Here is a 56144-nt window from a genome sequence, read left to right as displayed (position 1 = left end):
TCGCAGACCTTCCGATCGCGACCTCCGACAATCCGCGCAGCGAGGATCCGCTGGCGATTCTCGCCGCGGTCGAGCAGGGTCTCAAGGCGAGCACCAACCGCAACTACCGCATCGTGCCCGACCGCCGTGAGGCGATCCGGCGCGCGGTGGCGGTGGCGATGGCCGGCGGATGGTCGATCCTGGTGGCCGGCAAAGGCCACGAGAACGAGCAGATCGTCGGCACGCAGCGCCTCCCGTTCTCCGACCGGGCAGAGCTCGAGCGGGCGATCGTCGAGCAGCGCGGCTCCGAGGGGCGGGCTTAGATGCTCTATCACCTCCTCTATCCGCTCCACGAGCAGTTCGCGCTGTTCAACGTCTTCCGCTACATCACGTTCCGCACCGCGGGAGCGATCGTCACGGCGATCCTCCTCGCCCTGCTGCTCGGCCCGCGCTTCATCGCGACGCTGCGCCGGCTTTCGGTGGGGCAGAGCATTCGCGAGGTCGGGCCGCAGAGCCATCAGGTCAAGGCCGGCACGCCGACCATGGGCGGGCTGCTCATCCTCTTCACCCTGGTCGTGCCGACGCTGCTGTGGGCGAACCTCGGCAATCTCTACGTCTGGATCGCGATCGGCGTCACCGTCGGTTTCGGCGCCATCGGCTTCGTCGACGACTTCCTGAAGGTGCGCCGCCGGAAGAACCTCGGCCTTTCGGCGCGCGCCAAGTTCCTGCTCCAGGTCGGAGTCGCGACGCTCGCGGGATCGCTTCTGCGGGTCATGCCGATCGAGGGCGCCTTCGCACCGACGCTGACCTTTCCTTTCTTCAAGGACCTGATTCTCAACCTCGGAATTCTCTATGTGCCGTTCGTGGTCCTCGTCCTGGTCGGAGCCTCGAACGCGGTCAATCTGACCGACGGCCTCGACGGTCTGGCGATCGGTGCGACGCTGATCGCGGCGGCAACCTACGCCGTCTTCACCTACGTCGCCGGCAACCGTGTCGTCGCGCAGTACCTGCAGGTCGCCTACGTGCCCGGAGTCGGCGAGGTCACGGTCTTCTGCGGGGCGCTCGTCGGGGCCTCCATCGGCTTCTTGTGGTGGAACGCCTATCCGGCCGAGGTCTTCATGGGCGACGTCGGGTCGCTGGCGCTCGGCGGCGCGATCGGCACCGTCGCCGTGCTCGCCAAGCAGGAGCTGCTGCTGGTGGTAGTCGGCGGACTCTTCGTGATCGAAGCTCTTTCGGTCATCCTCCAGGTCTCCTCGTTCAAGCTGCGCGGCAAGAGGATCTTCCGCATGGCGCCCATCCACCACCATTTCGAGCTCGGCGGATGGGCCGAGCCGAAGATCATCGTGCGCTTCTGGATCGCCGCCGTGATGTTCGCGCTGATCGCACTCTCGACCCTGAAACTGCGATGACGGGCCGACTCCGCGATTCTTTCGATCCGGCGCGCCTCGAGCGCGTCTTCGTGCTCGGTCTCGGCCTGTCGGGGACGGCGGCGGCGCGACTGCTGCGCCGTCGCGGCATCGGGGTGGTGGCGAGCGATCGGCGCGCCGCCGAGGACCTCGACGTCGAAGACCTGGCGCGCGATCCGGGCGTCGAGCTCCGCCTCTGCGATGCGTCGAGTGAGCTCCCGGCGGGGCTCGATGCCGTCGTGGCGAGTCCCGGAGTCGGGCTCGACCATCCCCTGCTGCTCCGTGCGGCAGAGCGGCGCCTTCCCGTCGTGGCGGAGGTCGAGCTCGCGTGGACGTTCCTCGCGGGAACGGTCGTCGGCATCACCGGCAGCAACGGCAAGTCGACCACCACGGCGATGACCGGGGCGCTCCTTGCCGGCGCCGGGTTCGCTGTCGAGGTCTGCGGCAACATCGGCCGCCCGCTCGCGGCAGTGGTGGACGGACCGGCCGACAGGGTCTTCGTCGTCGAGCTCTCGAGCTTCCAGCTCGAGACGATCGAGCACTTTCGGCCGCGCGCCGCAGCGCTGCTCAACATCTCTCCCGACCATCTCGACCGGCACGGCGACCTGGCCGGATACCTCGCCGCCAAGCAGCGGATCTTCCTCAATCAGGATGGCGGAGACGTCGCGGTCCTGAACGCCGACGAGCCCGAAGTGGCCGCCAGCCCGACAGCGGCCCGCAGGCGTTTCTTCTCGACCACCGCGTCCGCCGCGGCCGGGGTCGCCGGCGCGGGTTGCCTCCTGGTCGGCGACCGGATCCTGGAGTGCGGTGGCGAGGGCGACGGCGAGCTCCTCTTCGAGCGCCGCGACCTCCGGCTGCCGGGGCTGCACAACGTCGAGAACGCCATGGCCGCCGCGTTGCTGGCGCGGGCGGTCGGCGCGCCGGCCGCAGCTCTGGCGCCGGCTCTGCGCGACTTCCGGGGCCTGCCGCACCGCGTAGAGCAGATCGCGGAGTCCCGCGGCGTCGTCTTCGTCGACGACTCCAAGGGCACCAACGTCGCGGCGACCGCGCGCTCGCTCGAGGGCTTCGCCGACGCGAGTGTCCACGTCATTCTGGGCGGCCGCAACAAGGGGGCCGACTTCCGCTTCCTGCGCGACATCGTGGCGCGCAAGGCGCGCTGCGCCTACCTGATCGGCGAGTCGTCCGGCGATCTCGCGCGCGCCCTGGCAGGAGCCGTCGCCTGCGAACGCGCCGAGACCCTCGCCGCCGCCGTCGCCATGGCCGCCGCCTCGGCCCGCGCCGGCGAGACCGTGCTGCTGTCGCCGGCTTGCGCGAGCTTCGACCAGTTTCGCGACTACGTCGATCGCGGCCGCCAGTTCGCGGCTCTCGCACGCGGCCTGGCGGCCGCGGGCACGCTCCGCGAGTCGAGTGGAGCGCGCTGATGGCGAAGAAGCTGGTCTACGACAAGGTGCTCTTCACCACCATCATGCTGCTCGTCGGCCTCGGTCTGGTGATGGTCTATTCGGCGAGTGCCGCCGTTGCCCGCGGGCGCGGCGCGGCGGTCAATCCGTTCCTCATCCGGCAGGCGGCCGCCGCGGCGCTCGGCTTCCTGGTGATGGCGATCGTGATGCATGTCGACTACCGCAAGCTCCGCGACCGCCGCGTCGTCTACGCGCTCGTCGCCGGGGTGCTCTTCCTGCTGGTGGCCGTCCTGTTCTCGCCCCAGCTGAACGCCACGCGGCGCTGGTTCTTCATCGCCGGCATCTCGGTGCAGCCCTCGGAGCTCTCGAAGCTCGCGCTGGTGCCGTTCCTCGCCTACTTCATCGACCGCCGGAAGGACGCGGTGAACAGCCGCGACGTGCTCTGGCCGGCGGCGATCGTGACCGGCCTCCTCGCCGGCCTCATCCTGCTCCAGCCCGACCTCGGCACCGCCGTGCTGCTCGTGTCCACTGCCGGGCTGATGCTCTTTCTCGCCGGGCTCTCCTGGCGGTTCGTGCTCGCCGGGGCGGCGACCGCACTGCCGGTGCTCTACCTCCTGGTGATCTCGGTGCCCTATCGCCGGGCGCGGCTCTTCGCCTTCCTCGAGCCGGAGCGCGATCCTCTCGGCGCCGGCTTCCAGGCGATGCAGTCGCTCATCGCGGTCGGTTCCGGGGGGCTCCTCGGCCTCGGCCCCGGCAACAGTCTGCAGAAGCTCTACTTTCTGCCCCATCCGGAATCGGACTTCGTCTACGCGATCGTCGCCGAGGAGTTGGGGCTCGTCGGCGCTCTGGCCGTCGTGGCGCTCTTCGGCGTCGTGCTCTGGCGCGGCCTCCGGGCCGGCTGGCGCTCGCCCGATCCGTTCGGGCGCTACCTCGCCTGGGGCTTCTCGACGATGCTCGTGATGCAGGCGCTGATCAACATCTCGGTCGCCATCGCGCTGCTTCCGACCAAGGGCATTCCGCTCCCGTTCCTCTCCTACGGCGGCTCCTCGCTGGTGGTCACCATGGCCCTCTGCGGCGTCCTGCTCAATGTCTCCCAACATGACTGACGAGCGCCCCCCAGCCAACCCCGCGGTCCGCCGCGCTCTGCTCGCCGGGGGCGGCTCGGGCGGGCACGTCTTCCCAGCGCTCGCGCTCGGCGACGAGCTCGTGCGCCGCGGCTGGGGCGTCGCGCTCGCCGGGTCACCCACCGGCATGGAGGCCCGGCTCGCGGCGGAGCGCGGTCTGCCCTTCGTCGCTCTGTCGGCGCGGCCGCTCCTGGGCAAGAGCCTGTGGGCGAAGCTCGCAGCTCTCGCGACGCTCGCCGGCTCGGCGCTCGCGGCGCGCCGCCGGATTCGCGAAGGGGGCTACGACGTCGTGATCGGCACTGGCGGCTACGCCTCCGCCCCTGCCGTGCTCGGTGGCCGGTTCGCTCGCCGGCCGACGGTGCTGCTCGAGCCGAACGCCGAGGCCGGGTTGGCCAATCGCTGGGCTTCGCGCTTCGCCGATGCCGCCGCCGTCGCCTACGAGGCGAGTGCATCGAGGTTGAAGTGCCTCTCCTGGGTCACGGGCGTTCCGGTGCGCGGGGCCTTCTTCGAGATTCCGCCCCTGCGCGCCGACGGCAAGCCCCGGTTGCTGGTGCTCGGCGGCAGTCAGGGTTCGCTGCGCATCAACCGTCTGATGCCGGAGGTTCTGGCGCCGCTCTTCGACCGCCTCCCCGAGCTCTCGGTGTTGCACCAGTGCGGCGAGGCGCACCTCGAAGCGACGCTCGCCGCCTATCGCGCGGCGGGACTCGACACGCCGCGCCTGCGCGTCGTGGCCTTCGTCGACAACACTCCGGCGGCGATGGCCGCGGTCGACCTGGTGGTGTCGCGGGCCGGAGCGATCACGCTCGCCGAGATCTGCGCCGCGGGCCGGCCGGCGGTGCTGCTGCCGCTCCTCGCCGGCGGCGGCCATCAGGTGGCGAACGCCCGGCTGCTTTCGGAGGCCGGCGCGGCCAGCCTGATCGAGGACGAGGCGCTCGACGCCGACCGCCTGCGCCGCGAGCTCGCGATGCTGCTGGGCGACCGCGGACGGCTCGGCAGGATGGGCGAGAGTGCCCGGCGCCTCGCCCATCCCGGCGCCGCGGCCGCGATCGTCGACCGGGTCGAGGCGCTCCTGCCGCCGCTCGGGAGGGCCGCCTGATGTTCCACCGTTTCGCGGGCCTCCGCCACGCCCACTTCGTCGGCATCGGCGGAGCCGGAATGAGCGGCATCGCCGAGGTCCTCCTCCAGTACGAGGTCACGGTCTCGGGCTGCGACCAGAGCCAGAGCGAGGCCACGGAGAGGCTCCGGTCGCTGGGGGTGGCGATCGCCACCAGCCACTCCGCGGACCACCTGGACAGCGTCGACCTGCTGGTGACGTCGTCGGCGATCGCGGCTGCGAATCCCGAGGTGATCGAGGCGAAGCGCCGCGGTATCGCCGTCGTCCGCCGGGCCGAGATGCTCGCCGAGCTGATGCGGATGAAGTACGGCATCGCAGTCGCCGGCACCCACGGCAAGACCACCACCACCTCGCTGGTCGGCGCCATCATGACCGAGGCGGGTCTCGACCCGACCGTCATCGTCGGCGGACGCCTTCGCGTCTCGGGGACCGGCGCCCGGCTCGGCAACTCGGACTTCATGGTCGTCGAGGCCGACGAGTTCGACCGCAGCTTCCTGTCGCTCTTCCCGATCCTCGCCGTCATCACGTCGATCGATCGCGACCACCTCGACACCTACCACGACCTCGACGCGATCCGCGACGCCTTCGTCGCCTTCGCCAGCCGTGTCCCGTTCTTCGGCCAGGTCATCGTCTGCGCCGACGATCCGAACGTCGCGGCCCTCCTGCCGCGCCTCGCGGACCGCCGGTTGACGACCTACGGCCTCGGGGAAGAGTGCCTGCTGCGGGGCGAGGCGCTGGAGATGTCGCCGGACGGTACCTCGCTCACGGTGCGTCACCGGACGCAGGGAGAGCTCGGGCGGCTGCAGTTGCCGCTCGCTGGATTGCACAACGTGCGCAATGCCCTCGCCGCGGTGGGCGTGGCGCTCGCCCTCGGCATCCCGATGCCGGTCGTGGCGCGCGCTCTCGCCGGCTTCGGCGGCGTGCACCGGCGCTTCGAGCGCCTCGGCCAGTTCCGCGGCGCCGAGGTGGTGGACGACTACGCGCACCATCCCACGGAGGTCCAGGCGACGCTCGCAGCCGCCCGGCAGGTCTTCCCCCGCCGCGTGCTGCACGCCGTGTTCCAGCCGCATCTCTACTCGCGGACCCGCGATCTGGCCGAGGATTTCGGCCGGGCGCTGTCGGCGGCCGACCATGTCGTCGTCACCGACGTCTATCCGTCACGCGAGCGACCGATCGAGGGCGTTTCGGGCGAGCTCGTGGCGCGCGCCGCGCAGGCGGTCGGGCATCCGAGGGTGGACTATTGCGCCGACTGGCACGCCGTGCCGGCGCTCCTCGCCGGCATCGACGACGGCGACGTCGTGATGACCCTGGGCGCGGGCGACATCTACCGCCTCGCCGAGGCGCTGGTGAAGGGGGGGGCCGCGTGACGGCCCGCGACCTGACGCCGGCCGCCGAGGCGCGGGTGTTGCCGTTCCGGCGCCCCGCGAGTGCGGTGCGCGTCCGCAGGAAGAGCCCCTGGCTGGCGCTCGGTCGGCACTTCGCGCAGGCGCTGCTGCTGGTCGGCGCGCCGATCGCGATCGGCCTCTGGCTCTTCTCCTCGCCGACCTTCGCCCTGACGCGGCTCGACGTCGACGGCAACCGGTTCGTCGAGCGCGCCTGGGTGGACCGGGCGCTCTCACCGTTGCTGGGCGCCAATCTGCTCTCGCTGCCGTTGCCGCTCGTCGAGGAGATGTTGTCGGCGAATCCGTGGGTCGAAGGCGTCACCGTGCAGAAGCGCCTGCCGAACGAGCTGCGCGTCTCGCTCGTCGAGCGCCGGCCGGCGGCGCTGCTACGCGACGGCCTGACACTCGCCTACCTCGACGCCGAGGGCCGGACGATCGCGGCATTGGATCCCGTGCGCGACCCGTTGCGCGGCCCGCGCGATCTGCTTCTGGTGTCGGTCGCGCCGTCGACCGGCGCGGCGCCAGCGGGAGCCTTCGCGGTCGCGCGCGAGCTCGAAGCGACCGCGCCGCGATGGGCCGCCAGCCTCTCCGAGATCGAGGTCCTGGGCGAAGGCGACTTTCGTCTCTATCTCGGGGAGCTCGCGTTCCCCCTTCTGGTGCGTTCCGGCACACTCAAGGAGCGACTGGCGGAGCTCGAGAGGCTCCTCCCGAAGCTCGACCAGCGTTACCCGAAGCTTTCATTCATCGATCTCCGATTTGATCGTCGGATCATTTTTCAACCCGCACTCTAGAGAGGGTTCAGGGTCATGGCCAAAGCAGAACAGTACGTCGTAGGAATCGACATCGGCTCCTCCAAGGTCGCGGTGCTCATCGGGCAGCGTGACGGGAAGGGTGCGCTCGAGGTCGCCGGCCGTGGCACCGCTCCCAACCGGGGCACACGGCGCGGCAACATCGTGAATGTCGAGGCGGCCGTGGAAGCCCTCAAGGCCGCGAGCGAAGAGGCCGAAGTCATGGCCGGTGTGGAGATCTCGCGCGCCTACGTCGGAGTGGCCGGGGCCGACGTGCGCTGCGTGAACGCGCGCGGCATGGTGTCGGTGGCGCGGAAGGACCGCGAGATCGGGAAGACCGACATCCAGCGCGCGCTCGGCGCGGCCCAGTCGGCGGCGCTACCCTCCGATCGCGAGATCCTGCACGCCATCGCGCAGGAGTTCGTGGTCGACGAGCAGGGCGGCATCAGCGATCCCCTCGGGATGCTGGGAGGCCGGCTCGAGGTTCAGGTCCACCTCATCACCGGCCAGGTGACGCGCTCGAAGACGCTGCTCACCTGCGTCAATCGCGCCGGCATCGAGGTCGCGGAGATGGTCTTCGAGCCGCTCGCGACGGCCGAGGCCGTGCTGACGCCGGACGAGCGCGACCTCGGCGTGCTGCTCATCGACATCGGCGCCGGCACCACCGGCTACGCGCTGTTTTCCGAAGGCGAGATCCAGCACTCGGCGGTCCTGCCGATCGGCGCCGGCCACTTCACCAACGACCTCGCCATGGTCCTGCGAACGCCTTACGCCGAGGCCGAGCGGATCAAGATCCGCGAAGGCTGCTGCCTGCTCTCGATGGTCCAGGAGGAGGAGGGCGTTTCGGTGCCGGCGGTCGCCGGAGGGGCGCCGCGGGTCGTTCCGAAGCGCGAAATCTGCGAGATCCTGCAGCCGCGCGCCGAGGAGCTGGTCTCGCTCGTGCGCGAGGATCTGGGCAAGAACGGTTGGGACGGGCAGCTGCGCGGCGGCATCGTCCTCACCGGCGGGGGAGCTCAGCTCGACGGCCTGCTCGAGCTCTGCGGCCAAGCCTTCAACGCCAGCGTCCGCTACGGCCTGCCGCACGGGCTGGGCGGGCTCGTCGACGTCATCCATTCGCCGGGCTGGTCGACGGCCGCCGGCCTCCTGCAGTACGCGGTCGCCGCCGAACAGAACCACGAGCGCCGTCCGCGGCGCGGTGGCTTCTCGGTGCGCGGCGTGATGGGAAGCCTGCGCAACGTCTTCTCGGACCTGCTCTGAACATAACCGAATATTTCGATAGGGAGAACGATCATGATTCTGTTCGATGACCGGGAAGAGGCACGAAGGGTCTCGATGTCGATGCTGGACTGCGACGTGGTGCCTGCGAAGATCAAGGTGATCGGCGTCGGCGGCGGCGGCGGCAACGCCGTGAACCGGATGATCGCCTCCAATCTGCGCGGCATCGAGTTCATCGCCGGCAACACCGACCTCCAGGCGCTCGCCAAGTGCAAGGCCCAGCTCAAGCTGCAGCTCGGCCGGGAGATCACCCGGGGCTTAGGCGCGGGCGCCGACCCCGAGGTGGGAAGGAAAGCCGCGCTCGAGGACACCGAGCGCATCCTCGAGATGCTCGACGGCGCCGACATGATCTTCCTCACCGCCGGCATGGGCGGCGGCACCGGTACCGGCGCGTTGCCGATCCTGGCCTCGCTCGCCTCCGAGATCGGGGCGCTCACCGTCGCGGTGGTGACCAAGCCGTTCGCCTTCGAAGGCCGGCGCCGGATGCAGATCGCCGAACGCGGTATCGAGGAGCTGCGCGACTCGGTCGACACCCTGATCACCATCCCGAACGAGCGCCTGCTCTCCTTCGTGGAGCGCGGCACGCCGCTCGCCGAGGCCTTCCGGATCGCCGACGACGTGCTGCGCCAGGCGGTGCAGGGGATCTCCGACCTGATCACTGTTCCCGGCGAGGTGAACGTCGACTTCGCCGACGTCCGGGCGATCATGTCCGGAATGGGAATGGCGCTCATGGGCACCGGCATCGCCAAGGGCGAGAATCGGGCCCTCGAGGCGTCGCAGCGGGCGATCAGCTCGCCGCTGCTCGAGGAGACCTCGATCGAAGGTGCCAAGGGTGTGCTGATCAACGTCTCGGGAGGTCGGGATCTCACCCTTCACGAAGTCGCGGAGGCCGCGCGCATCATTCAGGGCGCCGTCGATCCGGACGCCAATATCATCACCGGCATGGTGATCGACGAGAGCCTGGACGAAGAGATGAAGGTCACGGTGATCGCGACCGGTTTCCGCTATGCGGGCGAGACGCCCGAGCGCGCCGCGGCCTCCGCCGGTATGCCGCTGCGTTCGAGTGCCGGCGCGAGCTCCGCGCCGATCGGCCCGCGCTACGCGGCGTCGGCAGGCAGCGGAGCTGCAAGCCGGACGTCCGCTCCCGAGCCGAAGCGCGAGGAGGCAGCGGCGGAGCTCCCGTTCTACCGCAAGGTGCTCGCCCAGGGCTCGCGCGGCGACGATCCGGGCGGCTTCGGGCCGAACTGGTCGAACGTCGACGACTACGACATCCCGACCGTCCTCCGCAAGCAGATGGACTGAGCCGGGGTTCCCGGCCGCCCGGGTTCGTCGACCCGAGCGGCTGGGCTAGGCTTCCGCCGTGCCTCCTTTCCGCAGCGCTCGCGAGCGGCGGCTCTGGATCGCCGTCGCGGTCGCGGTGGGCGCCCTGCTCGCGGCGCTCTATCCGCTGCAATTCGTCCTCGACGCGTTGCGCTCGCGCAATCTCTTGCGTGTGAGCATCGCCGCCCTCTTCCTTTTCTGCGCGACGGCGACGGTCGGCTCTCTGGCGCGGCGCCGCGCGCCGCTACTGGCCTGGCTGGTGCTGGCCGCGACCGGCGCGGTCTACGCCGGCCTCGCCCTCGCCATGGAGGTGCCGCAGGAGCGCCTCCATCTCGTCGAGTACGGAGCACTGGCGCTGCTGGTCCGCGCGGCGGTCGCGGAAAGCGTCGCCGTTCGGGCGCTCGGCGAGCGCGTCACCAGCGTCGACATCTGGGCGCTGGGAGCCGTCACCCTGATCGGATGGCTCGACGAGGCGGTGCAGGGGGTTCTGCCCAACCGGATGTACGATCTGCGTGACGTCGCCTGGAACGCCCTCGCTGCGGGTTTGGCACTCGCTGCCGCCACTGCGATGCGGGCGACGATGACCGGGGCGGAGCGTGCCGGGGAGCGCGCGGAACCATGACCTCCGAACTGCAGACGACACTCCTCAATCTGGCCGTGGCCGCACTGGGCGGCCTTGCGGTCGGAATCGAGCGTGAATGGTCGGCGCGCCGGCCGGGAGAGCCCGCCCGGTTCGGCGGAGTGCGGACGTTTCTGCTCCTCGGCCTCACCGGCGGGTTCGCGGCCGTGCTCTTCCGCGCGGTCGACCCCCTGTTCGGCCTCGTTCTGTTCGCCGCCGGCCTCTCCCTGGTGCTGCTCGCCTATCTCGTCTCGGCCTGGCGTGGGACGATCGACGCCACTTCCGAGGTGGCGGGCCTGCTGGTACTCGGCGCCGGCGCGGCGGCTGGCTTCGGCATGCTCACCGTCGCCAGCGCGGTCGCCGCGGGCACGGCGCTGGTGCTGGTCGAGAAGGGCCGGATGCATGCCGCCGTCGCGCGCCTCGAGTCGGTCGGGCTCGAGGCCGGAGCGCGATTCGCCGTTCTCGCTCTCGTCGTGCTGCCGGTACTGCCCCACGGTCCGATCGAGAAGTTGGGCGGCATCGAGCCGCAGAAGCTCTGGGCCGTAGTGCTGATCTTCGCCGGGCTGTCGTTCGCCGGCTACATCGCGCTGCGTCTCGTCGGGCCGGAGCGCGGTTACAGCGTAGCCGGTTTCCTCGGCGGCCTGGTGTCGTCGACGGCGGTCACCTTCAACTTCGCGCGCGAGAGCCGCCACGAGCCCGACAATGCGCCTGCCGCCAAGGCGCTGGCGCTCGGCGTCGTCGCCGCCTGCACCATCCTGCCGCTGCGGGTCGGCCTGGTCTCGGCGGCGCTCTACCTGCCCGTGGCCAAGGCGCTCGCGCCCGCCCTCGTCCTGCCGCTCGTCGCGGGCGCCATCGCGATCGCCTACGCCTGGTTCCGCAAGGCGCAGGGCGACGGCGCGCCGCGGATTCCGGACAATCCGCTGCGCCTCGGAGCGGCGATCCAGATGGCGCTCCTCTTCCAGATCGTCCTCTGGGTACTCGAGGCACTGCGCGAACGCGTCGGTTCGACGGGCCTGGTGGCGAGCTCGGCTCTCCTCGGCCTGACCGACATGGACGCTCTCACCTTCTCGATCACCGAGCTCGCGGGGCGATCGGGCGCGGCCGCCGACGGTCCAGCCGCTCTCGCGCCCGAGACCGCGGCGCGCGGTCTGATCGTCGGCATGCTCGCCAACACGGTTTTCAAGGCGGCGGTCGCGACGGCGCTCGGCGCGAACGCCTTCCGCCTGCGCGTGGTCGCGGCGCTCGCCATCCTGGGCGGCCTGCTCGCGCTCGGGCTGCTCTGGATCTGAGGTAGTACCTACTCGTCGGCGAGCGTGAACGGCGCGAAGCCCGCGCTCGTCGTGCGGCGCTGGGCATGCCGCCTCATTCGCTGCCGCACCCTGTCGCTACATCCAGCGCCCGGCATACATCGGACATCTTCTGCCGGCTGAGGCTCCCGACGAAGGTCCGTAGTTGATCCTTGCGGACGGTGAAGAGATTGCAGAGGTTCACGCACGACGTCTGCTTCAGACCTTCCGCGAGATCCAGCGCCACCTCGGTGGGGGCCCCGCGAAGCGTCGAGGTCACGGCAGCCACCGTCACCGTTTGCAGGAGAGGAATGAGGCTGGAACGACTCAGGATGAGCACCGGCCGTCGTTTGTCGGGGCGGGCGAGCTCGAGCATCCAGATCTGGCCCCGGCTCATTCGTTCGGCCACGATTGCCCACTCAGGAGCTCGGCCACCTCGTCGAGCATGGCATCGGATTGCCCGCTGTACGCCTTGACGAGTTGCGCCTCGACCTCACGCCGCTCCTTGGCGGCGAGATAGACCTCAACGGCGGTGCGAACGAAAGCCGAGCGACCGTCTGCGCGCGCCTCTGGGTCGTGGTCGATCCGGCGCAGGAGCTCCGTGTCGATCGAGATCTGTACCGCCTTCATGCCCATGTGGGCAAGATACAGCAGCAGATATGGTGGATCAACCCGACAGTTCTTCGACTATCGCCTCGGCTGCAGCGGCCGGGTGAGGAGCAGGTAGACCCCTTTGTCCTCGGTGACCTCGAAGCCGAAGCGCTCGTAGAGGCGCCGCGCGCCGCTGTTGAAGACCTCGACGTGAATCGAGAGGGAGCGGCCCGAGTGGTCGGCATCTCGCGTCAGATCGCCCAGCAGCCGGCTGCCGATACCCCAGTTGCGGAACTCGGGGAGGAGCGCCAGGTCGATGATGCGGGTGTCGGTCGCGCCGTGCCGGAGGTAGAGCCGGCCGACCGGGTTGGTGGAGAGCTCGATGACCGAGAAGCGACCGTCGGGATAAGCACGCCGGTACTCATGGTCCTGGGCCTCGAACTGCTGCCAGAGGAAAGCCTGCTTCTGGGCGTCGGTCCAGGGCACCTGCTCGAGATCGGCGTCGCGCGTCGCGGCGTAGACCGAGAACAGAAAACCACGATCCGCTGGGGTCTCCGCCCGCAACGTGACCTCGCCGCCGGCCGCCCCGGCGCCGCCCTCGGGGAGCTTCATTCGAGGCGGCGGATGCCGATCGCGACCGAATCGAAGCCGTCGAGCCCGCGCAGCTCGTCGAGTGTGCCGCGCCAACCGCGGTCCCAACCCTGCTTGCCGCAGGAGAGAAGGTAGACGCCCTCCTGCAGCCGCGGGCGACCGACGAGATCGTCGACGGTGAAGTTCGTCGTGCGCTCGTGGATCTCCGACTCGGTGCCGGGGCGCGCGAGCTTGCCGCCGCGGCCCACGGATGCCGGCGCCGGAGAGCGCAGCTCGAGACCGATCCGGAGCCCGCCGTCAACGCCCGTGGAGAGCACCGGTCGCACCTTGGCGGCCTGGCTCGGCTGGGGATCCATGCGGGCGCTCCAGGCGAGAAACGCCACCGGATCGGGTCCGAAGATCATCTCCGGCGGGGCGGGCACCGAGGCGAAGAGGTAGAGACTCTTCCAGGCTGCCTCTCCGGGGTCCGGGAGGCGCGGGAAGAGGCCGTGGACGCAGAGCTCGATCGTGGCGACGGCGAGCTCGGAGCCGACCGTCATCTCCTCGGCCGGGACGATCTCGAGCTCGAAGCTCGCATAGTCGGCGCCGTAGCGCTCCCAGGGCAGGTCGAGCTGCCCGACCCACTCGGCGCTGCCGGCGATGTAGCCGACCGAGAGCCGCTCGCCTCGCGTGAGGTCGATGCCGAGCGGCGAGCTCGCGGCGAAGGACGAGGCGCCTGCGGGCAGCGTCGCGACCGCCGTCGCCGCCGCGGTCGCCGCGCCGAGAGCGAGGAAGTCGCGCCGCCGGATGCCATCACTTCCGCCTGCCGGCGCCTGCTGTCGTGGTTCGCTCATCGCCCTCTCCTCGTCAGGTGAAAATCGCTTCGTATCGCATGATGCTCGTGCCCTGCGCGGCCGGGCCGATCGGAACCAGGAAGATCTCGACCCGCCCGAGCTCCGGATGAAGGAGCGGCAGCGTCGCCTGCGGATGGACCGGCTGCGCGGGTCCGTGGAAGATCAGTCGGAACGGCGCGCGAAAAGCGCCGGTAAAGGAAGTCTGGGGTGAGAGCGGGGAAGCCTCGGCGAGTACCAGCCGCAGGTCCCAGGGGGCGCCGAGCGCGACCGAAAAGGTGGAGCCAACCAGCGGCTCGAGGCGCGGCAACGAGAGATCGGTGAGATCGGCGGGCTCGGCGACCTCCAGAGACCCGGATCGCGGTCGGGTGAGGGCCGCGACGCTCTCATCGACCGGTTCGGTACCGGACTTTCCGGCGATCCAGAGCCGCAGGGTCCGGGACTCGCCCGTGGCGTCGACCCATTGTTCGGTCTTTTCGGCCGGCCGGTCGCCCATGCCGAAGCTGTGCGAGACGATCCGCGCCCCCGGCCGAAGCTCGGCGGCGAGCTTCGCGTCCATCATCCGCGTCGACCACTCGACGAGATAGAGCATGACGACGGTGGCCTCGGCAAGACCGGTGGCGAGCGCGTCCTGGAGGTCGAACGACGCCAGTTCGGCGACGCCAGCCGCTGCCGCGTTCCTCGTCGCCTCGCTCACCCAGTGCGGCTCGATATCGACACCGAACGCCCGAGCGCCGCGCCGCGCCGCCGCGATGGCGATACGTCCGTCGCCGCAGCCCAGATCGTAGACCACGTCCGAGCTCGTCACCCCCGCGAGGTCGAGCATCCGCTCCACCACCTCCGGCGGCGTCGGCACGAACGGCGCCAGGATGTAGCGCGGTGGGCTGGGAGCAGCGACCTCGGTCATCGACGACGCCTCAAGTCCGCGGCGGGAATACGCCCTGCAGGGCGATGCAGAAGTAGAACGTCAGGTACGGCTGCAGATTGTTGTGCGGCTGATCCCCGCCGGCAGGCGGTAGAGCCGACGAGCTCATCGCTACCAGGTTGTTCGGCGCGGCATAGATCGTCGCGTTCGCCGACTTGGCGAGTGAGCGCTGCGCCGCGGGTGCATTGAGCTCGGCGAGATCGATATCGTGCGCGCGCAGCGCATGGGAATGCGACGGGATCTCGGACTCGAGCAGCGACACAGTCTCGGAACCTCCGGTTTCCCCGAGGTCGTGCAGCGACAGCCCCGGCCCCTGGCCAGGATGCATCGGAGCCCGCCCCTGCAGGTCCGGAAGAGCGAAGTTGCTCTTGCCGTTTCCGCCATAGGTGGTACCGAGCAGCGAGAAGAGCGCCGTATTCTGCGACAGCGGCAGCAGTTGGCCGTCGCACCAGGCCCAGCCTCTGGGGGCGAAGTTGAACGGAAAGATCCGGATCTCGGCGACGAAGGGATCGGCCATGGGTGTACCTCAGGTGGGCGAAGGGAAGATGCCGAAGAGCGAGATGATGAAGTCCACGCACAGGTAGGGCTGGAAGTTGGTGTGAGGTTGGCTGCCACCGACCGGGCTGATCGCCTGTGGGCTCATGTTGGAGTCGGTCGCATCCTGGATATAGATCAGCCCGCCGCCCGAAACCTGTCCGACGGTCTTGTTCAGCGGGTTCGGGTCCTGTGCGACGCCGGTAGATGCGAGGAACGGGTGGCTGTGGGCCGGAATCTGGTTCACGGTCAGCGTGATCTCTTCCGCGCCGCCGGTCTCGGCCAAAATGAAAGCGTTCCCCTGGTGGATCGGAATCCTGCCGCGCAGATCGGGGAGCGCGAAGGTGCTCTCGCCGTCGCCGCCGTAGGTCGTGCCGATCAGTTGAAACAGCGTCTCGTACTCCGAGATCGGAAGCAGCTGTCCTTCGCAGAACATCCAGCCCGCAGGTGCGAAGTTTCCTGCGAACATGCGAATCTCGCCGACGTAGGGTTGTGCCATGAGCGTGGCCTCAGGTGGGGCTCGGAAAGATGCCTTGAAGTGCGATGCAGAAGGAGAGTGTCAGGAACGGTTGCATGTTGAGGTGCGCCTGGCTCCCGCCGACGTTCGTGACCGTGTCGGCACGTAGCGCGACTAGGTTCGTAGGATCGCTGTAGATCCGGCCGGGAACGGTGGCCAGAACGTGCGCCGCCGCATCCTGCTGGTCGCCGGTGTCGGTGCTCGCCTGAACGAGATGGAGATGCTGCGGAATCTCCGCAATCGAGAGCGTATGCGCCTGCTCTCCCCCTCGCTCACCGAGCGTATGGCCGGAACCGACATGGATCGGTGTTCTCGCGCGCAGATCGGGAAGCGCGAAGTTGACCCGCCCGTCGCCGCCGAAGGTGGTGCCGAGGAGCGAGAAGAGCGCCTGATTCTGGTTGATCGGCAGCAGCTGGCCGTTGCACAGTGCCCAGCCTTTGGGCGCGAAGGCGAAGCTCATGATGCGGATCTCGCTCAGAAAGGGTTCGGCCATAGCGGATTACCTCATCTCGACTTCAAGGGAAAACCGGTTGCGGACAGGAGGCCGCGTTGACGAATCCGCCCGCACCCACGGTCACGCCGACTTCGTTCGTCGCCGTCGCCGAGGGTACGTTCACGAGTGTATTCCTGCCGGCAAGATATGTCACCACCGCGGCGTCGTCGTTGTTCGCTCCGCCATACCCGGGAAGCGTGACCGTCGTCACGAACCGCTGGCGGACACGGATCTCTCCAGCCACCATGTTCCCGCCCATGGAATGCGTGAAGACGTTTCGCAGCCCTCCAGCCCCGCCGATGTCGGCGCACATGTTCGTGTTGTCGCCGCTGGGGGAGGCGACAGCTGTCTGCGCGAAGATCCCGGTCACCGCGTTGCCGGTGCCGTCGAGCTGCATGTCGATGCTGTTTCCGGTGACGGTCGCATTGAGCTGGCCGGATCCGTCCTGGCCACCTAGGATGTTGATCGGCCGTTGAGTGCCGCGATAGGTGAAGGTGTTGTTCGTGATGCTGACCGTGAGCGTCCCGTCGCCGCGCTGGGCGACGATGATACCGTCCGCGGCCTGGCCGTCCGTTACGACGATCGGGTTGTTGCGGATCTTGCCCTCCAGCGTCCCGGTTGTCGAGAACGCCGCCTTCAGAATGTTGATCCGTACGAAATCGGTGCCGGCGAAGCTGACGTTGTCGTGGATGTCGAACTTGGTGTTGCCGTTGTTGCTGCTCAGCGAGATGGCATCGTTGTTGTTGATGCTCGAGCTGTTCTTGATCTCGATGACGGATGTCGCGGTGTCGAAGGTGTCGATCACGATACCGCCGCTGAAGTTGTTGTCGGACGTAACGCCGTCGACCGTCACCGTCGCGCTCGCAGTCCCGCGAATGCCCATCAGGTAGCCGCTGCCCTTGTTGGCATTGTTGGCGCTTCCGCCGGAAATCGTGAGGTTGAGCGTCCCGGACTGCATCTGCAAATTGATGTGATCGTCGCCGCCCGTGGTGTTGTGCGTCGCGACCGTGCAGGTGAACGTGTTGTTCGTTATCGAGCTCGTGCCGGACATGTTGAAGAAGTGGATCCCATCCTCGTCCGGGCCGTTGCCGACGTCCACGATCGAGCTATTGCTCAACGCAAAGTTCGAGACGGCGTTGCCGTTGATGCCCTGCTCTGCGCCTCCCGTGATGTTCAAGTTCGTCAAAGTGGCGCCGGTCACCGTCTGCAGGTGGATGGCCGCGTTCGTCGCCAGGTTGTCGCCGGTCGAAAGGCCGGAGTTGTCGGCATCCAGGTCGCTGGTACCTGCGCTGGTGAAGTTCATGTTGCTCAGCGAGATGGCGGCGGTGCTGATGAAAGCGGCACCCCGCCCGGAGGTGTTCTGAATCGTTCCGCCGCTGCCATCGGTGGTCCCCGTCCCGGTGACCGTGAGGCCGCCGGAGGAGCCTGTGGTGTTGAGCGAGATCCCGCTCGCCGCCCCGTTTGCAGCGATGCTCTGGAAGGTGAGGCCACTGGCGCCGATGGCCGAGTTGGCGACGTTGAGCGGCGTCCCGGTCGTGGAGGCGATCGTGTTGCCGGCGCCTTGAACCGTAATCGCGGTCGCCCCGCCGGTGGCATTGAAGCCGCTGCCGGAGGTGGTGGTGATCGCCAGGCCGCCGCCGGTGAAGTTGATGGTGGCGCCGGTGTTGGTGGCGAGGGTGACGGCGGCGCCGGTGGTCGTGCCGAGAGACTTCGAGGTGCCGCTGAAGTTGACCGTGCCGCCGCTGTTGCTCGCGACGTTGATGCCGGAGCCGGAGCCGGTCGCCGAGAGGTTGCCGGAGAGAGCGATCGTGCCCCCGGTGCGGGCGGTGATGTCGACGATCCTGCCCACCGGACAGGTGATGTTTCCGGTGTAGGTGATGTTGCCGGAACCGGCGTTGACGTCGAAGCAACCGACCGTGGCGCCGCTGATCGAGCCGCCGTTGGCGGTGAAGCTACCGGTGACGGTGTCGAGGTTGACACCCTTGCCGGTGCTGTTGGTCGAGGTGAGGGTCGCGAAGGTCACGCCGGAGCCGAAGCTCGTCGAGGTGACATCGACCGCTGCCCCGCCGGTGGAGACGATGGAGTTCCCGGTGCCGCTGAGGTTGATCGTGCCGCTGCTGCTCGCGCGGAGGCCGGCGCCGGCGTCGCTGGTGACCGCTAGGCTCGCGAAGTTGAAGGTCGAGCCGGCGTTGCCAGTCGCGATGTCGATGCCGTCCGCCGTCGCGCCGGAGCCGATCGCGTTGTCGGTGACGGTGGTGGCGCCGAAGCTGAAGGAGGCGCCGGCGGAGCCGCTCACCAGGATGCCGTCGGTCGTCGGATTGGTCAGGCTCGTGGTGGTCGCCGTCAGGCTGCCGGTAAGGGTGGCGAGATTCAGGCCGCGCTGGCCGCCCGCGCCCGTCGAGGAGAGCGTTCCGAAGACCACAGAAGAGAGGGCGCCGGTGGTGAGATCGAGCGTCGCGCCGCCGGTGGTGAGGACGTTCACGTTCGTCGCGGTCAGCGTGCCGAAGGCCGAGCCGAAAATGCCGGCGCCGGAGGTGTTCTGGATGTCGAAGCCGCCGAGTGTGTTGTTCGTCGAAAGCGAAAGGCCGACACCCGCGGCGTTGGTGATCTGCGGCCGGCCGCCGACCGGGACGATCGTCGTGCCGTCGAGGATGAGTCCCGCGGCTTCGCCGAGAAGCGTCTGGTCGGCTTCGAGGACGAGGCCGCCGGCGTATGCCGTGCCGTCGTCGTCGAAGACGAAGATGGTGTCGCCGGGCTGGTCGGGGTCGCTGCCGCTGTTGACCGAGGCCAGCGTCTGAAACGGATCGGCGAGCGTCCCGAGATGCGGGGGCGTCGTGTTCGAGTCGTCGACGAACCAGATCACGCCGTCGAGGGTGATGTTCGCCGACGCGGTCGAGGTGTTGCCGTTGTCGTCGAGGATCGTGTAGTTGAAGCTGTCGACGCCGGCGAAGCCGGCCGGAGGGCTGTAGGTGAACTCGCCCGTCGCGGCGGAGATCAGAGTCAACGTGCCGCCCTGGGCAGTGGTCGCCGGGAAGGTGCCGCTCTGGACGGTGAGGGTGTCGCCGTCGGCGTCCTGGTCGTTATCGAGGAGATCGGGCTTCGTGGCCGATCCGTCGGTCGCGAAGGTGACATTGCCGAACCAGCCATACTGGTCGTTGTGCGCCACGGGAGTCGAGGAGACCGAAGCGGCGACCAGAGTGGTGTTGGCGTCGACGGTGTCGGAGAGATCGACCGCGAGCGCCTCGTTGCCGGTGTTGGTGACCGTCACCGTATAGCGCACCCGATCACCCGGATCGACCCGCGTGTCGCCGTCGACGTCGAGGACCTGTTGATCCACTTTGGTCGCCGCGAGGGCCGGAGGCGAGGTGATGAACTCGTTGATCGAGAAAGTCCCCTCGCCCGCCCGGATGGTCAGCTCGACCGCGCGGACGTCGGCGAAGTTGGCGGGGGCCGAGCCGGAGGTGCGAAACTCGCTGAACGGGATCCGCACAAGTTGCGCACCGCCCACGGCGACGCGCCGCACGGCGCGCGAGGAGTTCGCGACCACGTTGTCGTCGTGGACGGTGATCTCGATTTCGGCAGCGACGGTCGAAGAGGTGAATCCGATCTGAAATCCGCTCGTATTTCCGGCGGTGAGATCGACCCCGGGATTGAACCCTCCCGTCGAGAGGACGAGCGGGTTCGTGTCGGCATCCCACGAAAGACGCGCTTCGCCGCGCGAGTCGGGCGTCGTCGCGGTGACGGTGAAGACGAGGTTTCCGCCCGTCACGTTCACCGTCGTCGGGCCGGAGCCGGACAGGTTGTCCAGCACCACGCCGCGGTTCCCGCCGAGAATCGCGGCGTTGGCAGTATTCGAGCTCTGTTGCGGCGGGGCGCTAAGCAGGGCGGGCATGTTGACGTTGAAGTCGTCGATCGTCACCGCGCCGGCTGGCGCGGCGAGCGCGAGCAGGGCGAGCGCCAGCGCGGCACCCACGCCGCATCGGCAGCGGCGCCGGAGAAGGACGACGCCGGCGGCGAGGAGGGCGAGGGCCAGGGCGGCGAGGCCCCATTCGCCGAGGGTCGGAATCTCGGTGATTCCCTGCTCGCTGCCGAAGGCCCGGATCATCCAGTTGCCGCCGCCGGGGACGAAGGCGTCCACCAGCACGTAGGACTGGTCGGGCAGCGGGAGGAGCGCCGGCGGGTCGGGCGGATCGGCGCTCCAGACGGCGAGCCAGGAGCGCGCCTGGGAGGTCGTGGTGTCGAGGGCGGCGGGGGTTGTCGGCGAGGTCACGCCGCTGACGATGAAGCGCGGCACGACACCGACGAAGAGCTCGCTGCCGCCGGGGATCAAGACCGAGGCGGGCAGGGGATAGATCGAAAAGGTGTTGCCGTCGGCCACCTGGATCGTGGTGTCGAAGCTCTGGACGAGCGTCGCGCCGTTCGACGGATCGCCGTCGGGATCCTCGTAGATCGCGATCTGAACGGCGCCACCGGCCGCCATGTTGCTCCCTGACGGGAAGAGGACCCAGACCTCCTCGAGGTGGAAGCCGGCAGGGGGAGAGAAGCGATTGAACCATAGGAACTGGCGTGCAGTCTGGGTGGCGACGCCGAACGAACCGTCAGCGGTGTCGTCGTCCAGCACCAGTTGCACCGGGAAGATCGAGGTCGGCGGGAGCGGTGGCGCGGCCTCGACGATCGGGGTCGCCTCCGTCCACGTCCACTGCGGAGTCCGGGCTCCAGGATCCGCCTGTGCTGCGGAGACGGCAAGTCCAGCCGCCGCCAGGGCGACGATCGCGCTTTGCTGCATCAAGGTCTTCATGCCTTCCGGTCCTCTCTCAGATCGTCCTGCCCTGCGATTTCGAACTCGCCCGACCGTCTCGAGCTCCCGAAGCTACCGACCTGCCCTGCGGGTTCAAGGCACCGTCGCCGACCACGCCGACGTGTCCCCGGACTCGAAGCCGTCTGCGAAGAGTCCTCCGGTGCCCTGGAAGAGGGTGGCGTCGAGCCAGGCGTCGAAGCTCTCCGCGGTCGGGGTCTCGAAGCTGAAGTCGCAACGGGCCGCGACGGCGCCGGCGGGCCTTGCGAGCTGCGCGCCGAGCGTGAGCCAGCCGCCTGCGGTGTCCTGAAGTGCGAGCGCCGCGGTCTGAACGCCGAGACTGCCGGTGCAGGCCGGGGCGCTGAAGAATTCGCAGCGCCGGACGAAGCCGATGAAGTCGCCGGGAGCGGCCTGCAGCCGGACGCGCGCCGAGACGTCGAAGAGGGCGTCCGCCGGAATGTCGTAACACTGCCAGAGCCGGAACGAAGTATCGGTCCCGGGTGCGAGGTTGGTGAAGTGCACGGACCCCGAGTCGTCGGCGTCGTCGGCGTCGTCCGCTCCCGTCCAGGTGATCTCCGCCGGGTTCGGAGCGACGGCGTTCCAGAGGCTCGCGTCGCAGTCGAAGTGGCCGTTGGCAAAGACGTTGCCCGGATCGGAGCGGAACGCGCGCCGGAAGTCGCCGCCGGCCGTCGTGTCGGCGTCGCCGTCGAGCGCGTTGCCAGCGAGGTCGGTGAGCGTGTCGCAGGCGAAGAGGCGCACCTGAGCCGAAGGCAGCGCCGCGGCGAGCGCGAGACTCGCGGTCTCCGTGCCGCCGTTGTAGGCGACCGAGGACACCGCGATCGCGACGTCGTCTCCCGCCGCGCCGCCGCAGGCGGTGGTCTGGAAGTCGAAGTCGGGCCCCGGCGTGACCAGGAGGTAGTTCGCCGGGTTGGTGACGTCGTCCGGATCGACATCGCCGGGCGGATCCTGCATCGCTTCGTCGAAGGTCACGAGGAGGCTCGTGATCGTGACGTTCGCGGTCTCGCACTCGGTGAGGGAGCCGTCGCCGGTCGCCGTGACACTGTCGACGTTCGTCACCTGCGGCGGCACGGCGTCGAGCTGCGTCAGCTCGGTGTCGGAGTCGTTGGCCGAATTCGGGTCCGCCGTCGTGCTGGTCACGGTCGCGGTGTTCGAGATCGAGATCGGCGGCGCCGGGTTGATCGAGACGGTGATGTTGCAGACCTCGGAGGCGCCAGCTGCGACGCTGCCGATCGTCCAGGCCCACGGCGGCGTGTTGCTGCCGCCGCAGTCGTCGGAGATGTAAGTGACCTCGGACGGCAGCGGATCGCTGACCGCGACGCCAGTGGCGTCCGACGGCCCGAGGTTGGTCACCGTCAGGGTGTAGATCAGGTCCTGGCCCGCCGGCGGCGGATCGGCCGAATCGTCCTTGGTGATCTGGATGTCGGCCGACGGGACCAGGCTGTCGGTGTCGGTGGCGCTGTCGTTCCCTGGTGTCGGGTCTGTCGTTCCACCCGCCGCAGCCACGGTTGCCGTATTGGCGAGCGTGCCGGTGGCGGAAGAGGCGATCGTGCCGGTCGCCGTAAAGGTCACGGAGCCGCCGGCCGGCAGGTTGACGCTGGCGTTGAGATTGCCGCTTCCCGCCGCCGGGCAGGTGCCGCCGCCGGTGCCGACGCAGGTCCAGTTGACCCCGCTGACGCTCGCCGGGAAGGTGTCGGCGACCGTCGCGCCGGGGTTGTTCGAGGGGCCGGCGTTCGACGCCGTGATGGTGTAGGTCACCGCCGTGCCGGGGACCTCGGTGGCGCTGCCGTCGGTCTTGGTGATCGCGAGATCGGACTCGACGTTCAGGGTGTCGGTGTCGGTGGCGCTGTTGTTGCCCGGGACCGGATCGGTGGCCCCCGCGCCAGCGGCGACCGTCGCCGTATTGACGAGCGTGCCGGTGGCCGAGGCGGCGATGGTGCCGGTCGCGGTGAAGGTGACCGTGGCGCTTCCTGCGGCAGGCAGGCCGACGAGCGTGTTGATGTTGCCGCTGCCGGCCGCCGGGCAGGTGCCGCCGTTGGCGCCGACACAGGTCCAGTTGACCCCCGTGATCGTCGCCGGGAAGGTGTCGGTGACGGTCGCTGCGACCGCATCGCTCGGGCCGGCGTTCGTCACGACGATCGAGTAGCTGACGGGCGTTCCCGGTACCTCGGTCGTCGCGCCGTCGGTCTTGGTGATGGCGAGGTCGGTCTGAGGCGTCAGGGAGTCGGTGTCCGTGGCGCTGTTGTTGGCGGAGACCGGGTCACCGGTCGCCGAAGCGATCGTCGCGGTGTTCGCCAGCGAGCCGGTGGCGCTCGCGGCGATCGTGCAGGTCGCCGTGTAGGTCACGGTGCCGCCCACGGGGAGATCGATGCCGCCGTCGCTCAGGCTGCCGGCGACGGGGCCGGCGTCGTTGCCGGTGGCGCCGCCCGCGGCGACGCTCGTCGTCGAGCAGCCGGAGAGGACGCCCGAGAACGTGTCGGCGACGGTGACGCCGGAGGCCGTGTCCGGGCCGTTGTTCGAGGCGACGATCGTGTAGGTCACGGTCGTGCCGGGGACCTCGGTCGCGGCGCTGTCGGTCTTGGTGATCGCGACATCGGCCTCCGCCGCGGTCGCGACGGCGTGGTCCTCGACCTCGCCGTCGTTGGCGAGACCGGTGAACGACAAGCCGCCAGCGGTGGCAAGGCGGAATCGCGCCACCGTGTTCAGGTTTGTGGTCGCCGTCGCCGGTACCGGGAAGGAGAGGTTGTTGGCCCCCGCGAGGAGCGCGACGTTGACGAAGATCGCGTCCCCTGCGGTCGTCCAGTTGCCGTCACCATTGAAGTCGAGCCAGGCGTTGAGCACCCCCGGCGCGCTGGCGGTGACGGTGACCGAGGCGTTCTGGCCGCGGATCAGCGGACTGGTAAAGGCAACGCCGTCCTCGTCGTCGCTGGTCGCGAGGTCATCGCCGTTTGCGCCGGCGGTCGGCTGGCCGTCGGCCTCGGTGTCGACGGTCGCCCCGAGGAGAAGGGCGCCGGGGACGACGATATGTCGCGCGCCGTTGCCGGCGAGGAGCGTCGGATAGACGATGGGCGCGTCACCGAAGTCGAGCCCGCGCACGGCGACGGCGTAGTCCTCGACTTCGCCGTCTGCAGCGACGCCGGTGGACGGAAGGCTGCCCGCCGTCGACACGCGGAAACGCGCGAAGGTGAGCGTCGTCGGTGTGGCGGTGCAGGGGACGCTGAAGGGCAGGACGTTCGCCCCCGCCGCCAACGCCTGGTTGTCGAAGATCTTCTCGCCGGCGTCAGCGAAGCTGCCGTTGCGGTTCCAGTCGACGAAGGCGTCGAGCTTCGCCACTGCCGAGGCATTGACCGCGACGTTGGCGCTGCCGCAGGCGTCGAGGGTTGCCGGCAGGGTGACGCCGTCTTCGTCATCGACATTCGGCACCGAGATCTGATCGTCGCCGTCGGCGGCGAGGGTCGGCTGGCCGTCGGCCTCCGTGTCGAGCTGGACACCCATGTGCAGGGCGCCGGGGCCGTTCACGCCGTGACGAGCGCCGTTGTCGGCGACGAGCGTCGGGTAGGCCCACGGCGATCCCTGGGCGCTGCCCGGGGCGTCACCGTAGTCGAGCGGCAGGATCGTGTCGGTGTCGGTCGCGCTGTCGTTGCCCGGGTTGGTGTCGGAAACACTTCCGCCGCCGATCGTGGCGGTGTTCACCAGCGAACCGGAGGCGGTGTCGGCCAGCGTGCAGACCGCGGTGTAGGTGGCCGAGGTGCCGGCCGGCAGGGTCGCACCGTCGGCGATGTTGCCGGCGACCGGTCCGGCGGTGCAGGAGGCGCCGGCGCCGGTGGGGACGCAGGTCCAGCTCACCGAGGCACAGGCCGCGGGGAAGGTGTCGGTGACCGAGGCGGCTGTTGCCGTCGCCGGGCCGGCGTTCGCGGCGACGATCGTGTAGGTCACCGTCATTCCGGGAACCGCCGTCGTGACGCCGTCGGTCTTGGTGATCGAAAGATCGGCGACCGGATTGACGGTCGTCGTGTCGGTGGCGCTGTTGTTCCCGCCGTTGCTGTCGCCAGCGAGCGTCACGGTTGCGGTGTTCGAGAGCGTCCCCGAGGCGGTGCCGCTCACGGTGGCGTTCACGGTGTAGGTCACATTGCCGCCCGCGGCGACGGTGGCCGAGTCGTTGAGGTTGCCGGCGACCGGCCCGGCGGCACAGCTCGAGCCGGGCGAGGCCGCGCAGGTCCAGACCGGGCCGACGAGGTCGGCCGGGAAGGTGTCGGCCACCGTCGCTCCGGTCGCGGTGCTCGGACCGGAGTTGGCGACCGCGATCGTGTAGGTGGTTGCGCTGCCGGCGTTGATCGAAGTCTGGCCGTCGGTCTTGGTGATCGCCAGATCGAACTGCACAGTCAGCGTGTCGGTGTCCGTGGCGCTGTTGTTGCCCGCCGACGGGTCGGTGGTGGCGCTCGCGACGGTGGCGGTGTTGGCCAGGGTTCCGGTGGCGTTTGCGGCGATGTCGCAGGTCGCGGTGTAGGTCACCGAAGCGCTCACCGGGAAGGTCATCGCGATCTCGGCGATGTTGCCCGCGACGGGGCCGGCGGTGTTGCCGGTGGCGCCGCCCGCGGCGACGCTCGTCCAGTTGCAGGCGGAGAGGATGCCGGCGAAGGTGTCGTTTACGGAGACGCCTGTGGCCGTCGACGGGCCGGCATTGCTGGCGACGATCGTGTACGTCACCGGCGTACCGGGGACCTCGGAAGCGGCGCCGTCGGTCTTGGTGACGCTCAAGTCGGTCTGCGGCGTGAGGGTGTTCGTGTCGGTGGCGCTGTTGTTGCCCGGCGCCGGATCGGTCGTCGCCGCACCGATCGTGGCGGTGTTGGCGAGCGAGCCGGTCGCGTTCGCAGCGATGTTGCAGGTCGCGGTATAGGTCACCGAGGAGGCCGGAGGCAGCGTGATGCCACCGTTCGAAATGTCGCCGGCCACCGGACCCGCAGTGTTGCCGGTGGCGCCGCCGACGGCGAGGCTCGTCCAGCTGCAGCCGGAGAGGGTGCCCGGGAAGGTGTCGGCGACCGTCACTCCGGTGGCCTCCGACGGTCCGGCGTTCGAGGCGACGATGGTGTAGGTCACCGGCGTGCCGGGGACCTCGGTGGGGCTGCCGTCGGTCTTGGTGATCGAAACGTCCGTCTGCGGGTTGAGCGTGTCGGTGTCCGTCGCGCTGTTGTTGGCCGGGACGGTGTCGCTGACGCCGCCGCCGCTGATCGTCGCCGTGTTCGTCAGCGAACCGGTGGCCGCGGCGGCGATGGTGCAGCTCGCGGTGTAGGTGACCGAGCCGCCGGCCGGGAGGTTGACACTGTCGCCGATGTTGCCGGCGCCAGCGGCCGTGCAGGTGCCGCCGCCCGCGCCGACGCAGGTCCAGGTGCAGGTCAGGGTCGCGGGGAAGGTGTCGGCGACCGTCGCTCCGGTGGCCGTCGCCGGGCCGGCGTTCGAGGCCGTGATGGTATAGGTCACCGACTGGCCGGGCACGGCCGTCGTGACGCCGTCCGTCTTGGTGATCGACAGATCGGCCACCGGAACGACCGTGGTCGTGTCGGTGGCGCTGTTGTTGCCGGAGTTGGTGTCGGTGGTACCGCCGGCTGCGGCCACGGTCGCCGTGTTCGAAAGGACTCCCGAGAAGGAGCCACTGACCGTCGCACTGACGGTATAGGTCAGGGTGCCGCCGGCGAGCACGGTCACCGAGTCGCTGATGTTGCCCGCCACGGGCCCGGCCGCGCAGGACGATCCACCGGTCGCCGAGCAGGTCCAGGTGGCGCCGGTCAGATCCGCCGGGAAGTTATCAGTGACGGTTGCGCCGACCGCGTGGCTGGGTCCGCTGTTTCCGACCTGGATCGTGTAGGTCGTCGGGCTGCCGGCATTGATCGACGTCTGGCCGTCGCTCTTGGTGACGCTCAGGTCGACCTGCGGCGTCAGGGTGTCGGTGTCCGTCGCGCTGTTGTTGGCGAAGTTGCACTCGAGCTGCGCCGCCGCCTTGGTGACGGTGGCGGTATTGACCAGCGTGCCGGTCGCCGCCGCCGAGACCGTGGCGCTCACGGTGTAGGTGACCGATCCGCCGACCGGGACATTGACCAGATCGTTGATGTCGCCGGCACCGGCGGCCGTGCAAGTTCCGCCCGCCGCTCCGGCGCAGGTCCAGGTGACGCCAGTGAGGAAAGCCGGGAAGGTATCCGCAACGTTGGCACCTACGGCGCCGACGGGACCGGCGTTGGTGACCGCGATGGTGTAGGTCACCGGCGTGCCTGGGACTTCGGTCGCCGAGCCGTCGGTCTTGGTGATCGCGAGGTCGACGGCGTCGAGGAGGGTGACGGTGGGATTGCTTGCGCCCCCGACGTCCGGATCGTCGGTCAGGAACGAGAGGAAGTTGGTGCCGCTGATCGAGCCCTGGTTGCTGACCGCCGTGGCGCAGAAGTTCAGCGGGCTGTCGACGTCGACCTCGAAAGTGATCGTCATGGTCGCCCCCGGCGGGACGCTGACGGCGTTCAGCGGAACCGATTCGCCGGAGGCGAGCGCCGCCGGTGACGGGACCACCGAGCCGAGGAGGAGGAGAGCTGCCGGAAGCTGCCGCAGGGACCGATGCCACGCCACGAACTTCCTCATCGCCTCACCCCATGTGCTCAGAGTTCATCGCCGCCCCGGCAGGCGGAACAGGATCGGATTCAGATGCTGCAGATCGGCGTCGATAATACCCCGGAGTCGCTGAGGGTCAACCGCGCTCAGGCGGAACGCGCGACGCGGTTCCTGCCCGCCTGTTTGGCCTGATAGAGCGCATCGTCGGCGCGCCGCACGACCTCCGTCACCGCTTCGTCACGGGCGGCTTCGGCGACGCCGACGGAGACCGAGAGCCGGAGCTCGCCGCCCCGCACGATCAGGGGTACCTCGGCCAGCCGCTGACGGATCTTTTCGGCGGCCTCGGCGGCGCCTTCGAGCGCCGTTTCGGGGAGGAAGATCAGCAGCTCGTCGCCGCCCCAGCGGCAGATCGCATCCTGGCTTCGCAGGCTCGATCGCAGCAGGTCGGCGATTCGGGTGAGCGCCTGGTCGCCGACCGCGTGGCCGTAGCGGTCGTTGATCGGCTTGAAGTGGTCGAGGTCGGCGAGCGCCAGCGAGTAGGCGGCGACGCCGCGACGGATGCGGTCGGACTCCTGCTCGAGCAGCGTCAGCATCGCCGGACGGTTCAGCAGGCCGGTCAGGAAGTCGCTCGTCGCCGCCTTTTCGAGCCGCCGCTCGGCGCTCTTCCTCTCCTCGATCTCTTCGAGCAGGGCGGCGTTCAGCTGCGAAAGCTCGACCGTGCGCAGGGCGATGCGCTCCTCGAGATGGAGGTTGGCGTCGGCGAGCTCCCGCATCGCCTGTTCGCGATGGGTCTGGCTCTCGAGCAGGTCGCCCGCCATGCGATTGACGGCGCCGGCAAGGTCCTCGAGCTCGTCGCCGCTCGCGACCCGGACCGTGCCCCGGAGCTCGCCACGGGCGATCTCGCCGGTGCGGGCGATGACCTGGGTGACCGGGCGGGTGATGCGGCCGGCGAGCAGGCGGGAAAACAGCGCCGCGAGGAGGATCGAGAGCAGGAGGGAGACGACTCCGGCCATGCGAATGCGCTGGAACTTCCGCTGCACTTCGTCGGCGCGCATGTCGAGGCCGACGAGGAATCTGCCACCGCCGTTCTTCACGGGCGCGTAACCGGAGAGGAAGTAGCCCCAGCGGTCCTGGGTGATGGCGTCGTCGGCCGCCGGGCGGTCGAACCCCTCCCGCAGGCGCGGGACCTCCTCTTCGTAGAGGTCGCCGGGGAGAGCCTGATCGGCCGAGCTGTCCGAATCGAGGACGAAACGGACCTCGCCCGCGACCCCGCCCAGGGCGTTGTCGCGGCGCATCACGTAAATGAAGGCGATGTCCCGGTTGGCCGCCTGGAAGTCGCGCACCAGCGCGAGGAGGCGCCGGTACTCGGGTCGTGCAATGTCTTGCGGCCCGCCGATCGCGGCCAGCTCGCCGCCGTCGATTGTCCTTGCCAGCAGGCTCGCGCTGTAGCGCAGGCGGTTCTGGAGGCTTTCGAGCAGGCTCGCCGTCGACTGCTTGTAGAAGTAGGTCCCGATACTGCCCGACACGAGCAGCACAGCCAGAAAGTGGCTCAGGAAGAGCTTCGTCCGGATCGGCATGCGCACGGCCGGGAGTCCCTCGCGTTTCGAAGTGTCGGAACCTTTCGCGGAGCCTACCATCCCGGCGGGCCGCCTCCCGGGGCGGCCCCGGGTCGCACCGCCGCCGCAAGCCCATGCCGAGTTCGATAATGTCCCGGATTCGTTCCCGGCCCCCGGAGGGATTCTCGACTTGTCGAATTTCGAGCTCTCGATCGCTCTCTTTCTGCAGTTCGCCATCATCCTGGCGGCCTGCCGCCTGGTGGGCTTCCTCGTGCGGCCGCTCGGGCAGCCGCAGGTGGTGGCCGAGATGATCACCGGCGTGCTGCTCGGGCCCTCGCTCTTCGGCCTGCTGGCGCCCGGACTCCACGCCCAGCTCTTCCCCAGGGAGAGTCTGCCGATCATCTACAGCCTGGCCCAGATCGGACTGGTGCTCTACATGTTCCTGATCGGCCTCGAGTTCGACCTCGAGCTCATCCGCAAGCGGATGAAGAGCGCGATCTTCGTCTCCTGGGCCGGCATCGCCACGCCGTTCGCTCTGGGCGCCCTCCTTGCCTGGGGCCTGATGGACCGTTTCCCGCTCTTCGCGCCCGGCGTGAAGGTCTGGGAGGCGGCGCTCTTCATGGGTTCGGCGATGTCGATCACCGCCTTCCCGATGCTGGCGCGGATCATCTCGGAGCGCGGACTCTCGGGGACCGCGCTGGGGACGCTGGCGCTCGCTGCCGGTTCGCTCGACGACGCAGCAGCCTGGTGTCTGCTCGCCGTCGTGCTGGCGAGCTTCACCGGCAAGATGTCGATCGCGCTCCTGGCGCTCTTCGGCGGAGCGTTCTACGGCCTATTCATGTTCACCCTCGGGCGCAGGCTCCTGGCGCGGCTCTTCGCGTGGCTCCTGGCGCTGCCGTCGCGCGAGCCGCTGGTGCTGCCGGCCGCCCTCACGCTGCTCATGGTCGCCGCCTGGGCGACCGACCGCCTCGGCATCTACGCGGTCTTCGGCGCCTTCGTCTTCGGCGCCGCGATGCCGCGGGGCCCGCTGCAGAAGCGCCTCGAGGGCCAGATCGGTCCGCTCACCGCGGTCTATCTGCTGCCGATGTTCTTCATCAACTCGGGGCTGAGCACGAAGTTCTCGCTCATCGCCTCGCCGGCGATGCTGGGCATCGCCGCGCTGCTGCTGGTAGCGGCGATCGCCGGCAAGGGGATCGCCTGCGGTGTCGCGGCGCGCCTCGCCGGCGAGTCGAAGAAGGACTCCTTCGCGATCGGCGCGCTCATGAACGCGCGCGGCCTGATGGAGCTGATTCTGCTCAACATCGGTTACGAGCGCGGCATGATCACCCAGACGCTATTCACGATCCTGGTCATCATGGCGGTGGTGACGACGATCATGGCCGTGCCGCTGTTCAATCGCGTCTACCGCCCGGGCGACGCCGCGCCGGCCTGATGAGCGGCGCGGACGCACGTCCCCTCGCGGGCCTCCGGGTCCTCGAGCTCGGCCAGATCCTCGCCGGACCGTTCGCCGGCGTGATGCTGGGCTATTTCGGGGCCGATGTCGTCAAGGTCGAAGCGCCCGGGAGCGGCGATCCGATCCGCTCCTGGCGGCTGCTCGACGACGACGGGACCTCGCTCTGGTGGCGTTCGCTGGGTCGCAACAAACGCTGTGTGACCCTCGACCTCGGGCACGCGAGCGGGCAGGCGCTCGCCCGCCGGCTCGCCGCCCGCGCCGATGTCCTGATCGAGAACTTCCGGCCGGGGACGATGGAGGGCTGGGGCCTCGGGCCGGACCGCCTCTGCGCGGAGAATCCGGGCCTGGTCTTCGCCCGCATCTCGGGCTTCGGGCAGACCGGGCCCTACGCCGCCCGGCCCGGCTACGCCTCGGTGTGCGAAGCGTTCGGCGGACTGCGCCACCTGACCGGCAACCCGGGCGAGGTGCCGGTGCGCGCCAATCTCTCGCTCGGCGACTCGCTGGCCGGCCTGCACGGCCTGGTCGGTATCCTGCTCGCCCTCGAGGCCCGGCGCCGGAGCGGGCGCGGGCAGGTCGTGGATACTTCGATCTTCGAATCGGTCTTCAACGTCCTCGAGTCGGTGGTGCCGGAGTTCGATCGCGCCGGAGCGGTGCGCGGACCCTCCGGACCCACTGTGAGCGGCATCGTGCCCTCGAACGCCTATCCCACGGCGGGCGGCGAGCGCGTCGTCATCGGCGCCAACAACAGCGCGAACTTCGAGCGCCTGATGACGGTCGTCGGCCGGACCGACCTGGCGCAGGATCCCGACCTCCGGGAAAATCCGGGGCGGGTGCGGCGACAGATGGAGATCGACGCGGCGATCGCCTGCTGGACGAGCTCGCGGACAGCCGACGCCGTCGTCGAGCAGCTGGTCGCGGCCGCGGTTCCGGTCTCGACCATCTCCACCGTCGCCGACATGTTCGCCGATCCGCACTACCGCGCCCGCGGTCTTTTCGAGAGCGTCGAGGCCGGCGGCCGGGAGCTCCTCCTGCCAGCGCTGATGCCGAAGTTGGCGGCGACACCGGGTGGGACCGATTGGCCGGGTCCCGAGCTCGGAGCGCACAACGTCGAGGTCTTCCGCGGTGAGCTCGGGCTGTCCGCCGAAGAGCTCGCTGAGCTCGAGCGGCTCGGCGTCGTCTGAGGCCGGCCCGGCGAGGTCCGAGTGTGCGCGCCTCGCCGGAGAGCGGGGGGTCAGTCGGGTCCGGAGTCGCGCGGGAGATCGTCCGGGTCGGGGGCGGCGAAACCGGAATCGAACGGAATGCGGATCTGGGTGCGCTGCCACTCGAGAAACAGGTCGACCGCCGCGGTTGCCGACGGCGCGCTCGTGAACCGGAGGTTCTCGAGCGGCGTGTCGAGTGTCCGGGCGCGCACCAGCATCCGGCCGACCTCCTGCTCCGCCACCTCGTCCGTGTACGCGGACTCGAGCCCCCACTGCTGCGTCGAGCGGTTGAAGATCACCGTCCAGTCGCGCTCGCCGGGAATCGTATAGATCGAGTAGCTGCCGGCTGCGAGCACCAGGTCGCCGACCCGCAGCACGTGATCGAGATGCAGGGTCGTCGGTTCGTTCGCGCCCGTCCGCCAGAGCTTGCCGTATGGTACCGCGACGCCGCCGAGCATCTTCCTCCCGCCCAGGGCCGGGCTGCCGTAGCAGATCTTGACGCGCGCCTTGCCGATCTTGAAGCCGTGGGATTCCAGCGGGCTTTCGCGCGGCATGTAGCTGGGCAACCAACCCCAGTTGCGCGGGCAGGGAGCCCAGTTCGCGATCGCCGAGCCGGTCGCGAGGGTCGTGAGCGCGACCCAGCCCAGGGCTCCGATCAGCAGGGCGGCGAGCGGGAGGGAGAGGCGTCGCATCGGGCCGTCATTCTAGCGCCGGGGTGAGACAAAAAGAGGGCGCCGTTGGACGCGGCGCCCTTCCCAAGGAGAAATTGGAGGAGAGAGGGTGGGTCTCTCACCTTCTGCCTCACAGATACGCACCGCCCTGTGGAAAGTTACCGGCGGGCGGTCGGCGGGGATCCTGCGGGCGGGACGAACGGCGTGGCGAACTCCGGGCCGAGCTCGGCGAGGAACGGCGTGCCGAAGGCACGGGCCGGCGTCCAGGCTCCCGGCGGCACGCCGCCGGCCTCGACGCGCAACGCCCCCTCGACCGCGCTGCGCGCCGTGAGGGCATAGCCCTCGGCCGTCGAAAAGTAGACCGTCACGGCTTCACCGCGCTCGTTCCCGGCCCTCCCCCAGATCCAGGTTCGCGCGCGGCGGCGCTGGTCCGCGCTGGGGCCGGTGACGGTCCGCCGAACCCAGAGTTGCAGCAGCCGCTTGACCGGCTTGAAGCCCGCGAGCGGCAGCAGCGGGCGGACTCTCTGCAGCAGCCGTACCTCGCGCTGGGGCACGCCGGTGAAGGTCCGGATGTTCGGGATGCCGGTGGTGTGAAAGGCGGTCGCAACATCCCCCCAGGCGATGCTCATCACGGTGCGGCGTCCGACAGGCAGGTCGATCTCCATCGACTCGGCGGCGAGAGGCAGCGGCACGATCCGGCCGTTGCGGCGCATGGCGCCGGCGTGCGGCAGGCTCTCGATCATGGTCGCGAGCGTGCCGCGGCTCCAACCGCCGCCCTCGGCGACGAAGGCGAGGTCGAGATGAATGGCATCCGGAAGCCGGGACTGGAGCTCGCGCGCCAGGCAGTCAGTCGGCACGACGTCGAAACCGATGCCGGGCAGCAGGACGGCTCCCGCCCGCCGGGCTTCGGCGTCGCGCGCCAGGATCGATTCGAAAACCGCGATCTCGCCCGTGATGTCGAGGTAGTGGATCCCCGTGGCGAGGCAGGCGTCGACCATCGGCCGGCTGGTGCGCACGAACGGGCCCGCGCAGTGGAGGACGGCGCCGGCGCCGGCGATGCCCGCGGTCACGGCGGCGGCATCGGCGAGCCCAAAGGCCCGCCAGGGGAGGGCGAGCGACTGCGCGAGCGCCGCCACGGCCGCCTCGTCCCGCCCGGCGAGCGTCGGCGTCAGTCCGCGCCGCACCGCCTCGCGCGCGATGAGCTCACCGGTATAGCCGTTGGCGCCGTAGATCAGCATGGCATCCCGTGGGCCTCGCTGGTGTCGATCCGGTGCGTTCGCTCGAAAGTGTCGGGGAGGGGGGCGGAGGGAGCGAGCCGGCGCTGGCTCAAACCGCCGGCGTGAAGAAGTCGGGCCGCCGGGAGCGCGCCAGGGAGGCCTTCTCGAGCTCCTCGATGGCGCCCAGACCGCGCGCCGCTCGATAAGCCGTGAGGCCGGCCGCGAAGACCTCGACAGAGCGCGTCAGGTCCTCCTTCTTCAGGACGTAGGCGATCCGCACCTCATCGTTGCCCAGGCCCCGGGTGGCGTAGAAGCCGGGTGCCGGAGCCACCATGACGGTCGATTGCTGGTGCGCGAACTCGGCGAGGAGGTAACGCGCGAAATCCTCGCTGTCCACGATCGGCAGCCGGGCGATGAAGTAGAAGGCACCCTCGGGCTTGCGCAGGAAGACTCCCGGGATCGCGGTGAGGCCGTCGAAGAGCAGGTCCCGTCGGCCCTGGTACTCGTTGACCACCTGCTCGAAGTACTCCTTGCCGAGCTCGACCGCTCCGCTTGCCACGAGCTGCGCGAGTCCGGGTGGCGAGAGGCGTCCCTGGGCCATGCGCAGCGCCGCCTGGTAGACCTCGCCATTCCTTGTCGCGAGCGAGCCGAGCCGGATGCCGCAGGCGCTGTAGCGCTTCGAGAGGCTGTCGACGACGATGACGTGGTCCTCGAAACCGGGGAGCGACAGCGCCGACACCGAATGGGCGCCGTCGTAGACGAACTCGCGGTAGACCTCGTCGGCAACCAGGAAGAGGCCGTGGTCGCGGCAGAACTCCGCGACCATTTCCAGCTCTTCTCTGGAGTAGACGGTGCCGGTCGGATTGTTCGGATTGCACAGCAGCACGAGCCGGGTGCGCGGCGTGAGGGCGCGCTCCCAGGCGGCGCGCGGCGGCAGGTGGAAGCCGTCCTCGCCCTTGCTGCGCAAGGGGACGAGGCGCACGCCCGCCATCGTCGCGAACGAGTTGTAGTTGGTGTAGTACGGCTCGACGACCAGCGCGTCGTCGCCGTCGGCGGTGCAGGCGAAGAAGGCGAAGAGCAGCGCCTCGCTGCCGCCGGTGGTCGCGATCAGCTCGTCGAGCTCGAGGGCGAGGCCCAGGCGGCTGTAGTAGAGACGCAGCGACTCGAGATACTCCGAAGTTCCGTTCGAAGGCGTGTAGGCGAAGACCTTGTCGGCGCGCTCGAGGCGCGCCCGCATCACCGCCGGCGTCTCGAGATCCGGCTGGCCGATGTTGAGGTGGTAGACCTTGACGCCGCGCCGCTTGGCCTCCTCGGCCACCGGCATCAGCTTGCGGATCGGAGAGGCCGGCATCGACCGGCCGCGCGCGGAGATGTGGGGGGTCATGATGGAGGGATCTTAGCGCTCTTGGTCGTCAGCCCTTCGGCTTGCCGGCGCGCGCGAAGAAGTCGCCGAAGGCGCCAAATCCGCTGCCGCCGGTGCCGGCGCGGGCCTGGGCGAGATCCTCCGCGCCGGCTTCGTCGCCCTTCGCCGGCATGCCGAGAGCGATGCGGCGCGTTTCGCGGTCGACGCTGAGGATGGCGACCTCGATCGCCTGGCCGATCTTGAGGAGCTCGCGCGGGTGGCGCACTTCGCGGCCGCTGCCGGCCGCGAGCTCGGAGATGTGGAGCAGGCCGTCGACACCCGGCGCGAGCTCGATGAAGGCGCCGAAGAGCTCGAGGCGCGCGACCTTTCCCTGCCGCCGGCTGCCGGTGACGAGGCGCGACGCCTCCTCTTGCCAGGGGTCCTTCACCAGGGCGCGGCGCGAGAGCGAGATCTTGTCGCGCCCCTTGTCGCCCTCCGCCGGGGTGATCTTGAGGATCTGGACCTCGAGCTCCTGGCCGACCGCGACGACGTCCTGCGGATGGGCGACGCGCCCGTGTCCGAGCTCGGAGACGTGGAGCAGGCCTTCGATGCCGCCGATGTCGACGAAGGCGCCGTAGGCGGCGAGCGAGGTCACCGTGCCGCGCACCGTCTGGCCGACCTGGATCCTCTCGCGCGCCGCCGCAGCCTTGGCCTGGGCCTCCTCTTCGAGCAGCGCGCGCCGCGACAGCACCAGATTCATGCCGCGCCCCTTGCCCTCCTCGAAGCGGGTGATCCGGAAAGCGAGGCGCTGGCCGACGAAGACGGCGGCGTCCTCGACGTAGCGATTGTCGATCTGCGAGATCGGGCAGAAGGCGCGGACGCCGGAGACGGTGACTTCGACGCCCCCCTTGACGACCGCCGCCACCGTGCCGTCGACCGGCAGGCCGTAGGTATAGGCCTGCTGCAACTCGGCCGGCGCGGCCGGACCCCGCGAGGCGCGAACCCGCAGGACGATGCCATCGTCCGAGGTCGAGGCGACGATCGCTTCGACGGTATCGCCGATCGCGACGGTGCGCTGGCCCTCGTCATCGGTCAGCTGCGAGAGCGGAATGCTGCCCTCGGCCTTCCGCCCGAGGTCGACGAACGCGGTCTCCTCGCCGAAACCGACGATCTTCACCGAAACCCGGTCGCCGACTTGCGGGCCCTGCGTGGCCTGCGGGCCCTTTTTGTCGCCTTCGGCCTGCTTCTTTTCGAAAGCGTCGAGCAGGGCAGCGAAGTCCTGCCCGGCGTCGGGTTGTGTCGAGTCCGCCATCTGGGTCTCTCCTCGGGGCTTCCTGGGGGGATCGCCCCGGTTCGGGGCAGCCCAAGGATACGACTCCGGACTAGGCCGGAGCAAGGCCCGGGGATTCGCGAGATCTCAGGAGAGAGCCGGGGAAAAACCATGACAGTTACCGATTTTCCTTCCCGCAGGTTGAGTCGCTGCAAGATACGTCGGGGAAATTTCGTCCTTCATGCTGAATAGAGATGACCCGAATTGCGCGCATCGTGGTTCCAGGCGTTCCCCACCACGTCACCCAGAGGGGGGCGAGGCGAATGCAGGTCTTCTTCTGCGAGGACGACTACGAGACCTACCGGCGTCTCCTGCGTGAGCAGGTCCTGCGCTACAAGGTCAGCGTCTGGGATTACTGCCTGATGCCCAACCACCTGCACTTGATCGTGGTGCCGAGCGATCGCTTCGGTTTGGCGCGCGCGCTCGCCGCGACCCATCGCCGCTACGCCTTGCTGACGAATGGTCGCCACGGTTGGCGCGGCCATCTTTGGCAGGAGCGTTTCTGGTCGTTTCCCATGAACGAGGCCTCGCTGTCGGTAGTGACTCGCTACGTTCTGCTCAACCCCGTGCGGGCAGGGCTGGTCGATCGAGCTGAGGAGTGGCCATTCTCGAGCGCGCGCCAGCATCTCGGAATATCGCAGGACAACCTCGCCGAAGGACGGGCTCTCGACTCCCGAATCGGTGACTGGGGTGGCCTGCTCGGCGAGGCCGAGAAAGAGGACGAGCTGGCAGCGGTTCGGCAGCACTCTGCGACCGGAAGGCCGATGGGCGATGCCCGCTACGTCTCTGAAATCGAAGCGCTGTTGGGTCGAAAGATCCAGTCGAAGCCTCAAGGGCGGCCGCGAAGAACGTCCTGAGTGACCAGAAACGTCGCGACTCGCAAGTCCGAAGAGAAGGACAACAATCACGCTTTCCGCAAGAATAGGGTAACTGTCACGGGTTTTCACGAAAAGGGTAACTGTCACGGTTTTTCGGGTAGGCGGCTCCAGACCCAGTCCATGGCGGCCTCCTTGCCCTCGAGGGGGCCTTCGATCCGGGCATGGAGCCTCCCGGCCGCATCCAGCCAGTAGAGGATGCGCTGCGGGAAGTCGTGCGAGCGATTCTCGAAGACGACGCGCCGGTCGGTGATCTCGATGGCGCAGAAGGAGGTCGGAGGGGCGCCGCCGGGCATCGAGATGTAGCAGACCCGGCTCTGGCTGTCGACTTCGATGCGCAGGAATTCGAAACCGGTCATCCTGCCCGCCTTCACGTCCTTGTGCATCCCGACCAGCCCGTCTCCGGCGGCGCTCGTCCAGTGCTCTTCGCTGGCGACCCCGTCTGCGGTACCGCCCCAGCTCCCGGCGAGCCAGGCGAGCTGGGAGATCTGTTGCGGAGGGGATTGCGCGATGGCGGAGGCGCCGAGGGCCAGCGTGAGGGTGATCAGCAGCGCTGGAAGGCGAGGGGTCGGAAGCGAGCTGTCGGGTCGCAACGGGCAGGTCACGGCGATCTCCTTTCGTCGGTCCGGGGAGTCTCCCGGCAGAAGCGGGACCCTAGGCGGCTCCGACGTCCCGACTCTAGGACGAATGCGACATCCGTCGGCTCGTCTCACTCACCGCCGAGCAGGGCGAGAAGCCGGTGGGGATCGGTGAAGTGACGCGCCATCTCGCCGTCGGCCTGCCGCGGCCGCGTCGCGGCGCGGCCGGCGAGGCCGCGAAAATCGCGCAGCAGGTGCGACTGGTCGAAGTAGCCGGCGGCGAGCGCGGCTTCGACGCCGGCGGCACGCTGCTCGTCGCCGATCTCGAGCAGCGCCGCCTGGAGCCGGACGATGCGGGCGTAGAGCTTGGGTCCGATCCCCAGGCCGGCGGCGAAGGCGCGCTCGAGCTGACGGCGCGACAGGTTGAGCCGGCGTGCGATCTCTTCGACGCGCAGACCACCGCGGCTGGCGACGATCAGCGCGACAGCTCGTGTGCACGGGCTGTCGAAAGGACGCCGAGCGGCGCCGATCTCCTCTGCGAGCCAGGAGGTCGCTGCCGTAGCGCGGGTGGCGAGCTGCGGGGAGGGCGCGAGCGCCTCCCGGAGCCGGCGTGCAGCAGGCGCTCCCGTGAGCCGCACGAGCGGGAGCTCGCGATCGACCGTCGCGCGCATGTCGACGGCGAAGAGCGCGGGCAGGGCGCCTGCCCGGAAACGGATGCCGAAGGTGTCGACGACGCGTCCGGCGCGCAGGCTCCAGGGGCGCGACAGCGTGCCGGCGAGAAACTCCCGTCTCTGGCGTCGCCATCGTCCGTCCACCTGGCGAGAGAAGGGGTCGCCCAGATGGACGATGATCTCCGGGCAGCCGTCGGGCACGATGTGCTCCGGCGGGCGTCCGAGCCGCGGCGCGCGATCGACCGCATGCCAGAAACACTCGACGAGCTCTCCCAGGGGGCCTTCGGGAGGCAGCTCCTCATAGAGCATCGCAGTGTCGTGGCTCACGGCGAGACAGACTATTCGAGCCCGCGGCCGAGTTCACCGCCCGCGACAACCCGTCTTCGCCGTCGTAACATCCTTCGATGCGACCCTCTGCGCCCCTGCGCCGCCCGGCCTCGGTTCTCCCGGGCCTCTGGATTCTGCCCGCGGTGGCGCTCGCCGCCTCGCCCGTTGCCGCCCCGCCGGTGTCACTGCCGCCGCTCCTCTCCGCAGCCGAGACCGCGGCCCTCGCCCAGGAGGTCTCCGGCGAGGCGGCGATGCGCACCGTCGAGGGGCTCTCGCGCCAGCACCGGATGCGCGGCTCGACGGGCTTCGATGCCGCAGGGCAGCTGGTGCTCGAGGCGCTCGAGAGCTACGGCCTCACCGAGGTCGCGCCGATCGTCCTGCCGGCTGACGGCGCGATCTTCTACGGTACGCAGCGCTCGCGCCCGGCGTGGAACGCACGCTTCGCCGAGCTCTGGGAGCTCGACGCCGCGGGCGCGCGGGTCGAGCGCCTGGCGAGCTGGGAGGAGGCGCCGCTGGGCTTGGCACAGGACAGTGTCGCCGGCGAAGTGGCGAGCGCCGAGCTCGTCGATGTGGGCGCCGGAACGCATGAGACCGACTACGCCGGGAAGGCGGTCGGTGGACGCCTGGTGCTGACCTCGTCGCAACCCGAGGCGGTCGCCACGCTTGCCGTCGGCGGCCACGGTGCCAAAGGCATCGTGAGCTGGGCGCAGAACCAGCATCAGGGTTGGTGGGGCGAGGACGCCTCGCTCGTCCGTTGGGGCCATCTCGACGGCTTTGCCGAGGTCCGGACGTTCGCCTTCATGGTCTCGCCGGCTCGCGGCCGCGCGCTCGCCGGGCGCCTTGCGGCGGGAGAGACGGTGCGGCTCGCGGCGCGAGTCGACGCCGGCGCCCTGCCGGGGGCCTATTCCATTCCCTCGGCGACGATTCGCGGCGTCGATCCGCAGGTCGGCACCGAAGAGATCGTCTACAGCTGTCACCTCGATCATCCGCGCCCGGGCGCCAACGACAACGCCAGCGGCTGCGCGACGATCCTCGAGGTGGCGCGTACCCTCTCGAAGCTGATCCGCGAGGGCCGGCTCGCGCCCCCGCGACGGACGCTGCGCTTCGTCTGGCCGCCCGAGATCGAGGGCACGCACGCGCTCCTCGCCGGACGCCCCGACCTCGCACGGCGGTTCAAGGCGGCGCTGCACCTCGATATGGTCGGCGGCGGGCCGGAAACCCGGGCGGTTTTTCACGTCACTCGCGGCCCGGCCAGCCTGCCGTCGTTCGTGCACGATCTCGCGGCGGCCGGCGCAGTCTGGCTGAACGAGCAGTCGATGACCTACGCTGCGACCGGCAGCGCGGCCTTCCCGCTGCTCTCCCCCCGCGGCGGCAAGGAGCCGCTGCGCGCCGAGCCGACCGGACTCACCCTCGGCAGCGACCACGAGGTCTACAACGACTCATCGTTCGGCATTCCGGCGATCTACTTCAACGACTGGCCCGACCGCTTCATCCACACCGACCGCGACCTGCCGGCGAATCTCGATTCGACCAAGCTCGGTCGCGTCGCCTTCCTCGCCGCGGCGACGGGTTGGGCGCTGGCGAATCTCGACGACTCCGATGTCCCCGCGCTCTGGCGGCTGCAGCGCTCGGCGGCGCTCGGCCGCGCGGCGACGACGGTGGAACGCGCGGCGAAGCTCGACCGCTTCGAATCCGAGAACCTCGCCCGCTTCACCGCTGCCCGGGAGCGCGCACTTTTCGGCTCCCTGTCGCACTTCGCGCTCTCCCCGAGCGGTCTCACCGAGGAGGCCGCCCGGTTCTTCGCCACTTTCGATGCCCTGGTGGCACGGCCGGCGACGCCCGCGCGTCGCGGCGGCACGATCTACCGCCGCGACCCGGCGCATCCCGGAACCACCACCACGTTCGGCTACTCCTGGCTCCCCGACCACCTCGGCACGGAACGGGTGGTGGCTCTCCGTCTGCCGGAGTTCACCGGCCTCTGGGGGGGCGGCGGTGACTACACCTACGAAGCGCTCAACCTGGTCGACGGACAGCGGACGACGCTCGAGATCCGCGACGCGCTCGCCGCGACCTACGGTCCGGTGCCCCTCGAGGTGGTGGAGGAGTACCTCCTGGCGTTGCGCGACGCCGGACTCCTCCTCCCCGCCCGTTAGTCCAACCTTCTCACCGAGCTTCCGCTGCGGCGGCGCAGCTGCCCGTGCCTGCTGCGTTGCGCTTGGTCGGCCTGCTCGACGTATTGAAAGTACGTCTGCGCGGGCCTCGGTCGCGACGCCTTGCAGCCACGGGCATCTGCGACGCCTCGCGACGAAGCCGGTGAGAAGGTCGGACTAGCCGCTTAGGAGATTCTTAGGGTTTCCATGCGATCGATTTAGGAACCGCGGGTGAAGCTTTCGTCGGAGGATTCCGTAGGTCCTCCTGACGATGCGAATCTCCCCACCCACCCTCGCCGCCTTCGGTCTCGCGCTCGGTACCGCCTTCGTGCTGGCCTCGCCGCCCGCCCTGGCGTCCGGCGCTGCGGAGACCCTCGCGGCGCGCCTGTCGGAGACCGGGCTTTACGCCGATGTGGCGACGAAGCGGGTGGCCCAGGGGCTGCTCGCCTTCACTCCCCAATACCCGTTGTGGAGCGACGGCGCCCGCAAGAGCCGGTGGCTCGCACTCCCTCCGGGGACGAGCATCGACGCCTCGGACCCCGACGCCTGGGTCTTCCCGGTCGGCACCCGCCTGTGGAAGGAGTTCGCCTACGAGCGCCGGGTGGAGACGCGCTACCTCGAGCTCACCGCTGATGGCTGGATCTTCGCCACCTATCGCTGGCTCGAAGACGAAAGTGACGCCGTGCTGGCGCCGAAGTTCGGCCAGCGCGCGGTCTACGTGCTGCCGGATGGCGTGCGTTACGACCTGCCTGCCCGGACCGACTGTCGCGCCTGCCACGAGGGCAACGTCTCGCGGGTGCTCGGTTTCTCGGCGCTGCAGCTCTCGGCAGCCCGCGACCCGGGAGCGCCGCACGCCGAACCGCTGCGTCCGGGCGACGTCGACCTCGCCCTGCTCGTGCGCCAGGGTTGGGTCAAGGGTTTGCCGGTGGATCTGGTAGCTCTGGCACCGGAGGTCCCGGCACGCTCGGCCACGGAGCGCTCGGCGTTGGGCTATCTCCACGGCAACTGCGCGAGCTGCCACAACGCGCGCGGTCCGCTCGCCGATCTCGACTTCTCGCTCGAAGTGCGCCTCGGCGACGGTCCGGGCGTCCGGCCGGCGGCTCTCGCCACCGGTGTCGATCGCATGGCCCGCTTTCAGCCCGCGGGCTCGTCGCCGAAGGCGCGTCTCGCGCCCGGGCACCCGGAGTCGAGCCTGCTGCTCGAGCGCATGTCGCGCCGCGATCCGATCACACAGATGCCTCCGCTCGGAAGCCGGGTCGTCGACCGCGAGGCGATCGCGCTGGTCGAGAAGTGGATCCGGGAAGGACTCTTTCAGCCGCTCAACATCCAAACCGCTGCAAAAGGGGAGAAGCCATGAAGATCGCTGCGAAAGGAATCACCATCGCGATGGCGCTGGTCGCCGTCACCGTCGTCGGTACCCAGGCCCAGTCGCCTGCCGCGCTGCCCGCTGGCGACAGGGCTCCCGACCGGGTCGCCCTGGGCGCCAAGTTCGTGCAGCTCGGCGGCTGCGACGACTGCCACACCACGAAGAAAATGGGGCCCAACGGCCCCGAGCTGGACATGTCCCGGAGACTCGCCGGGCACCCGCAGGAGATGGTCATGCCGCCTGCCCCCGAGCTCGCGCCGGGCCCCTGGGTGGCGACCGTCGCGGGAACGTTGACCGCCTGGTCGGGGCCTTGGGGGGTGACCTTTACCCAGAACCTGACACCCGATCCGGAGACCGGGCTCGGCAAGTGGACCGAGGAGGAGTTCCTGGCGGCGCTGCAGACCGGCCGTCACCAGGGGCGCGGCCGGGAGATCCTCCCGCCGATGCCCTGGCAGCAGTATTCGACGCTCCCCGAGGAGGATCTGCGGGCGATCTGGGCCTTCCTGCGGACCCTCCCGCCGGTGAAGAACAAGGTCCCGGACCCGCTCCCTCCAGCTGCTCCGATGGCTCCGATGGCTCCGCCCGCAGCCCCGTCGAAGTAGGGTCGCCCGGGCAGCCGCAGCGCCCGCTGAGCCCGGGCGGTGGTTTCGCGCGCTTCTTACATAGAATGCGCGCGGAGCCACCGCCAGCGTGATCAGTCCCGAGCTCGCAGCATTCATCGAGTCCGGCATCTCCGTGATTGTCGGCACACGGGACGCGCGTCTGCGCCCCGACTGCGTTCGCGGGGCGGGAGTCCGGGCCGATCCCGGAGCCGGAACGTTGACCGTCTTCCTGCCGGCCGCGACCTCCGAGCGTGCCCTCGCCAACCTCGCCGACAACGGCCGGATCGCGGTGACGATCACTCGCGCCATCGACCACCGCTCGCTGCAGGTGAAGGGAGGCGCCCTCGAAGTCCGGCCGTCGACGGCCGACGAGCGGCGCGAGATCGTGCGCTATCTCGATCTCCTCGCCGTCGACTGGGGCCACGTCGGAGTCCCCCGGCAGGCCACGAGGTCGATGAACCACTGGCCGGCCTTCACGGTCACGTTTCGCTGCGAGGCGCTCTTCGAGCAGACGCCCGGGCCTGGCGCCGGCGGCCCGCTGACGCGGGAAACGGCGGCCCTCTCCCACGGCAGAGTCGGCGCATGACGATCCGGCTGGAGGAGCTTCAGGCCTGCTTCCAGGGTGTCATTCCGTCGATGATCGCGACGGCGGACCGGCACGGCGAGCCCAACGTCACCTATCTCTCGCAGGTCTATCTCGTCGATCGGAAGCACGTCGCGCTCTCCTGCCAGTTCTTCAACAAGACGCGGCGCAACGTCGACGAGAACCCCTACGCTGCGGTCGACCTCTGGGATCCGCGGACCTTCGAGCTCTACCGCCTCGAGCTGCGCTTCGACCATCTCGAGACGGCAGGTCCGCTCTTCGACACCATGGCGGCGCGCATCCAGGTGATCGCCTCGCACACCGGGATGAAGGGGATCTTTCGCCTGCTCTCGGCCGATGTCTACGAGGTCGAGTCGATCCGCAAGGTGGAGGAGTTCGTCGACCCGCTCGCCTCTCCGCCGGCCGGACCCGCCGACTGGGACCCGGAGAGCCATCGCCACCCGGCACCCGACCAGCTCTCGGAGCTTCGGGGCCTGCAGGCGATCTCGGGGAAGATCGCCCGCGCCGGCGATCTCGATGCGCTGCTCGCCAGCGCCCTTCAGGGGCTCGACGAGCTCTTCGCCTTCTCCCACTCGATGGTGCTCGTTCCCGACGACCGCGAGTGCCGCCTGGTGGCAATCGCCAGCCGTGGCTACGGTGCGGAAGGGGTGGGCGCCGAGATCGCGATCGGGGATGGCGTCATGGGCATCGCCGCGGCCGAGCGCCGCATGGTGCGCGTCGCCGGCGTCGGCGCGGAGATCCGCTACGGGCATACGATCCGCGAGCGCTTCGCCGATCGCGGCGGCCACCCCCGGCTGGCTCCGGAGATCCCGCTCCCCGGTCTGCCCGATGTCCGGGCCCAGCTCGCGCTGCCGCTGCTCGCTGGCGATCGACTCGTCGGCGTGCTCGGCTTCGAGAGCCGGGATCCGCTGGCCTTCGACGAGTGGGACGAGGCGTTCCTGCAGATCGTCGCCAACCAGATCGCCATGGGCATCGACCGCATGCAGGAGGACGAGGAGGAGGCGGCACCGTCGGTTGCGCCTCGGCCGGCGCCCGAGCCGCCGGAGGAGTGCCACCGCAAGCTCCGATTCGTCTACTTCCGCAACGACGAGACGATCTTTCTCGGCGACGAGTACCTGGTGCGCAACGTCCCGGCGAAGATCTTCTGGAAGATCCTCAACCAGCACCAGCGTGACGGCCGAACCGAGTTCACCAATCGCGAGCTGCGCCTGGACCCCGCGTTGGGCCTCCCCGCCTACAAGGACAACCTCGAGAGCCGGCTGATCCTGCTGCGCAAGCGCCTCGCCGAGAAGTGCCCCTGGGTGCGCATGGTGCCGGTCCGCCGCGGCCGCTTCGCGCTCGAGATCGAGAGTGCCGTCGAGCTCGTCGAGAAGGACTCAGCCTGATGAGAAACGACCGACTCCGCTTCCGCCTGCAGCTCGTCGGCTCCTTGCTGTCGATCGTCGTCGCGGCCGCAGCGGCGCTCGGCATGCGTGACCGCGTTCGTCTGGTCGACATCCTGGCGCTCTTCGCCGGCGGCATGGGAGCGGGAGTCGCGCTCGCCCAGATGGCACAGGCCGCCCGCGCAGCGCGCGCGCGGAAGTAGGGCGGGACTTCCCCGGACCGGCGCTTTCGACCCATTCCTCGGCGATCTCGTCCGCCCTGGCGATGGGGGCGTAGTAGGAGGTGTGACGATCTCGCGCTCGGTCTCGCTCGCCCCGCCGCCTCGCCGCCTGGCGGGCCTGACGGGCGTGGCGCTCGCCGTCCTCCTGACTGGAGCCCCCGCCATGGCCACCGAAGAGCCGACCTACGAAGTTCTCGAAAAGCTGGGCGAGGTGGAGATCCGCTCCTACGCCGCCCTCGTGCTCGCCGAGACCGAGGTCTCGGGGACCTTCGATGGGGTGAGCAATGCGGCCTTCCGGCGTCTCGCCGGCTATATCTTCGGCGGCAACCGGGTGCGCGGTGCGGCGGGTGAGAGTACGAAGATCGACATGACCGCGCCGGTCGGGATGCGGCCGGCCGCGAGCGCGAAGATCGCCATGACCGCGCCGGTCGGCATGCGCCCCGCGGCGGCGGACAGCGCCAGGCCGACCGCCCCGGAGAGCCCGGAGCTCTGGGTGATGTCGTTCGCGATGCCGAGCGCCTGGACTCTTTCGACCCTGCCCGAGCCGACCGACCCCCGCGTCACACTGCGCGAAGCGCTGCCGCGCCAGGTCGCGGTGCTGCGATTTTCGGGTCTGTGGAGCGACGCCCGGTTTGCGGAGCAGGAGCGCCTGCTGCGCGCCCAGCTCGCGACGAGCGGCTGGCAGGTGACCGGCCCGGCGGAGTCGCTGCGTTACGACCCGCCCTGGACGCTCTGGTTCCTGCGTCGCAACGAAGTCGCCTTGCCGGTGGTGCGCGCCGCGAGCTGACGGGCCGGTGGACCCTCTTCCGGGGCGCGCGAGCGACGTGATCTAGTTCCGCCATCGGCATGGAAGACGCTCTCGGCGGCAATCTGACGCGGCTCTTGAAGGAGCATCGGGCGGGGGATGCGAACGCCTTCGGCCACCTGGTCGAGCTCGCGCATGCCGAGCTCGAAAGGATGGCGCGCCAGCAACTGCGCAAGGCGCCACCCGGACGTACGCTCGACACCGTCGCGCTGGTCAACGAAGCCTACCTGCGGCTCTTCGACGAGCAGTCGATCGACTGGCAGAGCCGGGCCCACTTCTTCGGCGTGATGGCGCGCGCCATGCGCTTCGTCGTGGTCGATCACGCCCGCCGGCACGCGGCCGGCAAGCGCGGCGGCGGCGCGCGGCTCGTCACGCTCGACTCCGCCTTCGTGGGAGTCGCCGAACAGGCGGAGCTCGTGCTCGCCGTCCACCAGGCGCTCGAGCAGTTGGAGACCTTCAACGAACGCCTGGCACGCATCGTCGAGTGCCGCTATTTCGCCGGCATGAACGACGAGGAGATCGCTGCGGCGCTCGAGCTCTCGACGCGCACCGTGCAGCGTGACTGGCTGCGTGCCCAGGCCTGGCTGCGGCGCGCGCTGGAATCCGAACCGGCGGACTAGCCCGCGGCGGCACCCTGCGCTCGACTGGCACGCAGACGGGTGCGGTCGTCCTCGAGCTGACGGACGAGCAACGGATCCTGCCCGGCAGCCATCGCGAGGGCCTCGCTCCAGGCCGCCTCGGCCTCCTCCCAGCGTCCGGTCGCGACGAGGCAGCGCGCGAGGGGCAGCAGCACCTCGGCGACCTCGACGTGACTCGCTCCGACGCGGGCGCGGCGCAGCGCGAGCGCCTCCCGCAGCAGCGCCTCGGCCTCCGCGAACCGTCCCTGTGCGAAACGCAGCTGCCCGATTCCCTGCAGGGTGGTGGCAATGCGGTGGTGGCCCGGTTCGAGCTTGGCGCGGAAGATTGCCAGGGCGCGGGCAAAGTGCTCGTCCGCGCGGTCGAGCTGCCGGAGGATCTGCAGGTTGTTCGCGAGCAGCGTGAGGTCGGTGGCGACCTCGGGGTGGTCCGATCCGTAGACCTCGGTGTCGATCTCCAGAACCTCTTCGAAGAGCGGCTGCGCTCCGGCGTAGTCGTGCCGCCGCTGAAGAACCCGCGCGAGGTTGAAGAGGTTGATCGCGACGTCGGGGTGGCGCTCGCCGTGGAGTTGCCGGTTCACGGCCAGCGCCTCGCGATGGAGCCTCTCGGCTTCGTCGAGCTCGCCGCGCTTCTCGGCGACGAGGGCGACGCTGTTCCACGCCGCAGCGACCAGCGAGAGGTTCCCTTCCTGCTGACGCAGGACCAGTGCCTCGCGGAAGCAGGCGTCGGCCTCAGCGTGCTCGCCGGTGAAGTAGTGGAGATAGCCGAGCTCGGTGAGGCTTTCGGCGAGCTCCGGCGCGGCGGGGCCGAGAAGCTCCCGGCGCTGGGCGACCGCTTCGACGAGCAGGGGCCGGGCCGTGGCATGGTCGCCGAGCTGACGCGCGAGCGAACCGAGGCGGTGGAGACTTTCGGCGACATCGACGTGGCGCGGGCCGAAGCAGCCCCGGCGCAGCTCGAGCGAGCGCTCTTCGAGCGCTCTGCCTTCGGCGAGCCGCCCGAGGCGGCCGTAGATGTGCCCCAGGGTCGAAAGCAGGCGCGCTCGCACCGCGGGCTGCGCGGCGAGCTCCCCTTCGACGCGCTCGGCGCCGCGCTGCAACAGGGTCAGGGCGTCGATCGGCTTGCCGAGCGAGGTCGCAGGATCCGAAACGTCGAAGAGGCCGACGACGAAACGCTCGACCTCGGTCGCCTTGGCCGCCTCGAGCCGCGCACGATCGCGTTCGCGTTCGAGCGCGCGCGCCTGAAGGGTCACCGTAGTGGCGTAGCCGATACCGAGCAGCGCAGCGACGGCCGCCGTCACGGCGAGCGCCCGATTGCGCCGCACCCACTTCCACGACCGCCAGAAGAGGCTCGTCCGTCGAGCCGTGACCGGCTCGCCGGCGAGAAATCGTTCGAGGTCCGAGGCGAGGTGCTCCGCCGAGGGGTAGCGCCCCTCGGGGTCTTTTGCCAGGGAGCGCTCGACGACGGCGTCGAGCTCGCCTCGAAGGCGCCGCGCCAGCCGGGCGGGCGTCGAGCGCCGGAGCGCTGCGAGCTCCTCGGCCGAGCGGCCGTCGCGGGACTTCCACACGGCCGCGCTCGGCCGCTCCGGTTGCTCCTCGCAGACCGCGCGAACCAGCGCTTCGAGCGAACTGAAGGAGGCCGCCTGCGGCGGATGGCCGGTGAGCAGGCCCGAGAGCAGGAGGCCGAGCTGATAGACGTCGGAAGCGGTGGTGATCTGCTCGCCGCGGACCTGCTCGGGCGAGGCGCAGGCCGGTGTCATCGCCAGACTCGAGGTCGCTTCGCTCGTCCCCTCCTGCGACTCGAGGAGCTTCGCGATGCCGAAGTCGAGGAGCTTCACCTCGCCGGCAGGAGTCACCAGGAGGTTCGAGGACTTCAAGTCGCGGTGGACGACGAGACTGCGATGCGCCGCCTGGACGGCGCGAGCGATCTCGATGACCAGAGCGATCCGGCGCTCGACCGTCAGGCGCTCGCGGTCACAGTACTCGTCGACCGCGACGCCGTGGACATACTCGAGCACGAGAAAAGGAAGGCCGCGGCGGTCGACCCCGCCATCGAGCAGCCGGGCGATCGTCGGATGGTCGAGGCGGGCGAGGATGCGCCGCTCCTGTTCGAAGCGTCGGATCGCCTCCGGCGAGCTCGCGGCACGCGGCAGGACCTTGAGCGCCGCCTCCTTGTCGAAATTGCCGTCGGAGCGGCGGACCAGGTAGACGAGCCCCATGCCGCCGCGGCCGATCGGACGCAGGATCGTCCAGGCACCGACCGATTCTCCGGCTTCGAGTCCCTGCTCGCCGCCCTCCGAGATCTGGCGCAGAAACTGATGCAACGGATCCGCGAGCGTCGCGGCACCGCTCTCGCAGTGGCGCAACAGCGCCTCGACCTCGATCCGGAGCTCGGGGTCTCCGGCGCAGCGCGTATCGAGAAAGGCGCCGCGCCCGGCCTCGTCGAGGTCGAGCGCGGCGGCGAATACCTCGTCGATTTCAGCGAGCCGAAGCGGCTCCATGCGGCCTCCTGCCAGCAATACCTGCGACACCTGCGCCCAGCGTCCCTGCAAGGCTCGACTACCAGGCTGCGTCGAGCGAGGATCCTAAGGCAAGACAGCCGACCAGGCGCCGCTGCCGCCCGATTCGAACCCGTCGCGGAAGAGTCCCTGGCTGTAGAGGGCGTTGAGGGCGCCGGCGTCGAGGGTCGCCCCGACGTCTTCGAAAGGCAGCCCGACGGCCAGGTCGGCGAAACCGTTGCCGTCGAAGTCGCCGGGAGCGAGTGTTTCGCCGAAGGCATCCCCAGACTCGACCGCCCCGGGCACGGCCCCATCCTGGCTGAACGTCCCGACCACCACCGGAGTGGCCGGGACGAGTCCGGACACGATGTAGATCACCCCGGCGGAGTCCGCGCCGGCGACCTCAGCCCCGGGGGCCGCGATCACCAACTCGGCGGCGCTCCCACCGTCGAAGTTGCCGGCAGCGAGTGCCGCACCGAACCGGTCGCCGGAGGCAGCGAGGCCCGCGAGCTGCGAGCGGTCGAGCATTGCGCTGGCGACGCTGCTCACGCCGAGTCCGGGCACGCCCGGCAAGAGGTGGACGAGACCGAACTCGGACTCGCCGCCGACCTGTTCCCCGGGCGAGCCGACGGCGAGATCTTCGACCCCGTCGCCGTCGAAATCGCCGCTGGCCAGACTCGAGCCGAAATGATCGTCGGGATCGGCGTCGCCGGGAATCCCGCCATCGTCTTGGGTGCGCACCTGCTGTCCCAGCGCCGTGAGGCCATTGTCCGAGCCGAGGAGGACAAAGACGGCGCCGGCATCGATCACCGCGCCCCAGTTCTCGCGCGGCGCGCCGACCGCCAGGTCGTCCCGGCCGTCGTCGTTGAAGTCCCCGGCCGCCAACGCATGACCGAACTCGTCGCTCGCCTCGTCCTGCGACGATCCGAGGTCCCCTTGCGTCCAGATGCCGTTGGCGGACGTGCCCGGTGCGGTCGAGAGTCCGGCGGCGGAGCCGTAGACGACGTTCACCGCGCCCGCGTTGGTGACCGCGCCGACGTCCTCTCCCGGCACCCCGATCGCGAGGTCGGCGAATCCGTCGCCGTCGAAGTCGCCGGTCGCGAGCGCCTCGCCGAAGAAGTCGTCCTCCTCGAGGGCGCCCACGATGCCGCCCGCGCCCTGGCGGAAGTACTGCGCTCCCGCCTCGATCAGTCCGCCGGCCGACCCGTAGAGAACGAGCACGGCACCGGCGCGTGCCTCGAGAGTCGCCTCCGGCGTCACGACATCCCGGTAGGGGACGCCGATGGCCAGGTCGGCGAAGCCGTCGTGATCGAAGTCCGCTGCCGCGAGGGCGCTCCCCAGGCGGTCGCCGGTGCTGGCGACCTGGCCCGCCGGCCCGTTCAGATCCCAGACCTCGCTGCCAGCGCCGGCGAGACCCGCGGCGCCGCCGTAGAGGACCGTCACGGAGCCCGCTTCGGCAACCGGAGCGATCGACTCCCGCGGCGCACCGAGGGCGAGGTCGACGAAGCCGTCGCCATCGAAGTCGCCGCTGGCCAGGGCTCGACCGAACTGCTCGAGCGCCGCCGGAGCGCCGGGCACGCCGCTCTCGCCCTGCTGAAAGATCTGCGAGCCGGGAACGCCGAGCTGCGCCTCGGCGGTCGCCGCCATCCCAGCGATCGAGAGGACCGCGCAGGCCGCGATTCTGCGGCGAAGGTTGCTGCACCAGGACTTCTGGCCGGACACGGGTAGATCGTTCTTGTGGGTCATGAGTTGTGTCTCCTCATCCCGTACCTCGCAGGAAGAGCGCGGAATGCGACAGCGCGACAACTTTCGAGCGGCGTTTCTCGTATCCAGTGCCATGAGCGCTCCACCCACCCGCCGGACCTTCCTCGTCGGCTCTTCGGCCGGACTCGTTCTGGCGGGGGTTTCGTCGACCGCGATGCTGAGCCTCCAGGGCGGCGGGTCGCCTGCCACGGCTTCCGTATCGCCGGCCGAAGCCCCTGCGCCGGCGCTTCCGGATTCCTGGCCGACCCAGCCACCGGATCTGGCGCGCGAGATGGTCGGCGCTTCGCACGGCAGGGTGGAGAGGGTGCGCGAGCTCCTGGCCGTGCATTCGTCGCTCGCGCGCGCCGCCTGGGACTGGGGTTTCGGCGATTGGGAGACAGCGCTCGGTGCGGCCTCCCACGTCGGCAACCGCGAGATCGCGGAGCTCCTCCTCGCGCACGGAGCCCAGCCGACGATCTTCTCGGCGGCGATGCTTGGCCAGGTGGCGACCGTGCGCGCCTTCATCGAGGCCGCACCCGGCATCCAGAAGACCGCCGGTCCGCACGGTTTGACGCTGCTCCACCACGCTCGCGCCGGCGCGGAGGTCGCCAAACCGGTCGTCGAGTATCTCGAGAAGCTCGGCGGAGCCGATCTGAAGCCGACGCTGGTGGCGCTCGCCGATGCCGACCAGGTGGCCGTGCTGGGTACCTACCTCTTCGGCCCGGGCCCGACGGAGCGCATCGTCGTCGCTGTCGGCCGCATGGGCCTCGCCTTCGAGCGCGCCGGGAGGTCGCCGCTGCGGCTTTCTCATCTGGGAAACCTCGAGTTCTTCCCGCCGGGAGTGCCAGACGTTCGCATCCGCTTCGAGCGAGCGGGAGACCGCATCGCGGCCTTGACGGTCCACGATCCGGCGCTCGTCCTGCGCGCGACCCGAGCGGCCGCGGCGGTAGGATGATCTGCGCCGCGGCGAGAACCGCCCCCCCCTACGACTGTGCTTCGGAAAGGAAGTCCAAAGTGATCCTGACCCCCCGTGCCTTCGCCCGAACGTCTCTCGCCAGCCTTGCTCTCGTCGCCGTGGTCCATCTCGGGGCGGCTCCCGCCGTGGCTGCTCCGCCACCTGCCGGTCCGCTCGACGGCTTCCTGGCTTCGGTCAAGAAGACGACGCTGCCCAATGGACTGACGCTCCTGGTGCGCGAGCAGCCTGGGACCGGGGTGGTGGCGATCAACACCTGGGTGAAGGCGGGCTACTTCAACGAACCCGACGAAGTCGCCGGCATGGCGCACCTCTTCGAGCACATGTTCTTCAAAGGCTCGAAGAAGTTCCCCGGTGCCGAGCAGATTTCGCAGGAGCTCGCCGCGGTGGGCGGCGACACCAACGCCGGCACGATCTACGACTCGACCAACTACTTCTTCGTCGTGCCGACCGAGGGCTTCGGCCGGGCACTCGAGATCATGGCCGACGCGATCGCCAATCCGCTCTTCGACGAAGGCGAGCTCGAGCGCGAGTCAGAGGTCGTCATCGAGGAGTCGAACCGCAAGCTCGACAATCCGCCGGCGCTCTCACTCGAGCGCATGATTGCGACCTCGTTCACCGAACATCGCATCAAGCGCTGGCGGATCGGCTCGAACGAGGTCTTGCGCAACATCGAGCGCGCGAATCTGCTGCAGTTCTTCCGCACCCTCTATCTGCCGCAGAACATGATCCTCTCGATCGCCGGCGACGTGCGGGCGACCGATGTCGAGAAGGCCGTCGCGGCAACCTTCGGCACCCTGGCCACCGCGGGCTTCGACAAGCAGCGCGGGCCGAAGGAGCCGGAGCAGAAGGAGTTCCGCTACGGCCGCTCGACCGGAGACCTGAAGCAGGGCTACTCCGTCTTCGGTTGGCATACGCAAGGAGTCGGCGGCGATGCCGAGCTGGCGCTCGACCTGGCGTCGCAGATCCTCGGTTCCGGCCGTTCGTCGCGTTTCTTCCGGCACGTCGTCGGCCCGGACGCCGCCGCGACAGCGAACGTCTTTCACTATCAGTTCGACGATGTCGGCCTGCTGATCGCGCAGGCGTCGTTCGACGAAGCCCGGCGCGCCGAGGTCGATCGCCGGCTGCTCGGCGAGATCGAGCGCCTCAAGATCCACGGACCGACCGCCTACGAACTGGCGCTGGCCAAGAACTCGCTGCGCGCCCAGGTCGTCTTCGCGCTCGAAGATGCCGTCGGACAGGCGCAGGCGCTGGCCGAGGCCGAAGCCCGCGATGGCTACCTCTCGCTCGGTGCCCGCCTGGCGAAGCTCGACCGGGTCACCGCCGACGAAGTGCGCGCCGCAGCGAAGCGCTTCCTTTCGAACGATCGCCTGACGCTCTACCACTACGCTCCCAATGGCACTCCGGAGCTCGACCGCGCGGCGGCCTTCGCCCAGGTCCAGGCGGCGGTCGCGACGCCGCCGGCCGCCGAGCCGGGGAACGCCCTGCCGGCGGCCTTCTCGGCAGTCGCTTCAGCGAAGGTCGAGCGGCCCGCGACCGAGGTGCGGCTTTCGAACGGTGCGCGTCTGGTGGTCCGCGAGCGACCGGGTGCCCCTTCCGTGGCGGTGGGGCTCTACCTCGACGGCGGCAGGAGCGTCGAATCGTCCGCCAACGCCGGCATCACCCAGCTCACAGCGAGCTCGCTGCGCCGGGGCGCCGGAGCGCGTAGCGGCGAGGAGATCGACCGCTCGTTCGAGTTCCTCGGCACGGCTCTCACCTCCGATGTCGCGCCGGATTTCCTCGGTGTCGAGATGGAGGTGATCGCCGCGAATCTACGGCCAGCGCTCGAGCTTTTCGCCGATGTCGTCCTGCACCCGACCTTCCCGGCGGAAGGGGTCGCCGAGGAGCGCGCACTCCAGATCGCGGCGATCCGGCGCGCTTTCGATTCGTCGACGCAGCGTCCGCAGGCGCTGGCTCTCGCTGGTCTGTGGCCGACGCATCCCTACGGTCTGCCGGCTACCGGCACCGAGGACTCGGTCGGGGCGCTTACTGCCGCCGATCTCGCCGCCTGGTGGAAGGCTCACCTCGCTGCCGAGGATGCCACGCTGGTCATCGTCGGGGATGTCGCAGCGAGCGCCGCGCAAGAGCTGGCGGAGAAGGCGCTCGCCAGCCTCCCGCGGCGCGGCTCGGCGCGTTCTGCTTTGCGCCTTCCGGCGCCCCCGCCGACGCGCACCGAGACGGTCGAGTACCGCGACCGCAAGCAGTCGGCGATCGTGATGGCGTTTGCCGGGCCGCCGGCGTCGGACCCTGAAGCGGCGCGCCTGGAGCTCCTGCAGAACGTGACCTCGGGACTCGCCGGGACGCTCTTCGCCGAGTTGCGCGGCCGGCGTTCGCTCGCCTACACCGTCTTCGCCGGCTACCGGCCTTACCGCGAAGGAGGTCTCGCGCTCGCCTACCTTGCCACCGAGGCGTCGAAGGAAAGCGAGGCCAAGGAGGCGCTGCTCGTCGAGTTGCGCAAGCTCTCGACCGACGGCTTCGGCGCGGAGCAGCTCGCGACGGCGAAGTCGTCGTTCGCCGGATCGACCAAGATCGACCTTCAGACCAACGGCCAGCTGCGCGACGAGCTCGCTCGCGGCACGCTCTACGGGACCGGTCTCGACAGCACCGCGAAGCGCCTGGCGCTGGCGCAGGCCACGACTCTGGAGGAGCTGCGCGCCACGGCCGCGAAGTGGTTCGGCGCGGAGCGCTTCGTGACCGCCATCGTGCGCGGCAAACCGGCGGAGCCGGCCGCCACGGCAACGCCGGTTCCGGCTTCGCCCAAAGCTCCGTAGCCACGGGGCCTCTCCGGCTTGGGAACGAGCCGCCCCGTAGGGTGGGGCGGCGGCGACCCGTAGGTGTGTTGTCGCCCCGCGGCGCATCTTGAAGGATGGCTGCGGGGAATCACGGGCCGCATCTTTGCGGAGCTTCGCGGTTCTCCTGTCCCCGGCAGCGATTCGAGCGACCGGGATTCGACCAGGAGGGCCCGACGATGGCACGTCCTTCCGCACGCGCAGCAACCGCCCCAGCGGCGAAGTCCGCAGCCCCGCAGCGTCGTGCGGCCCGCACGCGCATCGACGACGAGCACCGCCAACTGGGCGAGCTCCTGGTGTCGCTGGTCCACACCCACGACCTGCACCGGGTCGACAAGCTCTTGGGCGACCTCCGAACGCTCCTGGTGCACCACTTCGAGGGTGAAGAGGGAGCGCAGGGGTTGCACTCGGTCGTGGGCGAGGGAGCCTCCCACCGTCTGCCGAACCTGCAGCATCTCTTCGACGAGCATCGCGAGTTCCTCGCCCGTCTCGAGGAGCTGCAGACCGCAACCGCCGCGGCGCTCGCCGGTCCGGTGGCTGAGATCGCCGAGGGGATCCATCGCCTCGCCGAGTCCCTGCGGCGCCACGAGGCCGAAGAGGAACGACTCTTCGGCGAAGCCTTCTACACCGATCTGGGCGGCCGCAGCTCCTAGGCGCCCGCCGTCCAAGCGAATGAGCCCGAAGAACGAGGGAAAGCCGATGCCCACGACCCACGAAACCGATGTCCCGACCGCCGCCCGGCCGCGCACCATCGTGCGCGAGCGCATCGTCGAAATCGTCTCCGACTCCGGCGAAGGCGCCCAGAAGGCCGGCCAGACCTTCGGCACCGTCTGCGCCAAGCTGGGCACCGGCGTCTGGACGGTCGAGATCATTCCGGCCGAGATCAAACCGCCCGCCCGATCCCGCGCCGGCGCCTCGGGCATCCGGGTGCGCTTCGGCAGCCACGAGATCACCAACTGCGGCGAGAGCGCGGACCTGGTGGTCGCCTTCAATGAGCAGGTGCTCTACGGCCGGATCGCCAACGCCGCCTTCCGGCCGGGCACGGTCGTGCTGCTCGAGAGCAAGTGGGCCGAGGACGCGCAGGAAGAGATCCGCAAGCAGTACGCCACCGCGGTGGCCGAGTTCCGCGCCCAGGGCCTCGAGGTGATCGAGCTTCCCATGGAAGCGGCCTGCCTCGAAGTGATGCCCGACGCGCGCGTCGGCAAGAACATGTTCGTCGTCGGGATGCTCACCGAGATCTTCGGCCTCGGGATGGACAAGGCGCTCGAGGAGGTCGAGGCCGTTCTGGGCAGGAAGGGCGCCGATGTGGTGAAGATGAACCAGGGGCTGGTGCGGCACGGCGCGGCGTTCGCCGCCGCCCGGGTGCCGGTCGCCTGGCAGGTGCCGCCGCGGGCCTCGCAGGAGCCCGTGCTGGTCTTGAACGGCAACCAGGCGCTGGGGCTCGGCGTTCTCGCCTCCGGCATGGAGATGGTCGCGATGTACCCGATCACGCCGGCGACCTCGGTCTCGCACTACCTGGCGCGGGCCTTCACGACGGTCGGCG

Annotated in this window: 44 protein-coding genes and 1 pseudogene; 26 read left to right on the top strand and 19 right to left on the bottom strand. The window is 69.7% G+C overall.

The features are described 5' to 3' along the window. From KBI44_10490 to KBI44_10440, 11 genes are all read left to right on the top strand, one after another. The coding region (locus KBI44_10490; protein ID MBP9144901.1) for a UDP-N-acetylmuramoyl-L-alanyl-D-glutamate--2,6-diaminopimelate ligase at nucleotides 1-302 on the top strand (302 nt) is incomplete at its 5' end. Then, nucleotides 303-1388 carry a phospho-N-acetylmuramoyl-pentapeptide-transferase gene (locus KBI44_10485; protein MBP9144900.1) on the top strand — a complete coding sequence of 362 codons (1086 nt, stop codon included), beginning with the start codon at nucleotides 303-305 and terminating at the stop codon, nucleotides 1386-1388. Further along, the gene (gene murD / locus KBI44_10480) at nucleotides 1385-2806 is read left to right on the top strand and encodes a UDP-N-acetylmuramoyl-L-alanine--D-glutamate ligase (protein MBP9144899.1); all 1422 of its coding nucleotides are present in this window, start codon (nucleotides 1385-1387) and stop codon (nucleotides 2804-2806) included. Before KBI44_10485 ends, murD begins: the two co-directional genes overlap by 4 nt. Then, nucleotides 2806-3891, top strand: a complete 1086-nt coding sequence (gene ftsW / locus KBI44_10475; protein MBP9144898.1) for a putative lipid II flippase FtsW — start codon at nucleotides 2806-2808, stop codon at nucleotides 3889-3891. The genes murD and ftsW overlap by 1 nt, the downstream gene beginning before the upstream one ends. After that, nucleotides 3884-5005: an undecaprenyldiphospho-muramoylpentapeptide beta-N-acetylglucosaminyltransferase gene (gene murG, locus KBI44_10470; protein ID MBP9144897.1), complete on the top strand. Its 1122-nt coding sequence runs from the start codon at nucleotides 3884-3886 to the stop codon at nucleotides 5003-5005. Before ftsW ends, murG begins: the two co-directional genes overlap by 8 nt. Next, a complete protein-coding gene (locus tag KBI44_10465) occupies nucleotides 5005-6390 on the top strand; it encodes a UDP-N-acetylmuramate--L-alanine ligase (protein MBP9144896.1) in 1386 nt (461 codons plus the stop codon). The genes murG and KBI44_10465 overlap by 1 nt, the downstream gene beginning before the upstream one ends. Then, nucleotides 6387-7196, top strand: coding sequence for an FtsQ-type POTRA domain-containing protein (locus tag KBI44_10460; GenBank protein MBP9144895.1), 810 nt, complete (start codon nucleotides 6387-6389; stop codon nucleotides 7194-7196). The genes KBI44_10465 and KBI44_10460 overlap by 4 nt, the downstream gene beginning before the upstream one ends. Nucleotides 7197-7211: 15 nt before the next feature. Next, nucleotides 7212-8450 (top strand): cell division protein FtsA, encoded by a 1239-nt coding sequence (gene ftsA / locus KBI44_10455; GenBank protein ID MBP9144894.1) that lies wholly within the window; start codon nucleotides 7212-7214, stop codon nucleotides 8448-8450. A gap of 75 nt (nucleotides 8451-8525) precedes the next feature. Next, nucleotides 8526-9770, top strand: a complete 1245-nt coding sequence (ftsZ, locus tag KBI44_10450) for a cell division protein FtsZ (protein MBP9144893.1) — start codon at nucleotides 8526-8528, stop codon at nucleotides 9768-9770. 58 nt (nucleotides 9771-9828) lie between these two features. After that, nucleotides 9829-10410: a VanZ family protein gene (locus tag KBI44_10445; GenBank protein MBP9144892.1), complete on the top strand. Its 582-nt coding sequence runs from the start codon at nucleotides 9829-9831 to the stop codon at nucleotides 10408-10410. Continuing rightward, complete coding sequence (locus KBI44_10440) at nucleotides 10407-11696, top strand: DUF4010 domain-containing protein (protein MBP9144891.1); 1290 nt, start codon at nucleotides 10407-10409, stop codon at nucleotides 11694-11696. Before KBI44_10445 ends, KBI44_10440 begins: the two co-directional genes overlap by 4 nt. A gap of 73 nt (nucleotides 11697-11769) precedes the next feature. Here the strand turns inward: KBI44_10440 and KBI44_10435 are convergent, their stop codons facing one another. The 11 genes from KBI44_10435 to KBI44_10385 all read right to left on the bottom strand — a co-directional run bounded on the left by KBI44_10435 (nucleotide 11770) and on the right by KBI44_10385 (nucleotide 29161). Then, on the bottom strand, nucleotides 11770-12090 hold the full coding sequence (locus KBI44_10435; GenBank protein ID MBP9144890.1) for a type II toxin-antitoxin system PemK/MazF family toxin: 321 nt from the start codon (nucleotides 12088-12090) through the stop codon (nucleotides 11770-11772). Beyond that, nucleotides 12087-12323: a ribbon-helix-helix protein, CopG family gene (locus KBI44_10430; GenBank protein MBP9144889.1), complete on the bottom strand. Its 237-nt coding sequence runs from the start codon at nucleotides 12321-12323 to the stop codon at nucleotides 12087-12089. Before KBI44_10430 ends, KBI44_10435 begins: the two co-directional genes overlap by 4 nt. Before the next feature lie 57 nt (nucleotides 12324-12380). After that, nucleotides 12381-12896, bottom strand: coding sequence for a GNAT family N-acetyltransferase (locus KBI44_10425; GenBank protein ID MBP9144888.1), 516 nt, complete (start codon nucleotides 12894-12896; stop codon nucleotides 12381-12383). Beyond that, nucleotides 12893-13708 carry a hypothetical protein gene (locus tag KBI44_10420; protein MBP9144887.1) on the bottom strand — a complete coding sequence of 272 codons (816 nt, stop codon included), beginning with the start codon at nucleotides 13706-13708 and terminating at the stop codon, nucleotides 12893-12895. The genes KBI44_10425 and KBI44_10420 overlap by 4 nt, the downstream gene beginning before the upstream one ends. A gap of 13 nt (nucleotides 13709-13721) precedes the next feature. Next, nucleotides 13722-14612, bottom strand: coding sequence for a methyltransferase domain-containing protein (locus KBI44_10415; protein ID MBP9144886.1), 891 nt, complete (start codon nucleotides 14610-14612; stop codon nucleotides 13722-13724). A 10-nt stretch (nucleotides 14613-14622) separates the two neighbouring features. Further along, nucleotides 14623-15147: a phage tail protein gene (locus KBI44_10410; protein ID MBP9144885.1), complete on the bottom strand. Its 525-nt coding sequence runs from the start codon at nucleotides 15145-15147 to the stop codon at nucleotides 14623-14625. A gap of 9 nt (nucleotides 15148-15156) precedes the next feature. Then, complete coding sequence (locus KBI44_10405; GenBank protein MBP9144884.1) at nucleotides 15157-15663, bottom strand: phage tail protein; 507 nt, start codon at nucleotides 15661-15663, stop codon at nucleotides 15157-15159. Nucleotides 15664-15673: 10 nt separating this feature from the next. Further along, the gene (locus KBI44_10400; protein ID MBP9144883.1) at nucleotides 15674-16174 is read right to left on the bottom strand and encodes a phage tail protein; all 501 of its coding nucleotides are present in this window, start codon (nucleotides 16172-16174) and stop codon (nucleotides 15674-15676) included. Nucleotides 16175-16196: 22 nt separating this feature from the next. Further along, nucleotides 16197-20972: an IPTL-CTERM sorting domain-containing protein gene (locus tag KBI44_10395; protein MBP9144882.1), complete on the bottom strand. Its 4776-nt coding sequence runs from the start codon at nucleotides 20970-20972 to the stop codon at nucleotides 16197-16199. A gap of 93 nt (nucleotides 20973-21065) precedes the next feature. Next, entirely contained in the window at nucleotides 21066-27596 is a 6531-nt protein-coding gene (locus KBI44_10390) for a DUF11 domain-containing protein (GenBank protein ID MBP9144881.1), read from the bottom strand. 128 nt (nucleotides 27597-27724) lie between these two features. Then, nucleotides 27725-29161: a diguanylate cyclase gene (locus KBI44_10385; GenBank protein MBP9144880.1), complete on the bottom strand. Its 1437-nt coding sequence runs from the start codon at nucleotides 29159-29161 to the stop codon at nucleotides 27725-27727. A gap of 163 nt (nucleotides 29162-29324) precedes the next feature. On the opposite strand from KBI44_10385, the gene KBI44_10380 reads away from it, so the two are divergent. Continuing rightward, nucleotides 29325-30566: a cation:proton antiporter gene (locus tag KBI44_10380; protein MBP9144879.1), complete on the top strand. Its 1242-nt coding sequence runs from the start codon at nucleotides 29325-29327 to the stop codon at nucleotides 30564-30566. Beyond that, nucleotides 30566-31768, top strand: coding sequence for a CoA transferase (locus KBI44_10375; protein ID MBP9144878.1), 1203 nt, complete (start codon nucleotides 30566-30568; stop codon nucleotides 31766-31768). The genes KBI44_10380 and KBI44_10375 overlap by 1 nt, the downstream gene beginning before the upstream one ends. Before the next feature lie 50 nt (nucleotides 31769-31818). Here the strand turns inward: KBI44_10375 and KBI44_10370 are convergent, their stop codons facing one another. The 4 genes from KBI44_10370 to KBI44_10355 form a co-directional block, all read right to left on the bottom strand. Further along, nucleotides 31819-32478: a DUF2911 domain-containing protein gene (locus KBI44_10370; protein MBP9144877.1), complete on the bottom strand. Its 660-nt coding sequence runs from the start codon at nucleotides 32476-32478 to the stop codon at nucleotides 31819-31821. 137 nt (nucleotides 32479-32615) lie between these two features. Continuing rightward, nucleotides 32616-33695, bottom strand: a complete 1080-nt coding sequence (locus KBI44_10365) for a saccharopine dehydrogenase NADP-binding domain-containing protein (protein ID MBP9144876.1) — start codon at nucleotides 33693-33695, stop codon at nucleotides 32616-32618. A gap of 88 nt (nucleotides 33696-33783) precedes the next feature. Beyond that, nucleotides 33784-35058 (bottom strand): pyridoxal phosphate-dependent aminotransferase, encoded by a 1275-nt coding sequence (locus KBI44_10360; GenBank protein ID MBP9144875.1) that lies wholly within the window; start codon nucleotides 35056-35058, stop codon nucleotides 33784-33786. A 28-nt stretch (nucleotides 35059-35086) separates the two neighbouring features. After that, nucleotides 35087-36328 carry a S1 RNA-binding domain-containing protein gene (locus KBI44_10355; protein ID MBP9144874.1) on the bottom strand — a complete coding sequence of 414 codons (1242 nt, stop codon included), beginning with the start codon at nucleotides 36326-36328 and terminating at the stop codon, nucleotides 35087-35089. A gap of 212 nt (nucleotides 36329-36540) precedes the next feature. Between KBI44_10355 and KBI44_10350 the strand changes: the two genes are divergently transcribed. Further along, nucleotides 36541-37203, top strand: coding sequence for a transposase (locus tag KBI44_10350; GenBank protein ID MBP9144873.1), 663 nt, complete (start codon nucleotides 36541-36543; stop codon nucleotides 37201-37203). A 104-nt stretch (nucleotides 37204-37307) separates the two neighbouring features. Here KBI44_10350 and KBI44_10345 read toward each other — a convergent pair whose 3' ends face one another. Beyond that, nucleotides 37308-37826 carry a hypothetical protein gene (locus KBI44_10345; GenBank protein ID MBP9144872.1) on the bottom strand — a complete coding sequence of 173 codons (519 nt, stop codon included), beginning with the start codon at nucleotides 37824-37826 and terminating at the stop codon, nucleotides 37308-37310. A gap of 104 nt (nucleotides 37827-37930) precedes the next feature. Next, nucleotides 37931-38797 carry an AraC family transcriptional regulator gene (locus tag KBI44_10340; protein MBP9144871.1) on the bottom strand — a complete coding sequence of 289 codons (867 nt, stop codon included), beginning with the start codon at nucleotides 38795-38797 and terminating at the stop codon, nucleotides 37931-37933. Between the two features lie 77 nt (nucleotides 38798-38874). Here KBI44_10340 and KBI44_10335 point away from each other — a divergent pair, with 77 nt between their 5' ends. The 8 genes from KBI44_10335 (at nucleotide 38875) to KBI44_10300 (ending at nucleotide 46547) form a co-directional block, all read left to right on the top strand. Beyond that, nucleotides 38875-40950, top strand: coding sequence for a DUF4910 domain-containing protein (locus KBI44_10335; GenBank protein ID MBP9144870.1), 2076 nt, complete (start codon nucleotides 38875-38877; stop codon nucleotides 40948-40950). Between the two features lie 268 nt (nucleotides 40951-41218). Then, nucleotides 41219-42304 (top strand): hypothetical protein, encoded by a 1086-nt coding sequence (locus KBI44_10330; GenBank protein ID MBP9144869.1) that lies wholly within the window; start codon nucleotides 41219-41221, stop codon nucleotides 42302-42304. Next, nucleotides 42301-42915 carry a diheme cytochrome c-553 gene (locus KBI44_10325; GenBank protein MBP9144868.1) on the top strand — a complete coding sequence of 205 codons (615 nt, stop codon included), beginning with the start codon at nucleotides 42301-42303 and terminating at the stop codon, nucleotides 42913-42915. The genes KBI44_10330 and KBI44_10325 overlap by 4 nt, the downstream gene beginning before the upstream one ends. Before the next feature lie 88 nt (nucleotides 42916-43003). Then, entirely contained in the window at nucleotides 43004-43501 is a 498-nt protein-coding gene (locus KBI44_10320; protein ID MBP9144867.1) for a pyridoxamine 5'-phosphate oxidase family protein, read from the top strand. Continuing rightward, nucleotides 43498-44904 carry a GAF domain-containing protein gene (locus tag KBI44_10315; GenBank protein ID MBP9144866.1) on the top strand — a complete coding sequence of 469 codons (1407 nt, stop codon included), beginning with the start codon at nucleotides 43498-43500 and terminating at the stop codon, nucleotides 44902-44904. The genes KBI44_10320 and KBI44_10315 overlap by 4 nt, the downstream gene beginning before the upstream one ends. Then, nucleotides 44904-45104 (top strand): hypothetical protein, encoded by a 201-nt coding sequence (locus tag KBI44_10310; GenBank protein ID MBP9144865.1) that lies wholly within the window; start codon nucleotides 44904-44906, stop codon nucleotides 45102-45104. The genes KBI44_10315 and KBI44_10310 overlap by 1 nt, the downstream gene beginning before the upstream one ends. A 181-nt stretch (nucleotides 45105-45285) precedes the next feature. Next, on the top strand, nucleotides 45286-45909 hold the full coding sequence (locus tag KBI44_10305) for a heme-binding protein (protein MBP9144864.1): 624 nt from the start codon (nucleotides 45286-45288) through the stop codon (nucleotides 45907-45909). 59 nt (nucleotides 45910-45968) lie between these two features. Further along, nucleotides 45969-46547 carry a sigma-70 family RNA polymerase sigma factor gene (locus KBI44_10300; GenBank protein ID MBP9144863.1) on the top strand — a complete coding sequence of 193 codons (579 nt, stop codon included), beginning with the start codon at nucleotides 45969-45971 and terminating at the stop codon, nucleotides 46545-46547. Here KBI44_10300 and KBI44_10295 read toward each other — a convergent pair. Beyond that, nucleotides 46544-49060, bottom strand: coding sequence for a serine/threonine protein kinase (locus KBI44_10295; protein MBP9144862.1), 2517 nt, complete (start codon nucleotides 49058-49060; stop codon nucleotides 46544-46546). The two genes, KBI44_10300 and KBI44_10295, sit on opposite strands and share 4 nt — an antisense overlap. 84 nt (nucleotides 49061-49144) lie before the next feature. Next, on the bottom strand, nucleotides 49145-50803 hold the full coding sequence (locus KBI44_10290; GenBank protein ID MBP9144861.1) for an FG-GAP repeat protein: 1659 nt from the start codon (nucleotides 50801-50803) through the stop codon (nucleotides 49145-49147). Nucleotides 50804-51092: 289 nt separating this feature from the next. Between KBI44_10290 and KBI44_10285 the strand changes: the two are divergent. The 4 genes and pseudogenes from KBI44_10285 to KBI44_10270 all read left to right on the top strand — a co-directional run. Next, a pseudogene (locus tag KBI44_10285) lies at nucleotides 51093-51431 on the top strand (ankyrin repeat domain-containing protein). A 383-nt stretch (nucleotides 51432-51814) separates the two neighbouring features. Continuing rightward, nucleotides 51815-54583: an insulinase family protein gene (locus tag KBI44_10280; GenBank protein ID MBP9144860.1), complete on the top strand. Its 2769-nt coding sequence runs from the start codon at nucleotides 51815-51817 to the stop codon at nucleotides 54581-54583. Between the two features lie 197 nt (nucleotides 54584-54780). After that, the gene (locus KBI44_10275) at nucleotides 54781-55254 is read left to right on the top strand and encodes a hemerythrin domain-containing protein (GenBank protein MBP9144859.1); all 474 of its coding nucleotides are present in this window, start codon (nucleotides 54781-54783) and stop codon (nucleotides 55252-55254) included. A 19-nt stretch (nucleotides 55255-55273) separates the two neighbouring features. Continuing rightward, the coding region (locus KBI44_10270; GenBank protein ID MBP9144858.1) for a 2-oxoacid:acceptor oxidoreductase family protein at nucleotides 55274-56144 on the top strand (871 nt) is incomplete at its 3' end.

Source organism: Thermoanaerobaculia bacterium (genome assembly GCA_018057705.1).
In the GTDB taxonomy this organism is placed as follows: Bacteria; Acidobacteriota; Thermoanaerobaculia; order Multivoradales; family JAGPDF01; genus JAGPDF01.
The sequence above is the reverse complement of the archived record's forward strand: the minus strand, read 5'-3'. Positions and strand labels throughout refer to the sequence as shown.

Excerpts from the sequence above, each read along its gene's own strand:
- murD (MBP9144899.1), top strand. The coding sequence starts at position 1,385 with ATGACGGGCCGACTCCGCGATTCTTTCGATCCGGCGCGCCTCGAGCGC.
- KBI44_10350 (MBP9144873.1), top strand. The coding sequence starts at position 36,541 with ATGACCCGAATTGCGCGCATCGTGGTTCCAGGCGTTCCCCACCACGTC.
- KBI44_10355 (MBP9144874.1), bottom strand. The coding sequence starts at position 36,328 with ATGGCGGACTCGACACAACCCGACGCCGGGCAGGACTTCGCTGCCCTG.
- KBI44_10415 (MBP9144886.1), bottom strand. The coding sequence starts at position 14,612 with ATGACCGAGGTCGCTGCTCCCAGCCCACCGCGCTACATCCTGGCGCCG.
- KBI44_10410 (MBP9144885.1), bottom strand. The coding sequence starts at position 15,147 with ATGGCCGATCCCTTCGTCGCCGAGATCCGGATCTTTCCGTTCAACTTC.
- KBI44_10360 (MBP9144875.1), bottom strand. The coding sequence starts at position 35,058 with ATGACCCCCCACATCTCCGCGCGCGGCCGGTCGATGCCGGCCTCTCCG.
- KBI44_10310 (MBP9144865.1), top strand. The coding sequence starts at position 44,904 with ATGAGAAACGACCGACTCCGCTTCCGCCTGCAGCTCGTCGGCTCCTTG.
- KBI44_10405 (MBP9144884.1), bottom strand. The coding sequence starts at position 15,663 with ATGGCACAACCCTACGTCGGCGAGATTCGCATGTTCGCAGGAAACTTC.
- KBI44_10295 (MBP9144862.1), bottom strand. The coding sequence starts at position 49,060 with ATGGAGCCGCTTCGGCTCGCTGAAATCGACGAGGTATTCGCCGCCGCG.
- ftsW (MBP9144898.1), top strand. The coding sequence starts at position 2,806 with ATGGCGAAGAAGCTGGTCTACGACAAGGTGCTCTTCACCACCATCATG.
- KBI44_10420 (MBP9144887.1), bottom strand. The coding sequence starts at position 13,708 with ATGAGCGAACCACGACAGCAGGCGCCGGCAGGCGGAAGTGATGGCATC.
- KBI44_10485 (MBP9144900.1), top strand. The coding sequence starts at position 303 with ATGCTCTATCACCTCCTCTATCCGCTCCACGAGCAGTTCGCGCTGTTC.
- KBI44_10330 (MBP9144869.1), top strand. The coding sequence starts at position 41,219 with ATGCGAATCTCCCCACCCACCCTCGCCGCCTTCGGTCTCGCGCTCGGT.
- KBI44_10335 (MBP9144870.1), top strand. The coding sequence starts at position 38,875 with ATGCGACCCTCTGCGCCCCTGCGCCGCCCGGCCTCGGTTCTCCCGGGC.
- KBI44_10315 (MBP9144866.1), top strand. The coding sequence starts at position 43,498 with ATGACGATCCGGCTGGAGGAGCTTCAGGCCTGCTTCCAGGGTGTCATT.
- KBI44_10435 (MBP9144890.1), bottom strand. The coding sequence starts at position 12,090 with ATGAGCCGGGGCCAGATCTGGATGCTCGAGCTCGCCCGCCCCGACAAA.
- murG (MBP9144897.1), top strand. The coding sequence starts at position 3,884 with ATGACTGACGAGCGCCCCCCAGCCAACCCCGCGGTCCGCCGCGCTCTG.
- KBI44_10400 (MBP9144883.1), bottom strand. The coding sequence starts at position 16,174 with ATGGCCGAACCCTTTCTGAGCGAGATCCGCATCATGAGCTTCGCCTTC.
- KBI44_10325 (MBP9144868.1), top strand. The coding sequence starts at position 42,301 with ATGAAGATCGCTGCGAAAGGAATCACCATCGCGATGGCGCTGGTCGCC.
- KBI44_10365 (MBP9144876.1), bottom strand. The coding sequence starts at position 33,695 with ATGCTGATCTACGGCGCCAACGGCTATACCGGTGAGCTCATCGCGCGC.
- ftsZ (MBP9144893.1), top strand. The coding sequence starts at position 8,526 with ATGTCGATGCTGGACTGCGACGTGGTGCCTGCGAAGATCAAGGTGATC.
- KBI44_10375 (MBP9144878.1), top strand. The coding sequence starts at position 30,566 with ATGAGCGGCGCGGACGCACGTCCCCTCGCGGGCCTCCGGGTCCTCGAG.
- KBI44_10440 (MBP9144891.1), top strand. The coding sequence starts at position 10,407 with ATGACCTCCGAACTGCAGACGACACTCCTCAATCTGGCCGTGGCCGCA.
- KBI44_10275 (MBP9144859.1), top strand. The coding sequence starts at position 54,781 with ATGGCACGTCCTTCCGCACGCGCAGCAACCGCCCCAGCGGCGAAGTCC.
- KBI44_10395 (MBP9144882.1), bottom strand. The coding sequence starts at position 20,972 with ATGAAGACCTTGATGCAGCAAAGCGCGATCGTCGCCCTGGCGGCGGCT.
- KBI44_10430 (MBP9144889.1), bottom strand. The coding sequence starts at position 12,323 with ATGAAGGCGGTACAGATCTCGATCGACACGGAGCTCCTGCGCCGGATC.
- KBI44_10300 (MBP9144863.1), top strand. The coding sequence starts at position 45,969 with ATGGAAGACGCTCTCGGCGGCAATCTGACGCGGCTCTTGAAGGAGCAT.
- KBI44_10425 (MBP9144888.1), bottom strand. The coding sequence starts at position 12,896 with ATGAAGCTCCCCGAGGGCGGCGCCGGGGCGGCCGGCGGCGAGGTCACG.
- ftsA (MBP9144894.1), top strand. The coding sequence starts at position 7,212 with ATGGCCAAAGCAGAACAGTACGTCGTAGGAATCGACATCGGCTCCTCC.
- KBI44_10370 (MBP9144877.1), bottom strand. The coding sequence starts at position 32,478 with ATGCGACGCCTCTCCCTCCCGCTCGCCGCCCTGCTGATCGGAGCCCTG.
- KBI44_10465 (MBP9144896.1), top strand. The coding sequence starts at position 5,005 with ATGTTCCACCGTTTCGCGGGCCTCCGCCACGCCCACTTCGTCGGCATC.
- KBI44_10290 (MBP9144861.1), bottom strand. The coding sequence starts at position 50,803 with ATGACCCACAAGAACGATCTACCCGTGTCCGGCCAGAAGTCCTGGTGC.
- KBI44_10305 (MBP9144864.1), top strand. The coding sequence starts at position 45,286 with ATGGCCACCGAAGAGCCGACCTACGAAGTTCTCGAAAAGCTGGGCGAG.